Source organism: Deinococcus aerius (assembly GCF_002897375.1).
GTDB classification, from domain to species: domain Bacteria; phylum Deinococcota; class Deinococci; order Deinococcales; family Deinococcaceae; genus Deinococcus; species Deinococcus aerius.
Map to the genome: position 1 here is coordinate 1 of NZ_BFAG01000009.1, position 53277 is coordinate 53277.

Below are 53277 nucleotides of genomic sequence, written 5' to 3' on the forward strand. Positions count from 1 at the left end.
CAAGTTGCAGCCTGCCTTCGGGTGGGCTGAGGATTGAAACACCAGGGCAAACCGAAACTTGAGCGTGTGCGTTGTTGCAGCCTGCCTTCGGGTGGGCTGAGGATTGAAACACAAGCGCATAAAGCAGAGACACGGCAACCAAACCGTTGCAGCCTGCCTTCGGGTGGGCTGAGGATTGAAACGGGCCCATCAAGGTGTACAAGAGCATCCACCACGGTTGCAGCTCCTTTGCAGGAATGGGCCAAATCCTTTACCCCTCCAGCCGCACCTCGGCCACCTTCGCCAGCATGCGGAAGGACGCGAAGAGGTGCAGGGCGTCGGGACTCGTGTAGGCGACCGTCACCCCGTCCACCCGCTCCACGCCGGGCACCCGCTCGCACTGGTCGGCGCGGGCCTGGTGGTTGAAGCTCAGCTCGACCCGGGCGGGCCACGTCGTCTTGTAGGGCTTGCCCTCCGGGGCGGCCCGCACCGCCCGTTCCGCTCCCTCCCGAATCAGGCGCCTCGCCTCACGCGGGTGCAGATGCGCGGCGGCGAAGCTGCTCAGCCCCTCCTTGACCGCCACGCGCACGACCCCTTCCCCCAGCTCGTCCCCGATCTCGGCCATCGCCACGTCGTCCCCGGCGGCGAAGACGACCGGCACGCCGTAGTGCCCGGCGACGAGGGCGTTCAGGCCGTACTCGCCCGTGTCGCGCCCGTTCACCCGGACATTGCGGATAAAGCCGTTCCAGGTGTGGGCCAGCGGCCCCCGAACGCTGCCCGCCCGGGCGTGGTATCCGACGAAGAGCAGCGCCCCTACCCCTTCCTCCTGCACGCCCTGGACCATGCTCAGCGGCTTGTCGTTGCCCGTCGTGAAGCGTACCCCCTCCGGCAGCAACTCGGGCAGGAGGTTTCGCATCGAGTCGTGCGAGTCGTTCACCAGCACGTCCGTCGCCCCGCCCGCCAGCGCCCCCTCGGCAGCGGCGGCGGCCTCCAGCGTCATGCGCTCGCGGGCGGCCTGGTACTCGGCCGCGTTCACCAGACCCCCGAACTCCGGCGGGCTGACCTGCACCCAGCTCGACACGCCGCACACGCCCTCCATGTCCACGCTGATCACGACCTTCATGGGGGCAGCGTAGCGCGGCCCGGACGGTGACACGGGGCAGGAGGGGGTCCGGGAGGGCGTGCTAGCCTTGTACGTTATGACCCGTGTTGCCCTGAAATCCGCCCGCGAGATCGAAGCCATGCGCCGCGCGGGGGCGCTCGTGGCCGAGACCTTTCGCGTCCTCGAACCTCACGTGAGGCCCGGCGTGACGCTCGCCGAACTCGACCGTATCGCCGAGGAGCATATTCGCAGGAACGGCGCCGTCCCCGCCTACCTGGGCTACGGGCCGAAGAACAACCCCTTTCCCGCGACGATCTGCGCCTCGGTGAACGAGGTGATCTGCCACGGCATCCCCGGCCCCCGGGAACTCAGGGAGGGCGACATCATCGGCGTGGACATCGGCGTGCTGCTGGACGGGTACTACGGCGACGCCTGCTACACGTACACGGTCGGGAAGGTCAGCCCCGGCGTGCAGGACCTGGTGGACACGACCCGGGATTCCCTGATGGCGGGGCTGGACGCCGTGCGGCCCGGTGGTCGCCTGGGCGACATCGGGTACGCGATCCAGTCGCTCGCCGAGGGGCGCGGCTACTCGGTCGTGCAGGAGTACACCGGGCACGGCATCGGCAAGCGGCTGCACGAGGAACCCACCGTCTACCACCACGGGGTGCGCTACACCGGCCTGAAGCTCCAGCCCGGCATGGTCTTCACCGTCGAGCCCATGATCAACCTCGGCGTGCCCGACACGCGGCTGCTCCCCGACGGCTGGACCGTCATCACCGCCGACAAGAAGCCCAGCGCGCAGTTCGAACATACGGTCGTCGTGACGCCGAAGGGCCACGAGATTCTGACGCTGTAAGGGTGTTCCCCGACAAGGCAAGCCCCTGCCCGCAGCCTGGGCAGGGGCTTGAACAGGAGGAGCCGAGTCAGTCCGGCTGGTTCACGGGCCGCGCCGCGTCGAGCCAGCCCCAGTCGCGCAGGTAGGCGCGAAATTCGCTGAGGAGTTCCTCGGCGGGCGCCTGATCCTCTGCGGGCAGCGAGCGCAGCCACGCCTCGCCCGTCAGCCGGGTGTAGGCCAGCAGGGGGGCAGGGGCGCCCAGGAACTCGTCCAGGCTTTCCAGCAGCGCCTCGTAACGGGCGCGGCGCCAGGGGGTCTGCCGGGTGACCTCGTTCAGGAAGTCGGCCACGGCGTGTTCCAACAGGATGGGGCGGCCCACGATCCAGGGGGCCTTGCCGGGGGAGATCACGCGCTCCTCCAGCCCGGGAAGCCCTCGATGGCGACCAGGGTGGGCCGGGGAATCTTCGTGCCGGGCCTCGCGGCGAACGAGCTGGTGAGCTTCTCCAGGCTCTCGCTGTCCTCGCCGGGGTGCTGCACGGACAGGAACAGCGTCCGGCCGTCGTGGGACCACACCGGGCCGGTCAGCTCCGCGTCCCTTGGCCCCACGGCAAAGCGGTAGGCCCGCCCGGCGTTCGGCCCCTCGGTGGGGAAGAAGAACATCGCGTTGTTCCCGTGAAAGCCCTTGATGGGGTTGCTGCCCAGGTCGCTGTTGTCGGTGACCATCCACAGGTTGCCGTAGGGGTCGAAGATCAGGTTGTCGGGGCTGGCGAAGCCGCTCTGGGGGCCGCCCACCGCGAAGACCTCCCACAGGAACTTCTCGGCGGCCCAGTCGTCGCCGTCCTCGCGGAACTTGATGATCTGCCCGAAGTAGTTGCCGTGCTTGGAATTGTTCGTCAGCGAGACGTACACCTCGCCCGTGCGGGGGTGAATCTCGATGTCCTCGGGGCGGTCCACCGGGGTCCCGCCGACCGCCAGGGCCGCCGCGCGGGCGTCAGCGAGCACGTCCGCCTGGCTGGCGAACAGCGGCTTGCCGTCCGCGTCCTTCGCCTCCTGCAATTTCTTGTTCCGGGTGTAGTCCAGCAGCAGCCAGGTCCCGTTGCCGAAGTTCGCCACGTACAGGTCGCCTTCCGTGAGCAGGTCGCGGTTGGCGTTCCGGTTGGCGGGAGTGTACCGGCCCCGGCTGACGAACTTGTACACGCAGGAATCCTGCATGTCGTCGCCCATGTAGCCCACCACCCGGCCGTCCTTCGCCACCGTCAGCGCGACGTTCTCATGGCGGAAGCGGCCCATCGCGGTGCGCTTCTTCGGCGTCCACGCGGGGTCGAAGGGGTCGATCTCGGTCACCCAGCCCTGGTGCAGGGCCTCGTAGCCGCTGCCCGCCCAGGCCTTGGTGTACCCGTCCACGTTCTCCTCACAGGTCAGCAGGGTGCCCCAGGGCGTCTGCCCGCCCGAGCAGTTGCCCACGGTACCCCTCACCACCGTCGCGCCCTTTACGGCGGCGCTGCCCCGGGCCGGACCGGTGAGTTCGATCTCGGTCAGGGCGTCGATGCGGCGGTTGCGGGCGTCGGGGACGATCTTCCAGCCGTCCTTCTCCCGGCGCACGCGCACCACGCTCACGCCCACGGCCCGCATCTCGGCCTCGATCTGCGCCGGTGTGCGGTCCTTCGTATTGCCGCCCACGAACAGCGAGTTCACGTACTCGTGGTTGATCGTCAGCAGGGCGTCGGTGGAGCTGCGCCCGCCCTCCAGCAGGTCCACCGGGAAGAACCCCACGAAGTCGTGGTTGAAGCCGATCTCGCGCCCATCCGCCGTAAAGGGCTCGCCCCAGGGGGCCAGCACCTGCCAGCGGTAGCCGGAGGGCAGGGTCATGGTGTCGGCGTCCGTCGGCTCGATGGCCCGGAAGGGCGGCAGGGTGCGGGGGCCGAGCGTCTTCGGGTCCGCCGCGACAGGAGCGCCGTTGTTCGCCGCCGCCTGCGCCTCGCTGAACCTGATCGGCAGTGCGAGCGCAGCGGCGGTCCCGGCCACGGTGCCCAGGGCGCCCCGGCGCGTGAGTTGCCGGTCCAGCAGCCGGTGCCAGAGGCTGGGCTCGACCTTCGCCTGTGTGTTCGTCATGCCCCCGATGTTACGGGCGGCCCGTCACCTCCTGTTCAGCGGTCTGTCAGAGGGGCGTCAGGGGCCGGGGAGGCAGGAGGCTGCCCCAGTCAGGAATCCGTGATCTCGTGCCCCGCCCGGCGCAGGGCGGCCAGCGCGTCCGGCAGGCGATCCGCCTTCACCAGCACGTAGTCGGTGTCGAAGGTACTCAGGGCGAAAATGCCCACCCCGGCGTCCCGCAGCGGGTTCAGCACCGCCGCCAGAATGCCCGTCAGCTCGAAGGGAAAGGGGCCGTGCAGCCGCAGCGCCACCCATCCCGGTTCGGCCCGCACGTCCGGCGGCACGTTCGCCGCGCCCGTCACCACGCTGACCTCGCCCGGGGCACCCACCACCGCCCACAGGAGGCCCCGCGCCGCCCAGAGGGGCAGGGAGGACCCCGGCGGCACCTGCGCCACCGCGAACTCCCCCTCCAGCACCGAAAGTGTCAGCCGTCCTGTGCCCGTCATCCCGTCATCAAAGCAGAAGGGAAGGAGCACCCCCATCCGGCGGCCATTGATTTAAGGAAGTTGTGAGGCTAGATTAAGAGCATTAAGATTATGACGATGCCTCCCCCGGTCGAAACCCTGCGAGTCTCTGGAAAGTCGCGGCCCAATGCGGTGGCCGGGGCGGTGGCCGGACTGCTGCGCTCGCAGGGGCAGGTCGAGGTCCACGCCATCGGCCCCGCCGCCGTCAACCAGGCGGTCAAGGCGCTCGCCATCGCCCGGGGCTACCTGGAGGCAGACGGTCTGGACCTCACCGTGCAGCCCGCCTTCGTGAAGCTCGACCTGGCCGACGAGGAACGCACCGCCCTCACCTTCAGCGTGCGGGGTATTCGGCAGCGTTGAACGGGGGCCTTTCTCATGAAACTTGAGCAGGGGACGCTAAGATATGGGCAGGAGGAGGACCAGCCATGATCTTCGGCCCCTACACGTTCCTGATCCTCATCATCTTCGTCGCCTCGCTGCTGATTCAGGCCTACCTGAGCCGGACCTACAGCCGGTGGGGCAACGTCCGCAACAGCCGCAACCTTACCGGTGCGCAGGTCGCCCGCCTGATGCTCGACGAGAACGGGCTCTCGCATATCCCCGTGAACGCCGTGCCCGGCAACCTCAGCGACCACTACGACCCCATCCGCAAGACGGTGAACCTCTCGGAGGCCAACTACCACGTCCCCAGCGTCAGCGCCCTGGCGGTCGCCGCCCACGAGGTCGGGCACGCCATTCAGGACAAGGTGCGGATGCCCGCCCTGGTGCTGCGCGGCCAGCTCGCTGTGCCGCTGAGCCTGGGCATGAACCTCGCGCCGCTGCTGCTGCTCGCGGGCGTATTCCTGCAACTGAGCGGCCTGCTGTGGCTGGGCGTGATCCTCTTCGCGGGCGCGCTGCTGTTCCACCTCATCACCCTGCCCGTCGAGTTCGACGCCAGCCGCCGCGCGCTCGCCTACCTGAACAGCCGCGGCCTCGTCGCCGGACGCGAGAGCCAGGGCGCGCGCAACGTCCTGACTGCCGCCGCCCTCACCTACGTCGCGGGCTTCGCCATGGCGCTGGCGCAATTGCTGAATGTGTTGGGGATTGCTCGCAGCCAGAACGATTGAGGAGTAGTCAGCCCTCAGCGATCAGCAGTCAGAAAGGAACGCCCCGGCATACGGCTGGGGCGCCCTTCTTTTGGTCTCTTTCTGAGAGCTGACGGCTGATCCCTGACCGCTTCTACACGTTGAAGCCGAACATCCGCATCTGCCGCTTGCCGTCCTCGGTCATCTTGTCCGGGCCCCAGGGCGGCGTCCACACGAACTCCACGTTGACCTCGCTGACCCCGTCCAGGCGGCCCACGGCCATCTCGGCGTCGGCGCGGATGAGGTCCTGCACCGGGCAGCCCACGCTCGTCAGCGTCATGGTGATGTCCACCAGCCCGTCAGGGGTGATGTCCACCCCGTAGATCAGGCCGAGGTCCACCACGTTCACGGGAATCTCGGGGTCCTTGACGACCTTGAGGGCTTCGAGGACCTGCGCCTCGGTGGGCAGACCAGCCGTGCTCTCCGCCTGCGTTTCCATCTTCGTGTCTTCCATCAGGGGTTGCCTCCTCCTACGGGCAGGCCCGCCTCGGCCCAGGCCAGGGTGCCGCCCGCCAGGTTCACCACGTCCTTGTAGCCGTGCTCCAGCAGGTACTGCCCGGCGCGGGCGCTGCGGGCACCGCTGCGGCAGATCATCACGAGGTCGCGGTCCTTCGGGAGTTCCGAATACCGCGCCTCGAACTCGCTGAGGGGCACAAGGAGGGCGCCCTCGGCGTGAATCTCGGCGTACTCAGCAGGCTCGCGCACGTCGACGAGCAGGGCGCCCTCCTGCACCATCCTCTGGCCCTCGGTGGGCGTCACGTCTCTCGGGGGGGTGGCCGTCATGGGGCCAGCATACAGGGGCTCGCCCGGCCCGAACGTGCGGGCATAGACTGACCCCATGACCCTGCCGGGCGGCGTGACCCTGATCGACCTGCGCCCCGAGGAGTTGCGCCTGCGCGAGCCGCTCCCGGTGCCCGCCCTCGCCGTCACGCTGGAGGCCATTGAGGACGGCACCCACGGCCTGCGCCCCGACCTCGGCCCCCTCGTTGTGATCTGCGAGCGGGGGGCGCGTTCGGGTCTCGCCGCCCGCTACCTCCAGGCGGACGGGTTGGAGGCGACCGCCTATCCCGGCGGGGTTCCGGCGCTGTGGCGGGAGTTCGGCAGGACGGGATCGGAGCCCAACGCGGGTTGACCCTCCGCTCATACCCACCTTGCGGCAGGGGCGCACCATGCGGGCATGTCTCACAAGAGGAACTACAACCAGGGCGACCGCGACCACAGCCATAACCCGGGCAGCAACCATGGCAGCGCCGACGAGAAGGCGGGCGACGGCCGCCGCAACGGCAGCGAGAGCGGGGGAGGCCGCAACGGCGGTCAGGACAGCTCCAGCGGCAGCAGCGGCCACCAGAGCGGGGGGAGCGGGAGCCGCAAGGACTGAGGAAGCTCAACCCTTCGGCCCGGGCGTCACCCTTTGGGGAGGGCGCCGGGCTTTCGTCTTGTCACGGCACAGCTTCCGCTTGATCCAAATAGGGCAGCCCGCTTCGACCCCGTATGGAGGAAACTTGTCATGCTGAGCCGGAGGCGAAGTATTTCCCCCCTGGCTTCCTCGACCCTTCTTTTAAACTCGGGCACGATCAAAGCCTGGGAGGGTGCCCGTGTCTTATCTCCAGCGGAAGGGTCGGTGTTCACGCCCCGTCCGCAGCCTCCCCGTGCGCCTCCCGCAGCTTGCGCCACCGCTCGGCCACCCGCGCCTCCCAGCCCTCGCCGGTCGGCTCGTAGAGGTCGAGCCGGACGCCGCCGGGGAGGTAGTTCTGCCGGAAGCTGCCCTCCGGGTCGTCGAAGTAGTAGGCGTAGCCCCCGCCGTACCCCTGCGAGCGCATCAGGCCGGTGGGCGCGTTGCGGAGGTGGAGGGGCACGGGCAGCATTTCCCCCTCCCGCACGGCGTCCAGGGCCTTTTTCCAGGCGACGTACACGCTGTTGCTCTTGGGCGCCAGGGCGAGGTACACGACCGCCTGCGCGAGTGCGAGGTCGCCCTCCGGGCTGCCCAGGAACTCCACCGTGTCGCGGGCGGCGATGCACAGCCGCAGCGCCTGGGGGTCGGCCAGCCCTATATCCTCGGCGGCCATGCGGACGACCCGGCGGGCGACGTACCCCGTGTCCGCCCCGCCCTCGATCATCCGGGCGAGCCAGTACAGCGCGGCGTCCACATGCGACCCGCGCACGCTCTTGTGCAGCGCCGAGATCAGGTTGTAGAAGTCCTCCCCGTTCTTGTCCATCGCGGGGAGGTGCCGTCCGAACGCCTCCGTCACGGCCTCGGGGGTGACCGGATCGGCCAGGGTCGCCGCCACCTCCAGCGTGCTCAGCGCCCGCCGCGCGTCCCCGTCGGCCAGCCGGGCGAGGAGGTCCAGGGCCTCCGGCTGGGCCGTCACGCCGGGCAGTCCGCGCGGGTCGGTGAGCGCCCGGTCCAGCAGCCCGCGAATGTCCTCCTGGGTCAGCGCCTCCAGAACCAGCGTCCGCGCCCGTGACCTCAGCGCCGGGTTGACCTCGAAACTCGGGTTCTCCGTCGTCGCGCCGATCAATGTGAGCAGGCCGGACTCGACGTGAGGCAGGAGGGCGTCCTGCTGCGCCTTGTTGAAGCGGTGGATCTCGTCCAGGAAGAGGATCGTCCGCTGACCGCGCCCCCGCAACCGCTCGGCCTCCGTCACCGCCTCGCGCACGTCCTTCACGCCCGCCGTGACCGCCGAGAGGGGGATGAAGTGGGCGCCGACCTCGCCCGCGACGAGCCGCGCCAGGGTCGTCTTGCCCACCCCGGGCGGCCCCCAGAAGATCAGCGAGCCCAGCCGCCCGGACTCCAGCAACCGGGTGAGTGGCTTTCCCGGCCCCAGCAGGTGCCGCTGCCCCACGACCTCCGCCACGGTGCGCGGGCGCAGGCGTTCGGCTAGGGGGGCGGGCGGGTCGAACAGGGTCACGGGGGGCAGGATAGCGGGGTGTGGCCGCCGCCTTTCGAAGTTCAGGCCCAATAGCCAATAGATAGGGTTGACGCCTTCTCTTTGCTGCTCAATCCACGGCCTGCCGGTCGGCTTCCTCAACGCCCAAATCTGCGCCACACTGCGCGCAAGACCGGGTACAGTGGCCTATGTCCCTCCAGCGCGCAGGTGCGGCGGCCCTCGCCCTCCTCCTCTCCGGGTGCGGCCTCGTGCCCCTCCCGGAGAGCCGACCGGCGGACACCTATTTCATCAGCACCCTTGCCCCCGGCGAACTCACGCCCGGCATGGTGGCCTACGTGTCGGAAAATCAGTTCGATGCCCGGAACATCCCCCGGTTGCCGTACCGGGACATGACGGTAGATGCGGACGCCGTCTACCAGGGAGCGTCACCGCGCCTGCGCCTGCAAGTCTTAGTGGCCTCGACCCGCCCCGATTGCCCCCTCGTCCCCAGTGGCCGCGAGGGCTTCAGCCCCGCGCTGCTCTGCGACGGGCCGGGCGGCGGGGTGGCGGCCACGGAAACCGTACTCCAACCGAACGTCTCCACCCCCTTTCACCTTCAGGGTGCCGAGCTGGACCGGGCCGCGCGGAACAAGACCCTGTACCTCGGCGTGCGCGTGTTGGAGGGCCAGCTCACCCCCGACGAATGGGTTCAGGTGAAGAACATCGTGGTGCGCGGACGGCTGTAGTCCCCTGGGCAGGGAGGCTATTCTCCCCCTCATGGACATCGCCGAACGCTACATCCGCCTGGCCCACGCCATCGACGCCCACCGGGAGGGCTTCGTCGACGGGTACGGCGGGCCGCCCGAGTGGGCCGACCGGACGCGGCGCGAGCCCCAGGAACTGCGCGCCGAGGCAGAGACCTTGCTAGAGGAGGTGGCGGGGGTGGAGGACACCGCGCGCCGCACCTTCCTGACCGTCCAGGCGCGGGCGCTGCACACCATGACCCGCCTGCTCTCCGGCGAGGCGTTGCCCTACGCCGACGAGGTGCGCGGCCTGTACGACATCGACCCCGTGCGGGCACACACGGCGGAACTGGAGGCGGCCCTGTCCGCTCTCGACGCCGCGCTGCCCGGCACGGGTTCCCTGGTCGAGCGCGAGGAGGCGCTGCGGGCACGGGTCGTGGTGCCCCGGGAAGACATCCTGCGCGTCGCGGAGCCGATTCTGGCCGCCCTGCGCGAGCGGACCCGCGAACGCTTCGGTTTGCCGGACGGCGAGAACTTCTCCATCGGCCTCGTCAACGACAAGCCCTGGTCGGGCTATAACTGGCCGCTGGGCAACCTGCAAAGCCGCATCGACATCAACACCGATCTTCCCGTCCTGCTGCCGAACCTGCCCGACCTCCTGGCCCACGAGGGCTATCCCGGCCACCACACCGAACACGCGACGAAGGAGGCGCGGCTCGTGCGGGGGCGGGGGTGGCTCGAACACAGTATCCAATTGCTCGGGGCGCCCGAGTGCGTGGTGAGCGAGGGGATCGCCGTGAACGCCCTGCGCGCCGTGATGGACCGTGAGGAGGTGGAGGCGTGGCTGACGGGCGAACTCGCCGGGGTGGCGGGCCTCGACCCGGAGGACGTGCGGGCGTATCTGGCGGCGAGCCGCGCCCGCGAGGGCCTGAAGGGGGTGAGCGGCACGGCGGCGCTGATGCTCCACGCGGACGGCAGGCCGCAGGCGGAGGTGCTGGAGTTCCTGACCCGGTACAGCGTGGCGAGTGAGGGGCGGGCCCGGCAGTCGCTCCGCTTTATCTCGCAGCCCAATTTCCGGGCGTACATCTTCACGTACAGCGTGGGCGGCGACCTGGTGAAGGGGTGGGTGGCCCGCAACGGCGCCGAGGGCTTCGCCCGCCTGCTCACCGAGCCCCTCACCCCGGGCGGGCTCCGCGAGGCGGTCGGGGCGGCCCATGCCTGACCCGGTGGACCTCCAGGCCCAGGTCGAACGCGAACGCTTTCCCGACGGCACCCGGGTCACCGTTCTGCCTGAGCCGGATGGACGGGTGTTCCGGCTCACCCGGGCGGAGGGTGGCGTGGAAATCCTGCTCACCGATGAGGCTGTTCGCATGTACGGCGAGGGCCCGTCCGTCGCCCTGGTGCTCGGGCGGCTGCGCGAATGGGCCGAGGGGGCGCTGCCCGCCGCCCAGGCCCCCGGCGTCTATGAGCGCCAGGTGTTCGTGGGGGATTGACCCGCTACAGCCGGAACACGTCCCGAAGCGCGGCCCGGGCGGCCCAGTAGCCGGACATGCCGTGGATGCCCCCGCCCGGCGGTGTCGCGCTGCTGCAAAGGTAGACGCCGGGCACGGGCGTGCGGTACGGGGTGGGGGAGGGGACGGGCCGCGCGAGCAGGCCCCACAGGTCGCCCCGCCCGCCGTTCACGTCCCCGCCCTGGAAGACGGGGCTGAGGGCCTGAAGCTGCCGCGCATTCGTGACATGCCGCGCCAGCACGAGGTCGCGGAAGCCCGGCGCCGCCCGCTCGACCTGCGCCTCGATGGTTTCCGCGTAGCCGTCTGGTGTTCCCGGCGGAACGTGGGCGTAGGCCCAGAAGGTGTGTTGTCCTTGCGGAGCCCGGGAGGGATCGAACAGGGTGTGCTGCGCCGCCAGCACGTAGGGCCGCTCGGGGGCAACTCCCCGCGCCACCTCCGCCTCAGCGCGGGTGATGTCCTCCAGCGTGCCGCCCAGATGCACCGTCCCCGCCCGGCGCAGGGAGGGATCAAGCCAGGGGACGGGGCCGCTAAGCGCGTAGTCGAGTTTGAGCAGGCCGGGGCCGTAGCGGTAGCGGTGCAGCCAGGCGCGGTAGCCCGGCGTCCCCCAGTCCCCCAGCAGGCCCAGCAGCACCCCCGGGCTGGAATCCACCAGGACGGCGCGGGCGGCGGGAAGGTCCCGGGGCGAGCGCACCTCCACCCCCGTCTCGATCTCCCCGCCCAGAAAGCGCAGGTAGGCGGCCAGCGCGTCCGCGAGCGCCTGCGCCCCGCCCCGCGGAAAGGGCCAGTGGGCGGCGTGGGCGAGGGTGCCCAGCACGAGCGCCGCCGCCCCGCTGCCGGGGGTGGAGAGGGGCAGGTTCGCATGGGCCGCCAGCCCCGCCCACGCCGCCCGGGCCTCCGGCGTTCGCAGCAGCCGGGCGCTCAGCGTCGCTGGGGGAACGCCCCTGATCCCGAATCGCGCCAGCGTCAGCGGGTGCCGGGGCAGGCGGGGCAGGGGCCGCAGCACGTCGTCGAGCAGGCCGCGCCAGTGGGCCACGAGGGGGCCGAAGAGCGCGTGCCACGCCGCCCCGTCCCGCCCGAAGCTCCGCGCCGTCTCGTCCAGGTCCCGCTCCACGACCACGCCTGTCCCGTCCGGCAGCACGTGGCCGAAGGGGGCGCCCGGCCGCACCCACGTCAGCCCGAAGGCGTGGAGCGGCCAGTCCCGCAGGGCGGGCGACGCGAACCCCAGGGGGTGAATCGCGCTCCCCACATCGTGGACGAAGCCCGGCAGGGTGAGTTCGGCGCTGCTCAGCCCCCCGCCGATCTGGTCTCGGCGCTCCAGCACGCGGACATGGAGTCCCGCCCGCGCGAGGGTGACGGCGGCGGCCAGACCGTTGGGCCCCGCGCCCACAATGACGGCGTCCGGGAGGCGGGGGGAAGGCATGGGGGTAGAGTGACATACCCACGGATAAATCCGTTGGGCTCCTCAGGACACGCTTGTGGCAATCCACTACGTTCTGTCCTGATGGGCCTGCCCGGCCCGATATGCCCCGAGAGGCATGGGAAATTCGTGCAAGCACGTCGGGTAGCACTTTCAGCCGACTCCGATTCGTTTCCCACCCCCATTCTAACAGGCTTCAGCTTCCGCTTGGCCGTCCTGCGGACGGCCTGAGCTATCCACCCCAGGTTAAAACCCTGGGCTTTCCGCCCAGCCCCTTTTCTGTAAGCGGTTTTGTCTTTGCTTCCCGCGGAGTCCCGACGGGTTAACTCCCGGATAGTGCTTGGATAAACTTCTTTCCGTAACGCTGGACCTCGAGGCCGACGCGTGGGCAGGGCCTCCTGCCCTCTCCCCGCATCTCCCGGTCCCCCGGCGCTAGACTCCCCCCAATGGAGATCGGCGCGACACTGGGGGGCCGTTACGAGTTGCGCGCCCTGCTGGGCGAGGGCGGCAGCGCTAAGGTCTACCGCGCCCTCGATACCCGCCTCGACCGCGAGGTGGCCGTCAAGCTGCTGCACCCCCACCTGCCCGAGGGGGACCGCGCCCGCTTCCTGCGCGAGGTGCGCACGCTCGCCCGCCTGACCCACCCCGGCGTGGTGCCCGTCCTCGACCTGGGCGAGACGGGGGAGGAGGGGCGCGCCTTTTTCACCATGCCGCTGCTGACGGGGGGCCCGGTCACCACCCTCGGCCCGCTGGAGGATGCGCCCGGGCCGCTCGCCGCCTTTCTCACGGCGGCGGCCTTCGCCTCCCGCGCGCTGGGGTACGTCCACGCGCAGGGGATCGTCCACCGCGACCTGACGCCGGGGAACATCCTCCTCGACGACGCGCGGATGCCGCGGATCATGGACTTCGGGCTGGTGGCCCTGTCCGAGCATTCGCGGCACCTCACCCGCTCGGGGGTGACGCTGGGCACGCCCGCCTACATGGCTCCCGAGCAGGCGCGCGGGGTGGGGGTGGGGCCGCGCAGCGACCTCTACGCGCTGGGGGCGGTGCTGTACCGGGTTGCCTGCGGCTCGCCGCCCTTCGTGGGGGACAGCGACCAGAGCGTGCTGTTCCAGCACGTCTACGAGCCGCCGCCCGATCCCCGGGACCTCAATCCCGCCGTGCCCGACGCCCTGGCGCGGGTCCTCCTCGCCCTGCTCGCCAAGCAGCCGGAGGACCGCCCGGAGAGTGGCGAGGCCGCCGCGCACCTGTGGGCCCTGGCGCGGCGCGACGTATGGGTGGCGCACGCCCGCGGGCAGTACCGGGGGGGGCGGGCGCGCACCGGCGAGCATCCCGACGGCCCCGCCCGGCCCGAGGCGCTGGCGGAGGCCTGGAGCGTGCCGCTCCCCGGCGAGGTGACCTGGCCCGCCGCCGTGGTGGGCGAGGGGGACCTGCTGGCGGTCGGCACGCGGGGGGGCCAGCTCGTGCTCATGCACGCCTCCGGGCGGCCCTACGCGACCCATGCCGCCCGCGACGAGGTGACGGCCCCCGCCACCTTCCTGGGGGGCGACATCCTGTACGGGGCGTGGGACGGTACCCTGCGCCGGGTGCGCCTGGCGGGCGGCCAGGAGGGCTGGCAGCACCAGGCCCGCGCGGAGTTCACCGGGGCGCCGACCCTCTGGGGGGGCCGGGTCCTCGCCGCCAGCCGCGACGGGCACCTGCACGCGCTCGACGCGGGGACGGGCGAACTCGCCTGGGCCTACCGCGCGGGCGGCCCGGTCGCCGCTTCCCCTGTCGTCTGGGCGGGCGCGGCGCTGCTGTGCGACGAGAACGGCTGGCTGCACGCCCTGGACGCCCGCAGCGGCAGCCCCCTCTGGAAGGTGGAGGTCGGCACCGTCCACGCCACGCCCGCCCTGCTCCCGACCGGCCCCGGCGAGGCCACCCTGATCGTGCCGACCTGGCCCGGCGAGGTCCACGCCCTGGCGCTCACCGCCGCGTCGGGCCGGGCGGGGCTCCACTCCCCCGACCCCACCCTCTGGACCTACGACCTGGAGGACGAGATCTGGGCCGCCCCCGCCGCCTCGGGGGGGCTGGTGATCGCGGCGGGGTGGGGGGGCACCGTGCGGGCGCTGCGTCTCGCGGACGGGGAGGATGTCTGGACGTTCGCGCTGGAGGGCCGGGTCACCGCCAGCCCCGTCGTGAGCGCCGGGCTGGTCTTCCTCGCCTCGGAGGCGGGCGAACTCGCCGCGCTCGACATGCAGACGGGGGCCGTGCGCTGGCAGCACCGCGAGCGCGAGGGGGTGCAGGCCACACCGCTCGCCGCCGCCGGAACGCTGTACGTGGCCTTTATGAACGGCACCCTGCGCGCGTACCGGGAGGGGGGGCTGCCCCGCCTCGACCTGCTCATGCCTTCCTGACAGCTATCCGGGAAGAGGTGTACACGCCGCCTCCTGGCCCCTGTGGCGAGTTCTATACGGCGCGCCACCTCGCATACAGCGCCCCCGTGACCAGCAGCAGCAGGGCGGTGACGCCCAGGATCGCCGCCCACCCTTCCGGTCGCGGCGCCAGCAGGAGACGGTCGGGCGCATGTGCCGTGACAAACGCCTGAACGAGCCCGAGCGGGAGATTGTCGCGGTTCAGCAGGTCCGGCACCGGCGTGTATTCGAACGACAGGCGGCGCACGAAGGGGTCGAACTCGAAGCCGAGCAGCGCCAGGCTCGCCACGCTGGAGATCAGGGCGGCGAGCGCGGACGGCAGCAGCCGGGCCAGGCTGGCCGCGCACAGGAGCACCGCCGCGCCGCGCAGCCACACCAGGAGGGTGCCCAGCCAGAATTGCCCCATCACCTGCTCGCCGCTCCACCAGGTGAAGGACAAGGCGCCGCGCGTACTCACCAGGGCCGCGCCGAGCAGCACCGTGACGGTCACGGCCAGCAGGCCGAAGCCCAGGCGCGTGACCAGCACGCGCGGGGCGCTGAGGGGTTGAAGCTGTAAAAAGGCCATTCCGCTGTTCAGACGACTGCCGAACAGCGCGCCCACCAGCGTCGCCAGAAGGGGCGCCCACCAGTCCAGCCAGCGGCCCGCGAACACGGCGGAGACCAGGCACGAGGAAGGCCGGTCTTTCAGCAGGCCCGCCCAGAACTCGCAACGCGTGCCGCTGACCCAGGGGCCGAGCTCACGCGCGGACGCGAAGGGGGGCGTCCCCGGCAGAACCCGCGCGCCGTATCCCAGACCCAACGCCAGCGCCAAGGCGAGCAGCAGGGCCAGGGGCACCCGGGCGTTCCGCCACGCCAGCCAGGTCACGCCGCACCGCCCAGCAGGTCGGCATACACCTCGGCGAGGGGCCGCGGCCTGACCTGCACGTCAACGGGACGCGCGGCGGCGATGGCGGCGAGGACGGCCTCGCGCGCCCCCCGGACCTGCAGGGTGAGCGTGCGGCCCTGCACGTCGAGGCGTTCCACGCCCGCCACGCTTTCCAGGTGCCGCAGGGTTCCGGCGGGCAGCACGTCCGGCAGGATCGCCTGCACGACCGCATGCTGGGCGCGCAACTCGTCGAGGTCGGCTTCGAGAACGACCCGGCCCTCCTTCAGGAACGCGGCCCGGTCCGCGAGCCCCTCGACCTCGGGGAGGACATGCGAGCTGAGGAGGACGGCGTACCCCTCGGCGGCGTGGGCGGCCAGCAACCCGGCGAGCCGTTCGCGGTGTTCGGGATCGAGGCCGTTGGTGGGTTCGTCCAGCAGCAGGAGCTGGCAGCCGCTGCCGAAGGCGTAGGCGACGGCCAACCCCATGCGCTGGCCGGTGCTGAGCTTCCCGGCGGGTTGATCGAGCGGCACGTGCAGCGCCCCCGCGGTGGCGAGCGCCATCGCCCGGTTCCAGGTCCCATAGACGCGCTCCCCGAAGGCAAAGTGGGTGCGGGCCGTCTCGCCGGGCATCACGGTGCCCCCGGTGGGGACCAGCGCGGCGCGTTGCCGGACCAGCAGGCCGCCCGCGCCGGGGGGCAGGTCGAGAACCTCGATAACTCCCCGCGCGCCGGGATGCAGGCCGAGGACCGCCCGCATCAGGGTGCTTTTCCCGCTGCCATTCTGGCCCAGCAGGGCGGTGATCGAGCCGGGGGGAACCTGGAGATCGGCGCCCCGCAGGACCTCGCGCCGCCCGTGGCGGGCGTGGAGGTCTCTGACCCGGAGCGCGTTCACCGGGCCTCCCGGCCGAGTCCCTGGATGACCTGGGCGACGTTCGCCTGCACGTCCGCTGGGGACATCCCGCTGGCGAAGAGGCGGTGCAGGATGTCCCGCAACTCCTCCAGGAGGCCTTCCTGGGACTCGGCCCGGGCAAGGGACTGCTTCGCCTGGGGACTGACCGTGGTTCCCGCGCCAGCCCGGCTTTCGATCAGGCCGCCGCGTTGAAGTTCGGCGTACGCACGGGTGATGGTGCTGGGCGCGAGACGCAGTTCGCTGGCGAGCGCGCGGACAGTAGGCAGCCCATCCCCTGGCCGCAGCGTGCCGCGTTGCACGGCTCGGGTCAGCGCCTGGCGCACCTGCAGGTAGATGGGCACACCACTGTGCGGGTCGATCTGGCCGCCCAGCCAGTGGAGGAGCCCAGCCTCACCGTTGTTCTCTTGTAGCATATATTCATTACATTGGAACAAGAGGGGAGATAAGTCAAGATGCCCCGTCTCGACCTGCTCATGCCCTCCTGACGGTCGGCCCGGCATGTCAGGAGTCAGGGAGGAAGGACTGCCCCCGGTCGCCCATAGAATCCATCTTCCCCTGACCTTCCCTCATCATTTCCGGGCGTAGACTTCGGTTCAGGACGCCGCCGACCAGCTCCGTCCACGCCACGGAGGAAAAGATCATGCCCAACATCGGACCCGGTGAACTGCTCGTCATCCTGCTCATCGCGCTGCTCGTCTTCGGTCCCAAGAAGCTCCCCGAACTCGGCAAGAGCCTGGGCGCGGGTATCCGCGAGTTCCGCAAGGGCACTCAGGGCCTCAAGGAGGAGCTGGAGGGCAGCTTCCGCGAGACACCCGGCCCCGCGCCCGTCCAGACGGTCGTGGCGCAGGCCGTCGTCCCGCCGGTCACCCCGGCCCATGCCACCCCGGTGACCCCCCAGGCCGTCACGCCCCAGAGCGTCACCCCGGCCGCGGACGAGCCCCCGCGTTCCTGACCCCTCTGCCCCGCGCCGCCTCCTGACCCGGGGCGGCCTTTTTCTGGCCCGGGCGTGCGGTTTTGCGTCCCGGCCCCCGGGGAGGGGCTGCTAGATTGGCCCGGTGACTCAGGAACGTGTGGCGCTTCTCACCGACAGTACGGCCGACCTTCGGGCGGGGGAGGCGGAGGCGCTGGGCGCCCTCGTCGTGCCGCTCACGCTGGAGGTGGACGGCGCGGTGTACAGCGATCCCGGCACGCGGGTGCGCCCCGGCCTGGAGGTGATGACGGGGGAGGCCCTGCGCGCCCGGATGCTCGCGGGTTCGGCCCCGCGCACCAGCCAGGGCACCCCCGACGACTTCGCCCGCCACTACGACCTCGCCCTGTCGAGGGCCGACCGGGCCCTGTGCCTGCCGGTCGCCTCGAACCTCAGCGGCACCTTCGCCTCGGCGGTGGCGGCGGCGCAGGCCTTCGCGGGGCGGGTGCGGGTGGCCGATGCCCGGGCGGTCAGCGTGGGGCTGGGGGCGGCGGTGCGGCAGGCCCGGGCCTGGCTGGACGCGGAGCGCGGCCCCGAGGAGGTGGCGGCGGCGATCACGGGGTACGGGGAGCGGGTCTTCCTGCGGATCGTGCCCCAGGACCTGCGCTGGCTCGTCGCAGGGGGGCGGCTCTCGCGGGTGGCGGGGACGGCCGCGCGGGTCCTGAACGTCCGCCCCGTCATCGACGTGCGCGGCGGGCGGGTGGAGCCTATCGCCCGCGTGCGCGGCTTCCACGCGGCGCTGCGCGAGATCGTCCGCGCCTTCCCCGCCGACCTGGAGGCGACCGTCCTGCACGCCGGGAACCCGGAGGATGCCCGCTTCCTCGCCGGGGAACTCGCCCTGCGGAACATCCGCGTGAGGGACACGCGCGAGGTCGGGGCCGTCCTGCTCGTCCACGCGGGGCCGGGGACCGTCGGCCTGGCGGGCACCCCGGCGGTGGTCCGCTGATGCTCGCCCGCGCCCGCAGCGTGGCCCTGATCGGCGTGGACGCCGTGCCCGTCGAGGTGGAGGTGGATGTCAGCCCGGGCCTCCCCGCCTTCACCGTGGTCGGCCTCCCCGACCAGGCGGTCAGTGAGGCACGCGAGCGAGTTCGGGCCGCCGTGCGAAACGCGGGCCTGCCCTTCCCCGCCGCCCGCATCACGGTCAACCTCGCGCCCGCCGACCTGCGGAAGGAGGGGCCGCTGTACGATCTCCCCATCGCCCTGGGCCTGCTCGCCGCGCAGGAGATGCTGCCCGGGGAGGCGTTGGCAGAGGTCGTCAGCGCCGGGGAACTCGCCCTGGACGGCACCCTGCGGCCCATCGCCGGGGCGGTCAACCTCGCGCTCCTCGCCGGGCAGGAGGGGCGGCCCGCCCTGCTTCCCGCCGCCAACGCGGGCGAGGCGGCGCTCATCGAGGGCGTGACCGTCCACGGGGCGCCGACCCTCCTGAGCGCGGTGCGGCACCTCACCGGGCAGGCTCCTCTGGGCGAGACACCGCCGCCCGAGCCCGCGCCCGACGACACGGCCCTCCTCGACCTCGCCGACCTCAAGGGGCAGGCGGCGGCCAAGCGGGCGCTGGAGATCGCGGTGGCCGGTGGGCACAATCTCCTGCTGGTCGGCTCGCCGGGGAGCGGCAAGACCATGTTGGCCCGCCGCGCGCCCGGTCTGCTGCCCCCCCTGACCCGCTCCGAGGCGCTGGAGGTGACGAGGATTCACTCCGCCGCCGGGCTGCTCGGGGCGCGCGGCAGTCTGGTCGGGCACCCTCCCTACAGAGCCCCCCATCACACCGTCAGCGACGCGGGACTTATCGGCGGCGGCAGTGTTCCCAAACCCGGCGAGGTGTCCCTGGCCCACCGCGGCGTCCTCTTCCTCGACGAGTTCCCCGAGTTCTCCCGCAAGGCGCTCGAAACCCTGCGGCAACCCCTGGAAGATGGTCACGTCACCATCAGCCGCGCCCGCGCCACGGTGAGTTACCCCGCGCGCTTCCAACTTATCGGCGCCATGAACCCCTGCCCCTGCGGCCACCACGGCGACCCCGAGAAGCCCTGCACCTGCACGCCCACCGAGCGGACCCGCTACGCCGGGCGCCTCAGCGGGCCGCTGCTCGACCGGATGGACCTCATTTCGCGCGTCCCCAGATTGACGGTGGACGAGCTGACCCGCGCGCCGGAATCCGAGGGCAGCGCCCACGTCCGCGAGCGGGTGGTGCGGGCGCGCGAGGCGATGCTGGCGCGGCAGGGGACGCGCAACAGCGACCTCGTCGGGCAGGCGCTGCGCCGTCACGCGCCGCTCGCCCCCGGGCCGGACGCCTTTCTGCGCTCGGCGGCCCGGCAACTGGGCCTGACCGGGCGGGGCTTCGACCGCGTGCTGCGGGTGGCGCGCACGGTGGCCGACCTGGCGGGCAGCCCTGACATCCGGGAGGCCCACCTCGCCGAGGCCGTCACCTACCGCCCGCGCGACCTGGCCTGAGGATCATCCCCGTCCGCCGTTTCCCTCCTCCTCGCGCAGGCCCTCGGGGTCGAGCACGGCGGGCACCGCGCTGGCATTCGCGTTGGCGATGGCGGGGAGCGCCACCTTGGTGTCCCCGTCGTCGCCGCGCGGGTCCTCGCCCGCCCCCGGGGGGTTCTCCAGGTTCCCGCCCTCCTGCTCGACCTCCTCGACACTGCGGCCCAGCGGGGTGTCGCCGTAGCGGTTTTCACTGTCGGTCATGGTCCAGTTTGTGCCCGGTCAGGAGGCCATGACATGAGGCCCGGCTTGCCCGGACCTTCACCACGGGGGCGAGCCTGTCCCGCCCGTCCCACTCCGGGGTGGGTTACCCGTTCTCCTCGGTGCTGTCGCGGTTCTCGCGGGCGGTGCCGTCATCCGCGTCGCCGCCGCGGTCCGTGACCCTGCCCCCGTCCGTGACGGCGGGGATCATGCCGGTGCCCGCCGGGCCACTCAGCACCGGGGGGACCGGAACTCCGGCGAGGGCGTCGTCGTCGCGCACCTGCTCGCCGGGCACAGGAGAATTCACCCGGTTGGTGTTGTCCTGCTCGACTTCCTCCACGCTGCGGCCCAGGGGAGCGTCACCGTACCGGTTGTCGGGGTCGGTCATGTGTCAGTGTGTGTCCCCGCCCGGTCGCCGGGTGTGAGGCCGGGCTTGCGCGGGCCTTCATGCGCCCCCGCTCTCCCGCTATGCTGCCCCACAGTGAGGAGAATCAAGCGATGAGTGACCGCGTACTGTCGGCCCTGAAGGGTCTGGGAATCGAGGGGGCGCCCACGGCCACCCTGGAGCGCGAGGGGGCCTTTTTCGCCCTGCTCGAAGGGGTGCTGGTGTACCAGGACGAGCAGGGGACCCGCCGGGTGACCCTGCGCGACCTCACCCGCATCCACAGCGACCAGGCCGGGCTGCTGCGGGTGGAGACGCCCGCCGGGACGGCCCTGACCGCCAGCCTGCTGGGCTTTGACCCGGGGCGCGTGCAGGCGTTTTTCGCGGGGGTCCGCGACGCCACCGCCCGCGCCAAGAACCTGCCCGTCGCGCCGCTGCCCACCCCCGGGGGGCAGAAGACCTTCGGCAGCGCCGCCAAGTCGGCCCCGTCCCCGAAGCCCACCCCCGGCCCCTCCGGCGGCTCGCCCCGCGACGCGGCTCCCGTGGCCGCCCCCGCGCCGGAGGAACGCCCCCCCCGCAGCCCGGAGCCGCAGCCCGCTCCCGAGCGCCAGGAGAAGGCGCGGGAGGTCCGGGTCATCGCGGCCACGCCGCCCCCGGTCACCATCCCCGCCGCGTCCGCCGAGGGGAAGCTGGAGCCCAAGGCCCCGTCGGAAGCCCCTCCCGCCGCGCCCGTCCCGGCGACACCCGCCGCAAAACCGAGGCCTCTTCCCCCCACCTTGGTGGAGCGGGCGAACGCGGTGGGCGGGCTGGCGGGCCGCCTGCAAGTCCTGGCGGTCATCCTGGGCCTGGCGGCGGTCGGGCTGGCCGTGTTCCAGTTCCTGGGCGGGGAACTCCTGAACGGCATGTGGACCCTGATCGCCGGGGGCGTGAGCTGCATCGCGCTCCTCGCCTTCGCGGACGTGACCCGCCTGATCGCGGCGCTCGCCCAGGCGGTCGCGGGGACACGGGCCGATGAGCGCGGCTCCTGAGCCGGACGGGGAGGCCCGCGAACTCGTCTGTCAGGCGGTCGCCCTCCCCTCCGTCTCTGGGGAGGAGGGGCCGCTCGCCCGCTTCCTGGTGGAGTGGATGGCGGCCCGCGGCTTCCGGGCCCACGTGGACGAGGCGGGCAACGCGGTGGGCGAGCGCGGCCACGGCCCGCTGACGGTGGTGCTGCTGGGGCACATCGACACCGTGCCGGGCGACATCCCCGTGCGGGTGGAGGACGGCCTGTTGTACGGGCGCGGCAGCGTGGACGCCAAGGGCAGTTTCTGCGCCTTCGTGGCGGCGGTGGCGGCCCTGCCGGAGACGGCGCTGGCCGGGGCGCGCTTCATCTGCGTCGGCGCGACCGAGGAGGAGGCCCCCAGCAGCCGGGGCGCCCGGCACGCCCTGCGGGTCTACACCCCCGACCTCGTCCTGATCGGCGAGCCGAGCGGCTGGGAGGGCCTGACGCTGGGGTACAAGGGCCGCCTCGCCCTCCGGGTGCGGGTGGCAAAGGACAACTTCCACACGGCGGGCGAGGGCACGAGTGCGGCGGACGACCTCGCGGAGGCGTGGTTCCGGGTGCGGGAGTGGGCGGCGGGCACGGCGGGGGAGGGCGTTTTCGGGGCGGTCCAGGCGACCATTCAGCACCTCTCGTCGAGCGCGGACGGCCTCATGCAGGTCGCCGAGGGCACCTTCGGCCTGCGCCTGCCGCCCGGGCTGACACCGGCTGGGGTGGAGGAGACCCTGCGTGACCTGCTCGCGGGCCTGCCCGTCACCCTCACCTTCGGCGGGCACGAGACGGCGGTTCGCCACCCCAGGGACAACGCGCTGACCCGCGCCCTGCGCGTCGCCATCCGCGAGCGGGGGGGCCGCCCGGTCTTCAAGGTCAAGACCGGCACGAGCGACATGAACGTGGTCGCGGAACACTGGCCGGTGCCCACTGTCGCCTACGGTCCGGGAGACAGCGCCCTCGACCACACGCCGAATGAGCACCTCGACCTCGCGGAGTATGACCAAGCCGTCGCGGTGCTGACCTCAGCCCTGACGCGGCTGGCGGGGGCACGCCCAGCATGAGGACAAGCTCAGGCTGAACCCCTCTTGCCCCTCGGCTGGGCGGGGATAAGGTGGGGGCCGGAGGAGGCCGGGAGGCCCGGTGCCCCCGGCCTCGCCCCTGCCGTCAGTCCCAACGCCCAGCCGGGCCGCCCAGAAGAGGACGGCGTTCCGGCCCATCACGCTGCGCCACATCCCCCGGAGACCCATGGACCCCGTCACCATCCTGCTCATCCTGTTCGTCCTCGCCCTGATCCTGTTCGCCACCGAGTGGCTGCCCGTGGACGTGACCGCCCTGCTGCTGCTGGGCTCGCTGCTCGGCCTGGGGCTGCTGAGCCCCAAGGAGGCCTTCGCGGGCTTCGGGAGCGACACCGCCCTGACGCTCGCGGGCCTGTTCATCCTGACACGGGTGCTGCTGCGCGCGGGCGTGATCGAGTGGGTGGGCGTGAGCCTCGCCCGGCGGGCCCGCAACGCGGGCGGCATGGTGCGCGGGATGCTGGGGGCCGTGGCGGGGGTGAGCGCCTTTACCAGCAATACGGCCACGACCGCCGTGTTCCTGCCGGTCGTGACGGGCCTGGCACGGCGGGCGGGGCTGGCCCCCAGCCGGGTCCTCATGCCGCTGGCGTTCGCCAGCATCCTGGGAGGCACGGTCACGGTGATCGGCACCTCCACCAACCTCGTCGTGTCGGGGGCGCTGCCGACAGCGGGGCTGAGGCCGCTGGGCTTTTTCGAACTCGCCTGGGTCGGCCTGCCCGTCGCCGCGGTGGGGCTGCTCTACCTCTTCTTCGTCGCCCCCCGCCTGCTCCCCGCGCGGGACGCCGCGCTGGAGGAGTCGCTGCGCGCCTACCTCGCGGACCTGACGGTGGCGACGGGCAGTCCCCTCGCCGGGCAGACCCTGCGCGAGACGGGCCTGGGCCGCGACCACGGCCTCACGGTTGTCGCCGTGCGGCGGGGGGAGGACACGGTGTACGCGCCCGGGCCGGACTTCCGGGTGCAGGAGGGGGACACCCTCGCCGTGGAGGGGCCGCCCGACCGCATCCTGACCGGCAAGAGCACTCTGGGCGTGTTCAGCAAAAGCGAGCTAAAACTTCAGGTGGAGGGCAGTACCCAGGTGCGGCTCGTCGAGGCGGTCGTGCTGCCGGGGAGCCCGCTCACCGGGCGCACCCTGCGCGAGTCGCGCTTCCGCGAGCGTTACGGCGTCTCCGTCCTCGCCCTGCACCGCCGCGCCCGCACCGTCGAGCGCCTGGCGGGCCTGCGGGTTCAGGTCGGCGACGTGCTCATGATCCAGGGCAGCGCCGAGCGGATCGCGGCGCTGGGCGACTACCTCACCGTGCTGGGTGACCTCACCGAGGAGCAGCGGGACCTGCGGAAGGCGCCGCTCGCCCTGCTGCTCTTCGGCGGCGCGGTGGTGCTGGGCGGCCTGGGCCTGCTGCCCCTCAGCGTGGCGGTCGTCATCGCCGTGGCCCTGGCGCTCGCCCTGCGCCTCCTCACGCCCGAGGAGGCCTACCGCGCCGTCGAGTGGCCGGTGATCGTCCTCGTGGCCTGCATGCTCGCCTTCGGCACCGCCTTTCAGGACACCGGGGCGGCCAAGGTCCTCACCGGCGCGATCTCCGGCGTCCTTCAGCCCCTGGGACCCTACGGCCTGCTCGCCGCCCTGTTCGTGGTGACCGTCGCCCTCACCCAGCCCATGAGCAACCAGGCCGCCGCCCTCGTCATGCTGCCCCTCGCCATCGGCACCGCGGGGACGCTGGGCTACGACCCCCGCCCCTTCGTCATCGGCATCACCGTCGCGGCGAGCAACTCCTTCATCACGCCGCTGGAGCCGTCCTGCATGCTCGTGTACGGGCCGGGCCGCTACCGCTTCCTGGACTTCGTGCGGGTGGGCACCGGCCTGACGCTGGTGACGTTCGTGGTGGCGATGCTGGTGATTCCGCGGGTGTGGCCGTTTTGAGCAATGAAGTGGTCAGCCGTCAGCAGGACATGCTTTTGCCGACCGCCAGATAAACACCGCTGAACACCCTCAATCGCCCCCGCACACTTCCCGCACGGAAAGCACGTTCATCGCGTCATTCCCGTCCCTCACCGTCTCGCCTGCTCCGCATCGTGCCACAGCCATAGCAGCGCGGCGAAGGGTGGGAACACCGTCTGGCAAGGCGCTCCCGACCGTGCCCCGACCTGGGAACGCGCCTCCCTGGGGTAAGTGGGGCGAGGGAGGGGGCTGGGGGTGTGGATGGGGTATTGCCTTCAGGGGGAGGTCAAGGTCTCCATGATGGCTTCCGCAAGGCGCGAGTCGTCATTGTTATTTGGTGTAGTGTCAGGGTAAATCATGGCGACCGTTCTGTTGCCAAAGAGGTAAGAGCGGGCGACAACATGGACACGTTGCTTACTAGGAAGCTCAACATCGAATAGGGTCCGTGACATATAGCCATTAGCCACCTTACTAATAGTTGTGGATTCAAGCTTGACGTTGCCCTGCTTGGAGTAACCATTGAGCAGCCCACCGACGAAATTGAACAGGCTGCTGAGGGTGCGGTCCAACTCAGTATCCAAGTTTGGGGGTGGCTCCGCCGTTCCTGGGATAACGGCTAAGGCGTTATCTCCAAGTTGAGGACCGGTCACGAGGAATAGGTTTACCCCCGCTGTTGTGTGGGGCGTGACTTTGAGCCCATTGGGTAGGACAATGCTGAACCCAGTTGTACCCAACCGCTGCTTGACCTTAAGGGGCGGCGTTGGGAAAGTGGTCTGGGCAGTGGCTGGGGCAGAGCAAAGCGTCAACGCGGTCAGGATGGCCCAAGGTTTCAAAAGTTCCATGCTGGAGCTTACACATCCAGGGGAAGAAGTGGATTGAGGGAAACCTTATGAATAGTGGGGGGTGGATGAATAATCCCCGCTTAAAAGTGGGGCAGGGAGCGCAAGGTAAACTAGGGTACCAAGACGAATACTTTTGACCCTAGATAAACAGCGGTGCGTCCGGGTCGTCGGGGAGGGGGCGGTCCTTGCGGGCGAGCAGGGCGGCGGTCGTTCCGATGCCGATCACGGCGCCGAGGGCCAGCACGACCAGCGCCCACGTCGTCAGAACATGGCTGCGGTCCGAACTCATGGGTGCAGCATAACAGCCGTCACCCCCACGCGTTCCTTACAGGGATTGAGAGGGGGCTCTTCAGTCCGCCGGAAGCCCCTGGCCCCGCGCGACCGGCTTGGGAAGCTCTCGCGGCAGCCGCGTCCACAGGGCGAGCAGGGAGAGGCTCCCCAGCGCGGCGAGGGCGAGCAGGCCCCAGCGCGGCCCCAGCGGCCCCTGCTTGCTGATCAGCGTGCTGGCAATGAGCGCCCCGGGAGGCCCCATCCCCACCAGCACGAAGGAATACAGGCTCATCACCCGCCCGCGCAGGTGGTCGGGGACGACGAGCTGCACGGTGCTGTTCGCGCTCACCAGCAGGGACAGCATCCCGAAGCCGCACGCGGCGAGTACCGGCGTGCCCAACACCGGCCCCGGTGTCCAGGCGAGCGCGACCGTGCTGGCGATCAGCAGCACCCCGCCGACCCGCAGGTTCCGCAGCGGGTTGGGCTTGCTCGCCTGCCACAGCGCCCCCGCCATCGCCCCGAGCCCGAAGGCGGCCGACAGGATGCCGAACGTCGCCTCCCGCGCCCCGAACACCACCCGCGCGAAGTACGGGATGATGATGTTGAAGTTGATCACCGTGAGGCTCAGCGCCCCCACGAGCAGCATCACGTTCCGCACCGCCGGGGTGTGCCGGACGTAGCTGAGCCCCTCCCGGATGTCCTCCAGGACCGTGCTCCGACCGGCCCCCTCGCGTGGGGGAAAGGGCAGCGTGGCGATCACGAAGAGCACGACGAAGAACGAGGCGACGTTCAGGTAAAAGGGCAGGGCCAGCCGCGCGAGGTTGTCCGGGTTGCCCCCCGCCAGCAGGGACACCCCCAGCGCGGCGACCAGGCCGAACACCGCCTGGCCCAGGGTGCGGCTGACATTGAACGAGAGGCTGTTGAGCGCCACCGCGTTCGGCACGTCGCCGCGCGGCACGAAGTCCACCACCATGCTCTGCCGGGCGGGCATGTCGAAGGCGTTCGCGGTGCCGCTGACAAAGGCGAGCGCCATCACCAGCGGCAGCGTCACGACCCCCAGGTGCGTGGTCACGGCCAGGCCAGCGGCGGTCAGCATCAGCGTGACCTGGGTGGCGAGCAGCACCCGGCGCCGCGGCACCCGGTCGATCACCGCCCCGGCGAACAGCGAGAGCAGCAGGCTGGGCAGGAACTGCGCCACCGTCACGGAGCCCAGCGCCGCCGAGCTACCCCCCGAGAGTTCCAGCACGAGGTACTGCTGGGCGGTGGACTGCATCCACGAGCCGACCAGCGAGAGCAGTTGCGAGAACCAGTAGCGGCGGTAATGAACGTGGCGAAGCGCGCGAAACGTCCGCGTTCGCCACGCGGAGGCGCGGGCAAGCATTCGCCCAGCATAGGCGCGCGGGGCCGCTGGGCTTTTCCCCGTCCCGCCTGCCGGAACACGGCCAGAATGTGAAAAAACCGCCACCAGGAGCGCGGGGACTTGGCAAATGTGACGCGGGCATGTTACGGTGCCCCTGTTTCAATTTTCTTTGCCCGGCTCTCATTCCGGGTTAGCCGTGTGTGCCCCTTTCAGGCGGCCCTTTCCGAGTGTCTTTCGCGCCCTGTGAGTCCTCCCCCATGCCCCACTCCTTCCGCGCCCCCGTGTTGCCGAGCCTCCTGATCCTGATGGGAGCCGTCTCCTTCGCGCAGGCTGCTGGTACAGCCCCCAGCCCGGTTGGTCCCGCGCCGACCGGGCTTTCCTCTGCCGTGAGCGGCGACACCGTGACGGTGAGGCCGGGCGACACGGCCTACAGCCTGGCGCGCGCGTACGGGCTGACGGTCGACGCCCTGCTGGCCCTGAACGGATTGAGTTCGCCCGACCTGCGCGCCGGACAGGTGCTGCGGGTGCGGGACGTGCCCCCGTACGTCGCCCAGCGCGGAGACACCCTGTACTCGCTGGCCCGCCGCTTCGGCGTGAGCGTGGACAGCCTGCTCGCGCTCAACGGCCTACCGAGGGACACCCGGCTGGAGGTCGGGCAGGTGCTGCGTATTCCGGCGCCCGGCCCCGGAGCCCCGGCCCCCCTGCCCGTGCAGGCCCAGGCTGTTCCCGTCCCCCCGGTGGCGACCACCGAGCCCCTCCCCACCCCCGCCCCCGCCCCGGTCGTCCCCAGTGCCCCGCTCACGGGCGACTGGCGGGAGGCGGCCCTGGCGATGCTGGGTGTGCCCTACGCCTACGGCGGCTCCGGTCCCGGTGGCCTGGATTGCAGCGGCTTCGTCGTGCAGGTCTTCGCGCCGCTCGGGGTGCAACTGCCGCGGCGCAGCGCCGACCAGGCGCAGTCCGGCGCGCCCGTCGCCCTGACCGAGCTGCAACCCGGCGACCTGGTGTTCTTCGACACCTCGGGCCGCGGCGAGGTGACGCATGTGGGCATCTACCTGGGCGACGACGAGTTCGTGAACGCGAATTCCTACAAGGGGCAGGTTGCCGTGGACCGCCTGATGAGCGACCCCTACTGGGCACCCCGCCTGCTCGGCGCGCGGCGGATCCTGCCCCCCTCGACGACCTACGCGGCGGGGCACTGACCCCGGCAAGCCCGGCGAAAGGACGCGGCGCCTCACGGAATCGTGGGCGCCGCGTCCTTTCTTGCATTCAGGGCGTCAGCCCGCGTCGTCGGCCACGTCCTCGTTGTCCAGCAGGTGCCGGTACTCCTCCAGGTGCTCGCCCTCGCCGAGTTCCCGGGCGATCTTCTCGATGGCGAGCCGGACCACCTCGCTCTTGCTGATCAGGCGCTCGGGGCTGGAGAGTTCGTAGGCGGTGCGCGTCAGCAGGGCGTCCTGTTCCTCGCTGATAACAACTTGGAGGCGTTTGCGTTCCTTCTTCGGCATCCCCTGTATCCTCTCTGGCGGCGGGCTTTCCTGACGCGGCACGGGTTGATCTGCCGGGCAGCGTAGCACGCCTCGTGAGTGCCCTCAACATGATTCGCCTTCCCCTCCCGTGAGGATGAGGTGGCCAGCACTTTACAGGGGACACATCCTGCTGCTGCTGCGGGGCCGTAAGGTCGGCGTAGACGTGGGGTGAGCAACATGTGTAACATGCACTCGGCTGCCCCCGGGTGAGCCCGAACAACGCCGCTTTCAAGGCGCCGCCCCCGGCGCTCCCAACCCGAAAGGACCACCATGCAACTGACGCCGCTGCACATTCAGGGAGGCCGGGAACTCTCCGGCGAGATCGCCATTCAGCCCAGCAAGAATGCGGCCCTGCCGATCATCGTCGCCAGCCTCCTGAGCAGCGAGCCCGTCACCCTGCACGGCGTCCCCCGGCTCTCGGACGTGTACACCATCCTGGACCTCGCGCACCACATCGGCACGCGCCACGCCTGGGTCGGGCCCAACAGCCTCACCCTGCACACGCCCGAGATCCTCAACACCGACGCGCCCTACGCGCTGGTCTCCAAGATGCGCGCCAGCTTCATCATGATGGGCGCGCTGATCGCCCGCGCGGGTCAGGCGACCGTCTCCATGCCCGGCGGCTGCGCCTTCGGCTACCGGCCCGTCGATCAGCACGTCAAGGCCTTCCGGGCTCTGGGCGTGCAGGTCGAGGAGGAGGGCGGCAACTTCGACGCCCGCCGGGGGGGCAGCCTGGGCGGCACCTTCGTGTTCGAGCTGCTGACCGTCGGGGGCACCCAGAACGCCATCCTCGCCGCCGCGTTGGGCGACGGGGTGGTCACGCTGGAAAACGCCAGCATCGACACCGACGTGGTGGACCTGATCAACTTCCTGAATAGCCTGGGGGCGCGGATTGACGGGGCGGGCACGAACACGCTCACCATCCAGGGCGTGAAGGCCCTGCGCGGGGGCGAGTACCGGATTATCCCCGACCGCATCGAGGCGGGCACTTTCATGATCGCCGCCGCCGCCACCCGCAGCCGCCTGACCCTGACGAACGTGCGCCCCGACCACCTGCGCGCCGTCAGCGCCAAGCTGACCGAGATGGGCGTGGACATCCTGGAATCCGGGGAGCGCCTGCTGGTGGACGCCCGGAACCGCAGCCTCAAGGCGGTGAACGTCACCACCCAGAGCTTTCCCGGCTTCCCCACGGACGTGCAGCCCCAGATGAGCGCCCTGCTCGCCACCGTCCCCGGCGCGAGCGTCGTGCAGGACCCGGTGTACCCCGACCGCCTCACCCACGTCGCGGAGCTGCACCGCATGGGCGCCAACATCACCGTCAGCGGCTATACCCAGGTCATCCAGGGCGGCCCGCTGCACGCCGCGCCCGTCAAGGCCGCCGACCTGCGCGCCGGGGCGGCTCTCTTCATCGCCGCGCTGACCTGCGAGGGCGAGACCGTGATCGACGGCGTGCAGTACCTCAACCGCGGCTACGAGCGCCTGGCCGAGCGCCTGCGCTCCATCGGCGCAAACGCCTGGCAGCCCCAGCCGGTGCTGGCCAGCGCCATGGACTGAGCAGAAAGAGAGAACGTGCCCGCCTCCATTGCTGGGGCGGGCGCGTTCTTGTGAGGGATGGGATGAATCTGGAAGAAGCTTTAAAGGCGGTCCACGACCGGCAAACCTTTCTCGCGTTTGTGGACGCCCTACTGACAGCAGCGGTGCGGGATGGGGGGGACAGTGAGATCAACCCCCGCACGGCAACGTTTTTGGAGGCTGCGCTGGCTGCTACTGCCGACTACGAAGGAGGAGTTGACTTCCTGGAGCAGCCATCATGGAAGGGCTTCGCTACCTTCCTGCATCTGGGCCTGATCTACGAGTGATCCCCTAAACTTCCCCGCCCCACCCTTGCCCGTGTTCCGCCCAGGCCGCTTCAATCTGCCTCAGCAACTCAGCGGGCAGCGGCCCTTTCTCCACGACGGCCACGTTCCGCTCCAGGTTCTCCACCCTCGCCGTGCCCACGATGGCGCTGCTCACTCCTGGGGCAAAGGCCGAGAAGCGCAGGGCGAACTCGTTCCAGTCCAGGTCGCCGGGGTCCAGACGCAGCGTCTGCAACCGTTCCCAGTACACCTCCGCGTACTGACCCACCGGGCGCTTGCTGAATTGCCAGGCGGCGTTGGCGATGGGCCGCTTGGCGATCACGCCCAGTCCCCTTGCCGCCGCCCCGGGCAGGACGTGGTGCAGGCTCCACTGGTCGGTGAGGTTCACACTCGTCTGAATACTGCCAAAACGGCCCGACTCCGCGGCCCACGCCAGCGCCTCGTTCTCGCCGCTGTAGGCCGCGACCCGGATCAGGCCCGCATCCCGTGCCCGGTCGAGTTCGGCGAGCAGGTCGTCCCGCCGTAGGGTGTCGGGTGGGCAGGAATGCAGGTGGAAGATGTCGATGCGGTCCGTCCGCATCACCCGCAGGGCACGCTCGATGCCCAGGCGGATGCTGCCGGGCGTCCAGTCCCCCACGCCCTCCACCCCGTAGCCGCCCTTGGTGCTCAGCACGAACTCGTCGCGGCGGCTGGCGAGGTAACGGCCGACTCGTTCCTCACTCAGGCCGTAGCCGCGCGCCGTGTCGATCAGGGTGATGCCGAGGTCAAGGGCGCGGTGGAGCAGCCGCTCGGCCTCCGCTTCGGGCAGGGCCTCGGCCCCGACTTGGCCCGCTCCCAGCCCCAGCACGCTGACCCTCAGGCCCGTAGTTCCAAACTCACGTTGCAGCATGGGGCGTACCATACCCCCATGAGTGACCCCGCCTTCAACTTCTGGGAACATGCCCAGGAGATGACGGAAGAAGAATACCTGCGAACCGAGCCGGAGAGCCCGGTCAAGCGGGAGTTCGTGGACGGGTACGCTTACCCCCTGCACGGGCGGACGTTGGCACAGGCGGGGGCGAGCAGCGGGCACGGGGAAATTGCGCTGAACATTGGGGCGGCCCTTCTGCCCCAGGCTCGCCGCTCAAACTGCCGAGTCTATGTGGCTGATATGCGTGTGAGCGCCGAGAACCCGACGGGGAGACGGGTGTACTACTACCCGGATGTGGTCGGCACGTGTGAACCTATGGAACTTGAGACCACACTCAGCCGCGAACCCTGCCTCCTCGTCGAGGTGCTGAGCCCCAGCACCGGCCATGTCGACCGCACCGACAAGCTCTGGGCCTATACCAGCCTTCCCAGCCTTCAGACCTACCTCATCGTGGACGCCTCAAAACGTTTCGTTCGAGTGATTCGGAGAACGGCGGATGGCTGGGAGGAGACAGAGCTGAGGGACGAGGGCACCGTCCCTATCCCCTGCCTGAACACCGACCTGACGCTCGACGACATCTACGCGGGTGTCCTCGACCGTTAGACGAGTTCCGCCCGTTCCTCCTGCTCCTTGCGGAACTGGAGTTCGTACAGGTCGCGGTACAACCCACCCGCCGCGATAAGCTGCGCGTGCGTCCCGTCCTCCACGACCTCCCCGGCATTCAGGACGAGGATGCGGTCGGCCCCCCGGATGGTGGAGAGGCGGTGCGCGATCACGAAGGTGGTGCGGCCCTGCATCAGCGTTTCCAGGGCGGCCTGAACGAGCGATTCGGACTCGTTGTCCAGGGCACTCGTCGCCTCGTCGAGGATGAGGATGCGGGGGTCTTTGAGGAGCGCGCGGGCGATGGCGACCCGCTGCCGCTGTCCGCCGCTGAGCTTGACCCCGCGCTCGCCGACCACCGTGGTATACCCCTGCGGGAAAGCGGAGATGAAGGTGTGGGCGTTTGCGGCGCGGGCGGCGGCCTCGACCTCCTCGAACGTGGCGTCCGGGCGCCCGTAGCGGATGTTTTCCTCGACCGAGCCGGAGAACAGCAGTGTCTCCTGCGGCACCAGGCCGACCTGGGCGCGCAATTCCGCCAGTGCGTACTCCCGCACGTCACGCCCGTCCACCCGCAACGAGCCACTTGTCACGTCCCAGAAACGCGGAATCAGGTTTACCAGCGTCGTCTTGCCCGCCCCGCTCGGCCCGACGAGGGCGACGACCTGACCGGCGGGCACGTCGAAGCTCACGTCCCTCAGGGTGGGCACGTCCCCGTACTGAAAGGAGACGTGGTCGAAGGTGACGCGGCCCTCAGCCCGGGTCAGGGGAGCGGGGCGGGCGGGCTCGGGCAGATCGCTGCGCTCGTCCAACAGCTCGAAGATGCGGCCCGACGCGCCCAGCGCCTCCTGAAACTGGTTGAAGATGCCCGTCAGCGCCGCCACCGTCCCGCCGACCTGAAGCGCGTAGATCAGGAAGGTCACGAGGTTGCCCGGCGTCAGGTTCCCCGCCATGACCTGCCGCCCGCCGTACCACAGCAGCGCGGCGAGCGAGCCGAAGGTCAGGAAGCTCATGGTGCCGTTCATCAGGGCCTGGAGGCGGGCGCGTTTCAGCGCGGCGAGGAAGGAGGCGACCACCCCCCGCCCGTAGCGGCCCCGCTCGACCTCCTCGGCGGTGAAGCTCTGCACGACCCGCACACCGCTGATCGCCTCCTCGGCGCTGGCGTTCGCGTCGGCTACCCGGTCCTGCACCTCGCGGCTGACCCGGCGGATGCGGCGCCCGATGGTGAAGGCCGTGCCGATCACCAGCGGAATCACCGCCAGCGTGAGCAGGCTCAGGCGCGGGCTGGTCGTCACGAGCAGGATGACGGCCCCGACAAAGCTGACCGTCTGTGCGGCGAGTTGCGCGAGGGCCGTGCTCGTCACCGTCTGCACCGTGCCCACGTCCGCCGTCAGGCGGCTCGTCAGGTCGCCCGTCTTGTGGTCCGCGAAAAAACGCGGCGAGAGCGTCAACAGGTGCCCGAAGAGCGAGCGGCGCAGGTCAGCCACCACCCCCGCCCCCACCCGGGACAGCAGGTACGACTGGGCGGCCCCGAACAGGGCACTGAGCGCGAAGATGCCCAGCAACATCAGCACCGTCCGGTCGAGCGGCCCGGTGTCCGTGCTCCCCACCCGCAGGAAGGAGGCGTCGATCAGCCGCCCGAACAGCAGCGGGAAGAAGAGGTTCAGCCCGCTGGCGACGAGCGTGGCGAGCAGCCCCAGCACGAACAGGCCCCGGTAGGGCCGCGCGTAGGCGAGCAGGCGCCGGAGCTGCCGGGGGTCACGTTTGACCCTTGGGGCATTCGGGTCACGGACCACGGGGGGCAGGCGAGAGGGGCGGGAGTACATGGGTCAGAGTACGCCCGGGGCACAAGGGCTGTGAACTGGCCGAACAGCGGGGAGGGGCTCCTGGAATGCTCCACCACACGATAGGGATACGGAAGGGAGCGGCAGGCCCTTGCTCCCGGCCCGCCGCTCCCCGAGGTCCTTCGCCTACGCCAGCACCGCCGCCGCCTCCACTGCGGGCAGCTCGAAGGCGTCCGCCACGCCCTGGTACGTCAGCTTGCCCCCGTGGGTGTTCAGGCCGAGCATGAGCGCGCGGTTGCGGTGCAGGGCCGCGGTCCCGTGGTCTGCCAGCATGAGGGCGTAGGGGAGGGTCTGGTTAGTCAGCGCAAACGTGCTCGTGCGCGGCACGGCGCCCGGCATGTTCGCCACGCCGTAGTGGATCACGCCGTCCACCACGTAGGTCGGGTCGTCGTGGGTGGTGGCGTGAATGGTCTCCACGCAGCCGCCCTGGTCCACCGCCACGTCCACGATGACGCTGCCCTCCTGCATCAGCGGGAGCATGTCGCGCGTGACGAGGTGCGGGGCCTTCGCGCCGGGAATCAGGACCGCGCCGATGAGGAGGTCCGCCTCGGGCAGCAGGGCGCGGATGTTCGCCTCGCTGCTCATCATGGTGGTGAGCTTGCCGAAGAACACGTCGTCGAGGTAGGTCAGGCGGCGGTGCGACACGTCGAGGACCGTGACCTTGGCCCCCAGCCCCATCGCCATCTTCGCGGCGTTCGTGCCCACCACGCCGCCGCCGATGATGACCACGTGGCCCGCCTGCACCCCAGGCACGCCGCCCAGCAGCACGCCGCGCCCACCGACCGGCTTCTGGAGGTGGTACGCGCCCGCCTGCACGCTCAGGCGCCCGGCGACCTCCGACATGGGCATCAGGAGGGGCAGGCTGCCGTCCTCAAGCTGCACCGTCTCGTAAGCGACGGCGGTGGTGCCCGCCGCGAGCAGCGCCTCGGTAAGGGGACGGTCGGCGGCGAGGTGGAGGTAGGTGAAGAGGAGCAGGTCGTCGCGCAGGTACCCGTACTCGCTCTCGATGGGCTCCTTGACCTTCATGACCATCTCGGCGGCCCAGGCGTCCGCCGCCGTGCCCATCACGGCCCCCGCCGCCACGTACTCGTGGTCGCTGATGCCGCTGCCCAGCCCCGCGCCCTCCTCGACGACGACCGAGTGGCCGCGCCGCACCAGGGTGCCCACCCCGCCGGGCGTGAGCGCCACGCGGTTTTCCTTAACCTTGATTTCCTTCGGAAGACCGATCTTCATTGCACACTCCTGCCGGGCCGCGCGGGAATCCCCCGCCAGCCCCTCGCTGTTGATGTGGCGCAATGGTAGCAGGACATGCCCCATCCGCGATTGCCGAGTAGGGGGTGATAAACTCGCGTCCGAGCAATCCTGTTGCGCCATTCTGCTACTCTTCAGAGGTTCATGTCACAGCCCGAACTGGACGCCACTGACCGCCGCATCCTCGCCATCCTCCAGCGCGACGCCCGCATTCCGAACACCGAACTCGCCGACGAGATCGGCCTGACGCCCGCGCCCACCCTGCGGCGGGTGCGGCGGCTGGAGGAGGAGGGCATCATCAGCCGGTACGTGGCGCTGCTCGATCCCAAGCGGGTGGGGCGCGACCTGCTCGTGCTCGTGCGGGTCACGCTCGACAAGCAGACCAAGCAGGGCTTCGAAACCTTCGCCGAGCACATGCGGGGCCGCCCGGAGGTGCTGGAGTGTTACCTCTGCCTGGGCGACACCGACTACCTCCTCAAGGTCTGCGTGCCCGACCTCGACGCCTACCAGAACTTCCTGGTGGACGTGCTGGCCTCCAGCCCCGGCGTGCGGAACACCGCGAGCACCATCGTGGTCAAGCAGGAGAAGTACACGACGAGCCTGCCGCTGGAGTGAGGGGGCGGGGTCCCCGCGCTAGGCTGCGGCCCATGCGCTCCCTGATGCTCGCCGCCCTGCTCGTCGCGTCTGCCGCCCTTGCCCAGAGCACCCCGGCGCCCACCTTCACCCCCGTCCCCTATCTCTCCGCCGCGCCCGTCCGCACCTTCAAGGAACCGGGCTGGGTCATCGATCCGGCGAAGACCTACCGCGCCATCCTTAAAACCACGAAGGGCGACGTGACCCTCGAGCTGTACGCGCGGCGGGCGCCCAAGGCCGTCAACAGCTTCGTCTTCCTCGCGCTTAACCACTTCTACGACGGCACGCGCTTTCACCGGGTCGTCGAGGGCTTCATGGCGCAGGGGGGCGATCCCCTCAGCGCGGACGCGGCGCAGAAGGCGAAGTGGGGGACGGGCGGCCCCGGGTACGGCTTCTTCGTGGAACTCGATCCGGGCCTGACCTTTAATTCCGCCGGGGTGCTGGGCATGGCCCGCTCACAGAGCTACTTCTCGCAGGGCAGCCAGTTTTTCATCACGCTGGCGCCCGCCGACTTCCTGAACGGCGAGTACACGGTCTTCGGCAAGGTCGTGGCCGGACAGGACGTGCTCGCCAAGCTCACGCGCACCGCGACGAGCGGCCAGGGCGGCGAGACGCCGATTCAGGGCGCCGAACCCGACCGGATTCAGAGCGTGCAGATTCTCGTGTCGCAGTGAGTGTGCAGCGCCCAACCCAGGCTTTGATCCCCACCCAGTTCAACGCTCTGGTGCCCCTTCCCCTGTGGCTGCGCCAGGGGTGAGGGGGCGCCCAACAGGTGAGATCGGCTCATGAGGGCAGCCTCCAGGGCTGGGACGGCGTGGAGATCAAAGCCTGCGCCAACAGCTTTTTCTGACGGCTGATCGCTGATAGCTTGACTCCATGCGCCTGCCGCGCCGTCTCCTGCTCCTGGCCGCCCTGGGGGGTGCCGCCGCGTGGTATCTGCAAAACGTCCTCCGTTTCCGCGATCCCGTCCGGGTCCCGCTGTCGCAGGCCGGAGCCGTGCTGAGCCCCGCCGACGGCCTCGTCACGTTCGTGCGCCGGATTCAGGACGGGCGGGTGGAGGTGGAATCGTCCGCCGCTGTGGACATTCCGAATCTCACCGGGATGGAGGTGGGGGAGGGCTGGCTGCTCGGCCTCCTCGTGGGGCCGCTGGACGTTCGTTACGTGTACGCGCCGGTAGGTGGGGTGGCGCGAACCGTCCACCTGGGTGGGAGTCAGGGGAGCGCGCCCCTTGCACAAGCTCTGACAACCGCACGCCTCCTGACCGGTCGGCCCGCTGGTGTACTCGGGAGGCCGGGGCTGACCGGAAAGGAGCGGCATACCACCATCTTGTCGGGCAAATACGGGGACGCGGGCGTCACCCTGGTTGGAGGTAGGAGTGGCCTGGGCGCCGTCACCTATGCCCGCCCCGGTGCAGAGGTTCGTGCGGGGCACAAGCTGGCCTTCCTGGAGGGGAGTGGCCTCGTCCTGCTCACGCTGCCCCTGGCCGCCGTGCCACTGGTCAGCGTGGGGGACCGGGTGACCGGAGCGGAGACGGTGGCGGCGCTCTTCGGCTGGCTCTTCGGCTGAGGCGGGGCTACCGCAGCAGCGCCACCACCAGTGTCACGACGAGCGCGGCCAGCCCCATGCCGATGCTGCTCGCGGCGCCCGTCGTCTCGCCCTCCTCGCGGGCGCGGGCGGTGCCGATGCCGTGGGAGACGCTGCCGATGGCGATGCCGCGGGCGAGGGGGTGGCGCACCCCCAGGCGGGTCAGGGCCTGCGGCAACACGAGCGCCCCCAGTAGCCCCGACAGCACGGCGAGCGTGGCGGCGAGCGCGGGCGGCGCGCCCGTCAGCCCCGCGAGCTGTACCGCGACCGGGCTCGTGGCCGTGGCCGTGGTGAGGGACCGCTGCGCCTCGGCGCTCAGGCCCAGCAGCCGGGGCAGCAGGGTGTCCACCCCCACGCCGACCAGCGTGCCCGCCAGGCCCCCGATCACCATCACCCGCCACTCCCGGACCAGCAGGGCTCGCAGCCGGTACAGCGGCACGGCGAGCGCCACCACCGCCGGGCCGAGCAGGAAGGAGATGGGCCGGACCTCCGCCGCGTACCCCTCATATGGCGTCCGCGTCACCAGTAGTATCCCCGCGACGATGACGGTCGCTACCAGCGTCGGATTCGCCAGCGGATGCCGCGTCCGCGCCTGCGCCACCACGCCCAGCCCGAAGGCCAGGAGGGTGAGGGCCACCCAGGTCACGGTGCTCCTGCGGGGCGGGGAGTGGGACGTGGGGAGTGGGACGTGGGAAAGGCGGGGGTCGGCGCCTTCAGGCCGACCCCCGCCTGGCCCCCGGGGAGTTCCTCGCCCCGCATCCACTGACCACTGGCCACTCCCCACTCACCCCCTGACCAGCCGCGCCGCCAGCAACCCCGCCACCCCGGCTCCCAGCAGCAGCCCCGCGAGCATCACGAGCAGCCACAGCGCCCACGCCGCCCCCGCCGACAGGTACTCGACCACGCCGACGGTGGCGGGGACAAACAGCAGCCCCAGGACACCGAGCAGCCCGTCCGCCGCCTCCGCGAGCCAGTGCAGCCGCACCACGCCCAGCGACAGCGCTGCCCACAGCAAGACCATCCCCACGACCGAGCCCGGCAGGGGAAGGTGCAGGGCAGTGACCAGCCCGGTGCCCAGCGCGGCGAAGCCGGTCAGCACTCCGAGCCCCAGCACGAAGCGCGCGGGGGCGGGCAGGCTTCCTGTCAGCGAGGCAGGTCGGCTCACCCTCAGGTCCCGGCGCCCAGGCGGGCGAGCATCCCGCGCACGACCTGCTTGGCGTGCCGGGCAACGCGGGGCATGAAGGTCCGGTAGTCCACCTGCGCGTCGTGGTCCGCCGTGTCGCTCACCGAGCGGATCACCACGAAGGGCACCCCCGCCTTGGCGCACACCTGCGCGACCGCCGCCCCCTCCATCTCCGCACAGGCCGCGCCGAAGGTCTCCCTGAGGCGCCTCACCCCCTCTTTTGAAGCGATGAACTGGTCGCCGCTCGCCACCCGGCCCTCCAGCACCTGCACGCCCTCGATCTCGCCCGCAGCCTCCAGCGCGACGGTTCGCAGCGCCTCATCGGCAGCCCAAGAAGACGCCTCCCCCGGGATGGTCCCCGGGGCGTAGTTCAGTGCCGTCACGTCCACGTCGTGCTGCACGAGGTCGCTGCTCACCACGATGTCCCCCACGCGCAGGTCGGGGTGGACGCCGCCCGCCACGCCGGTAAAGATCACGCGGGTGGCGCCCTCCTGCAGCAGGTACGTGGCCGTCATCGCCGCGTTCACCTTGCCGATGCCACTCTGGGTGAGGAGCACGGGCACCCCGTCCAGCGTCCCCCGGTACAGGGTCACGCCGGGCCGGGTCAGGTCCTCGCGGCCCTGAAGGCCCTCCAGCAGCAACTCGATCTCCTCGTCCATCGCGCCCATGATCGCCAGCATGGGCGTCAGTGTACGGTGCAGGCGGAGTTGGCAGGCTCGGGACCTCTTCCCACTCCTGCCCGGGCTGCCGCGGCAACTTCCCCGGGTCGGAGAGGGGAATGACCGCCCACCAAAACTGGGTTGCCGCAGGCTTTCTAAGCAGGCAGAAAGCCTAGGCTCGGCTTTCGCTGCCCACGAGGGAACCCGTCATGCTGAGCCGGAGGCGAAGCAGCGTGCCCGGCGCCGTACAGGGCCGCCGTGACGCTCGCGCCCTCCCGCAGTTCGCGCCGGACGCGCTCGCCCCGCCGCGCCAGGGCGTACTGGTTGGGGCTCAGGCCCGTCTCCGCCTTGAACACCCGCTGGGGGTGGAAGGGGCTGAACCCCACCGCCCCGGCGAGCTGCGCGAGGGACGGCGTGGGCTCCACGGTGTCGAGGAGGTGCTGGACGTGCAGCGCGGCGCGGCGCCGGGCCTCGACCTCGCCGGGCTTGCAGCGCAGGCAGGGGCGGAAGCCCGCCGCCTGGGCACCCTCCGGGTCGTCGAAGAACCGGACGTTCTCGCGCCTCGGTCGGCGGGACGGGCACGAGGGGCGGCAGGAGATGCCCGTGGAGCGCACGCCGTAGGAGAACTGCCCGTCCTGCGAGGCGTCGCGGTTCAGCACGGCCGGCCAGCGGGCCTCGTCTTGGGGGGTGGGCGAGAGCACCTGAGGCATGGGAACTCCTTTGGCTCAAGCGTACCCGCGAGGCCCGGACGGGATTATCCGTTTCTTGCGCCCAAATTCAGGCTCGGGAAGCCTCGGCGGGACAGACCTTAACCTGAGTCATGGTCGCCCCACCCCGCCGCGCGGCAGGCTACGGCCATGCCCCATATCATCACCAGCCCCTGCATCGGCGTGAAGGACCAGGCCTGCACCGAGGTCTGCCCCGTGGAGTGCATCTACGACGGCGGCGACCAGTACCTGATCCACCCCGACGAGTGCATCGACTGCGGCGCCTGCGTGCCCGCCTGCCCCGTCAGCGCCATCTTCCCCGAGGAGGACGTGCCGAGCGGCGAGGAAGAGTTCATCGTCAAGAACAAGGCCTTCTTCGGGCTATGACCCCGCTCGTCCCGCTGCTCGCCGCGCTGAATGTCCTGCTCGTCGGCGTCTGGGTGGGCATGTACCTGTTCACCACCTCCGTCGTGAGCCCGGCCTTCACCGAGCTGTTCCCCGACGCCGCCACCCGCACCGCGAACCGCCGCCTCGTCGGGCGGTACTACGCGCGGGTGAATGGCCCGCTGACCCTGCTGCTGCTCGCCACGGTGCTGGCGCTGGGCGTCACGCGGGGCTTCGGCGGCGCGCTGCTCGCCGAATTCGCCCTGCTGCTGCTGATCGGCGGCCTGGTCGCCCTGCACGTCCGCCGGGGACAGGCCCAGGCCCGGCCCCCCGCCTGGATCACGAACCTCACCCTGGCGGCGAGTGCCCTGCTGTGCGCCTTCGCCGTGGTGGCCTCCGCATGACCCTTCCCGTCACCCACCCGGACGCCGTCTTCGCCCGCCTGGGCGACGAGGCGCTGCGCCGCGTGCTGTGGGCGTTTTACGCGAGGGCGACGGCGGACGAAATACTCGGCCCCGTCTTCACCCGCAAGATCGGCCCCTTTCCGCGTGCCGGGTGGCCGCTGCACATTGCCCGGCTGGAGGGCTTCTGGCGGGCGGTGACGGGCGGCCCCAGCGCTTACCGGGGGCAACCCGGCCCGGCGCACGCGGACCTGGGCATCGACGCCCCGCACTTCGACCGCTGGCTGGCCCTGTGGGAGGAGACCCTGCGCGAACACCTCGATCCACCCGAAGCGGAGGCGCTCCTCACCCTCGCCCGGCGGATGCGGGTCAACCTGGAGCGGCACGCCGTGGCCGGGAAGGCGCAGGCGTGAACCGCGCCCAGCCCCCGCGGGTCCTCGCCTCGACTCCCGGGGGCCGCAGCCTCCTCTTCCGCCTGGAGGCCGGGGAGGGCGTGCCCCGCCACACGCACCCCCAGGCCCAGGTCGTCCTCGCCGTCCTGAGCGGTGAACTGCACGTGACCACTGGGGAGGATACCCACGCCCTGTCCGCCGCCGGGGTCCTCACGCACGACGGGAACGAGCCCCTGTTGCTGGAGGCGGCCCGGCCCGGAACCCAGGTCCTCGTCACGCTGCTGGGAGGGTGAGGAGGGAAGAGGGCCGCTCCTCCCCGGCCGGCGTGGCAGGATCGGGAGACGTGAGAGGCCGCGCCGAACTGCTGCTGAGCCACGCCCCCGTCTTTCAGGGGGCGGAGGCCGCCGATCTGGAGCCCCTGGCCGCTCTGGCCGTCTTTCGCACCCTGGCGCGGGGCGAGCACCTCTTCCGCGAGGGGGACGCGGTGGACACCGTCTACCTCGTGAGTTCCGGCAGCGTGCGGGTGTACCGGCTGGCGCGGGGCGGCACGCGGGAACTCACCCTGCATGTGGAGGGTCCCCGGCAACTCGTCGCGGGGGTCGCCGCCTTCCAGAGCCGGGCGGAGGCCCCGGCGAGCGCGGTCGCGCTGCAAACCCCGACGGAAGTGCTGTGCCTGCCCGCCGACGCGGTGCGCGAACGGGTGTACGGCACTCCCGCCCTCGCCCGGGCCGTGATCGCCTACTTCGCGCGGCGCCAGGCCGAACTGCTCGCCCGGGTCGAGGGGCTGGTCTTCAGCGAACTCGGTGAGCGGCTCGCCGGATACCTGCTGGAGCACGCCGCCGAGCCGCACCTCCTCCCCACCAACAGTGAACTCGCCGCCCTGCTGGGCACGGTGCCCGAACTCGTCAGCCGCAAGCTGGGCGAGTTCTACCGGCTGAACCTGATCCACCTGGAGCGGCGAAGGGTGCGCGTGCTGGATAGGGTGGAACTCACCCGGCTGGCGCGGGGGAACCGGGAGGGATGAGGTCCGCGCGACGAGCAATTCTTGGGCACGGATACCTGGAGGACAAGGGCCAAATTTGAAGGCATCCCGGACTATCTCGAACCCAGCTACAGTTGGCTCAGGCGCATCTACCCGGGTAGGATTCCCGAACCACAGTATTCGGCAGTGCTCCAACTCCTGTCCCCCGAGTTTTTGGATCGCACCCTCGCCAGGATGATCGCGGTTCTTGATGATCGGGACTATCACGTGGTCCTGAACGACGTTGACCGCGCTGGCGGGGCTCCGCTGCCCGAAGAAGAACTGTCTTTCGTTAGACGCCTCTTCATGGAATACGGCTTCCCGAACCTCCCATAGGTGCCCGCTTCCCTCCTGCCCCCGGCGTATCCTCGCCCCATGACCGACGCGCCGCTCCCCGAACTGATGCCCGACGCCAGCGTGGCCGACCCCTACGGCACCCTCGACCCCGCCACGCTGCGGCACCCCGACAGCCTGAAGTGGACGATGTACCCCGAGGGCGTGATCCCGCTGTGGGTCGCGGACATGGATTACCCGGTCGCGCCGCCCATCGTGGCCGCGTTGCGGGAGCGCCTGACACGCGGGCTGGGCTACCACCAGCTCCTCGGCGACCCGACCCTGGGCACGGCTCTGCGCGAACACCTCGCCACTCAGGGCCTCACCGACCTGCCGGAGGATGGCCTGACCTTCCTGCCGGGCGTGGTGCCGGGGCTGTACGCCGCCGTGAACGGTCTGACCCAACCCGGCGAGCCCGTGCTGACGATGACGCCGATCTATCACCCCTTCCACCTGGCGATCACCGAGCAGGGGCGCCGGGTGGCCGCCGCGCCGCTGCGGGAGGGCCAGACGGAAGGGGGACAGACGCGCTGGGAGATCGGCTGGGAGGCGCTGGAGGCTGCGGCCCAGGGTGCCCGCCTGCTGATGCTCTGCCATCCCCACAACCCTACGGGGCGAGTCTGGGACGCCGCCGAACTCGCCCGCCTGCGCGACTTCGTGCTGGAACACGACCTGTACGTGGTGTCCGACGAGCTGCACGCCGACCTGCGCTACACGGATGCGCCCTTCGAGGCGTTCGCCGCCGACCCGCGCGTGCGTGACCGGACGATTACCCTGACCGGACCCGCCAAGGCGTACAACACGGCGGGCCTGGGTATCGGCGCGATGGTGGGCCATGACCCGGCGCTCGTGAAGCGGGTCAAGACCGCCGCCGGGGGGCTGATGGGCCACCCCTCGGCGCTCAGCGTGACCGCCTGGCAGGCCGCGCTGCGGGGGGGCGGGCCGTGGCTGGCGGACACCGTGAAGTACCTGCGCGGCAACCGGGACGTGATGGCCGCCTTCCTCCAGACCCAGCTCCCCTGGGTGCGCTTCAGCCCGCCCGAGGCGACCTACCTCGCCTGGCTCGACCTGCGCGCCCACCCGAGAGCCGGGGACATCCAGAAGTTCCTGCTGGAGGAGGCCCGCATCGCCGTCCACGACGGCCCCATCTTCGCGCCCGAGGACCTCAAGCCGCGCTACCAGGGCTTCATCCGCCTGAACTTCGCCACCAGCCGCGCCCTGCTGGTCGAGGCGCTGGAGCGGATGGCGCGGGCGCTGGGGGCCGAGGTGCCCGTGCAGAGGTAGGAAGCGCGGGTCAGCCCTTCCGGTCTTCTGCCGCTGGCCCGCCCTGTTGGGTTGGGGATGCAGGCATCCTGTTCATGGAGAGGAAGCACGTTGGGGACGGTATTTTTCTCCCTTCCCCTTGCGGGGAACTCGTAGAGCTGCTTGCGGAGGGCTGGGGAGGGGAGTTGCAAGCGCCGCTTGTCCTCCTGTCTTGGCCCGAGAAGGAATGAGGCGCCTGGACATTCCCACTGGCTCCTGACGCCCGGCCCGTTCACCCCCTCCCAACCTTCCCCCTCAAGGGGGAGGAGACTTGTTTGCCGCTCCAGCCGCAATTTCTCTACCTTCTGAGACAGGCGAGATTCACTCCGTCTTCAAGGGGGCCTCCACGACCTCCGCCGTCAGCTCGCGCAGCCGCTCGATCAGGGGCCGCAGCCGCTCCCGCCGCAGCTTGAGGGCGGCGCGGTTCACCACCAGGCGGGCGCTGGAGTGGAACAGCACGTCCACCTCCTCCAGGTTGTTCGCCCGCAGCGTGCTCCCCGTCTGCACGAGGTCCACCACGGCGTCGGCCAGGCCCGTCAGCGCGGCGAGTTCGATGTTGCCGGAGAGCTTGACGACCTCGGCGGGAATGCCCCGCGCGGCGAGGTAGGCGCGGGCCGAGCGCGGGTACTTCGTGGCAACTCGCCCGATGGGTCCAGTCGCCCCCACCTCCCGGATCAGCGAGAGGCGGCAGGCGGCGAAGCGCAGGTCCACCGGCTCGTACACGGTGCGGCCCGACTCGATCAGCACGTCCTTGCCGACAATGCCCGCGTCCGCCACCCCCAGGTCCACGTACACGGGCACGTCCTGATTCCGCAGTTCGAGCACGGTCACGCCGGGGAACTCGTGCCGCAGGGCGCGCGACTTCTCCGGCAGGGTGAGGGGCAGCCCGGCGAGCGACAGCAGGCGGACGGCCTCCTCCAGAATGCGCCCCTTGGGCAGCGCGAGGGTGAGGTGGTCGGGACCGCGGGGCGGGGCGGGCGTCACGCGCTCACCTCGCCCAGCGCGTCCCCCTGTGCCCAGCGGCGAATGCCCCGGCGGGCGCAGTAGGCGAGCAGCTCGGCCCGGTCCTCCGTCCACGCGAGTTCGGCGACCAGCCCGGCGGCCCGGGCGGTCTCCGCCCCGGCGGCGTCGAGGGCCAGCACGACCTCCGGCTCGGGGGGCAGCGTCGCCGCCGTCACTTCGGTCAGCCGCTCCAGCCCGATGGCGAAGCCCGCGCCGGGCAGGCCCCCCAGGTCGTAGCGCCCGCCGCCCAGCACCGGCTGGTTCAGGCCCGCGGCGTACGCCCGGAAGGTGATCCCCGTGTAGTACCCGTAGCGGCGGCTGGCCCCCAGGTCGAACAGCAATCCCGGGCCGTACAGAGCGGCGACCGCCTCCAGGTGGGTCACGGCCCCCCGCGCCCGCTCGCCCCGCGCCAGCGCCGCCGCCTGCGTCAGCACCTCCCGCCCGCCATACAGGTCGGTCAGGGTATGCAGGGTCGCCGTCACCTCGCGGCCCAACCCATGCGCGGCGGCGAGGAGGTCCACGTCCGCCCCGCTCTTGCGGTCGATGGCGTCGTGCAGGGCGTTCCGTGCCCCGGCGGGCAGCCCCGCGTCCTCCAGCACGGCGTCCACGAAACCGGGATAACCCACCTCCATCACCGCCTCCACCCCGACCGTCTTCAAAGCCCGCGTGCCCAGGAGCAGCAACTCCGCGTCGGCCTGCGGCGTCGCCACCCCGACGAGTTCCACGCCCACCTGCCCGAACTCGCGCAGCCTGCCCAGCTCGCTCGTCAGGGTCCGCAGCCACAACCGCCCGCCGTACTGGAGGCGCAGGGGAAAGGGGCCGTGCGGGAAGCGGGCCTGGACCAGCCGCCCGATGGCCGTCGTGAACTCGCTGCGCAGCGCCAGCACCTCGCCGCTCGCGTCGATGAGCTTGAAGGCCCGCGCGGTTTGCGGGTGATTCTCCGACGCGAACTCCAGCGCGGGCACCTCCACGCCCCGGTAGCCCCACGCGGCGAACTCGCCCGCCAGCCGGGAGCGCAGGTGCTCGCGCCAGGCCCACTCGGGCGGCAGCACGTCGCGGGTACCCTCGGGAACGCGGGTGGGGGTGGGGGGGCGGGAGGACAGACTCACGGGGGGCATTAAAGCACTCGGGGAACAGTGTGAGTGGCACCTATTGTCTGCGAGCGCCGCGCAGACACGTCTGGTTCACAGGTCATGTGCTAACCCCGCCTGAACATGACCACACCATCCCTGCCAACGTCCCCGGTGGTCTCGCGCCGCTACCGCCTGCACTGTGCCCTCCCGGCGCTTGCCGCCGAGATCGGGCAGACCCTTCAACGCTTCGGCTGGGAGGTCTACGAACAGGCCCCACTCGGGCTGCTGATCGATGGTCCCTGGGGCGTCGCCTTGCAGGTGCTGGAGCAAGGGAACCCAAGTGAGTGGGTGGTGGTGACCGATAATCCCTGTGGTGAATATTGGGAGGACTTGTGGACCTTCGGGCCACGCGGCCTGCTGGCTGGAGGGCACCGCGTCGAGGAGCTGGCAAACGCGCTCGTCCGTGCCCAGGCGGGGGAGTTCTTCCGCCGCACTCCGCAGCACGACAGCCCGCTGACCTCTATAGAGCGCCGCATGCTGCGCTACAGCGCCCAGGGGTGGGAGAACCGGCGGATCGCCCAGGAACTTGACCTCAACGAGGGTACCGTCAGGAATGGGCTCAGCCGCGTGTTCCAGAAACTCGGCTTCGAGAACCGGACTCAGGTGGCCCTGTACTACTGGGGGCTCTGGCACCTCTTGAACCACCAACCATCAAAAGTCAAAGGGGCTGGCGATCGGTAAGCTTGTACCGTCGGTTACATTTGTCATCTTTGAGTGTTACATTTATCTACCACACCATCCTATTTTTCAATTATGCTCATCTTGTCGGCAAAAAGCAGAAGTCATCCTCACGCCAAGGAGCACCCCCATGCGTCGTATTCCTGCTGTGCCTGCCCTTGTCGCCCTTAGTGTCATTCTCGCCTCCTGCGGCCAACAGGATATGCAACAAACCGATAATCAAGCACTCATAATTGATGGTAGTGTTCCTGCTGAAGTACAAGCTGAGATGCGGGCGTGGTACGCCGCTTTACCAAGGGACATGATAGCGGGGGTCAAGAACCCACAGTTAATGTACACTGCCAAAAATGGCGAGGTTTACAGCAGCAAAGCAGGCGTCAAGATTCGGCAGGGACGTATAGTGAAAGACCTTCAAGGACTCTCTGTAAGGTTTAACGATGGTTCACAGGGTCCGGCTTATCCCGTGGATGATTTCAAGCCCAGTAATCTTAATACCCAAGGAGCAAACTACACGACTTGTAACAGTACCGACGGACCCTACTACAGATCGTACTCATCCTCGGGCTACGGCGCCATTTACACCGCCTTCACGCCCTATGCTCCTAATTTCCCTGCTCCTATCGGTTCGCGCTCCTGGGCCGCTTACAACTATCTTGGCGGTCAAGCGAGCAATGGGGCCAGCGAGGTGGATGCCGGTCTTGTCTATTACGACAGCAAGTTGCGTGTCTTCACACGTGCGAACGGTGTTTATAAAGAGTGGGGTGTAAGCTACCTGGGCCTTGGCTACTCACACCCAACACAGCTCTACGTCACCGGTTCTGGTCAACTGGCTATGAGTGTAGCTACTCCTAACGGGGGAACCATTCTCGCAAACATAAGCGCCTACGGATGGAACACGGCGGGTACAGATCAGTATTTAAAACGCATGGCAACGGTTGCAAACGGCGATCTGGCTGGTTACTACAACTCATCTTATAGATACAATGTTCAATTTACGTCTGTACTCGGCAATTCACAACTTGGTACATTCTCGGGGAACACCTACTCCTACTCCTACTGGTCGGGTTCAAGGGTCTTCTCCTCAGCGTGCAATTGGCCCAGCACTTCGACCGTGTACACAGCAAATGCACCAACAGCCAATAGCGTATCAGTCTACATCGACATGACCAACTAGTTCAGAATAACGTCATCTTGATGAACTAAGGTGGTAGGGCGTGAGTCCCCTGCCACCCCTGCCACCCTAGTTTTGGAGGTGACATATGAAATCGACTCTTACGGTTTCCAGCTATATGACGTGCGTGCTTCTGTCCTTAATACAAATGGCAGCGGCTCAAAAAGACAACCAAAATAGCACCAGATCTGGTCCCCTCGAACAGTCAAGGCTGCTTCCGGGAAGATTTAATGATGTGGTGGAACATAAAATAGAAACGCCTTCCCAGCTCTGCCAAGCACCTCGCACTTCTCAAGGACTAGAGTATTTAGGAAGAGGAAATCTGACTGCAAAACAAAAGCTGGCAGCGGGTTCCAATATGTGTGTATTACAGGAGTTTGTTTATTGGAATGGGGAAAAAGTTAATTCTACTCTGCCAGCAGTAAACTCCTTTAGCAACTGGCTTGCCAACCTGATTAAGATAGGAGGACGAGTAGAATGGCAGACGCGCGTGGATGGCAGCAAAGTATATTATGGTATTTCTTTAAAAGGGAAGTATTATTTTGTTCAATTCGGAGACGTGGCTTTCGATTCCGCTCTTATTATCACCTCAACAAGGTACACTACAAAGTAGGAATACCGCTCCTTGCGCTCTTGTTGATAAGGCCGGATCATTGAAACACTCTGTACGACAGTTACCACAAACTTGAATAATTTTAAAGAAGTTAGAACACCAGCATTACGGTCATAGCAATGGGACGCATTCAATAAGGGACCTCCAGATATAACTGCTCAGCGGGGCCTGTTGACCCGGAGCAGGTAGAATGAGGGCATTCTAGACGACGCCTGCCCCAATTGTGCCAGACTCAAAGCCCAGCTAGGTTAGGACAGCGAGACCTCCCATCAGCCTCCGAGCCAGGACAAATCCTGGAAGAACGAGGCTAAGAGCGAACGTCAGAAGACCGCCCGATCTTCTGGCGGGCAGCCGGGTCATACGGGCAAGACTTTGAAGATAGTGAACTTCCCGACGGGGTAGTGAGGGTGCCGCTCACCGACCCCACCCGGCGCACTAAGCCCCCGACCAGAACCTCATCCCTCTATACTCCCCCCATGCGCCGTGCCCCGCTCGCCCTCCTCCTGCTCGCGCCCCTGCTGGGCGGCTGCACCCGCACGGCGGACACCTTCAAGCCGCGCATCGTGATCACGAGTCCCGACGGGGGCGGGGTGAGCCGGGCGCGTTCTTTCACTGTCAAGGGGTACGCGCTCGACGATCAGGGGGTCACGGGGCTCACGGTGAACGGCCGGTCCATCCCTATCCAGGCCGGAAGCCGCAAGATCGCCTATTTCCAGTTCCAGACGCAACTCGCGGGGGGGCGCGGCGAGTACACCATCGCGGCGCGCGACGCGGCGGGCAACCGCGGCACGCTCGTCCTGCCCATCGCCGTGGACAGCACGCCGCCCACCGTCAAGGTGACGCGCTTCGAGCGGGAGCGGGGCGTCGTCCGCGTGACGGGCGTGGCCACCGACAACACCCGGGTCACCGAGATCAGCGTGGACGGCAAGCGTCTCAACATCACCCCGGGTGCCCAGGTGGACTTCTATGCCGAGACGAGCGGGGTGTACGCGGACATCGCGGTCACGGACGGGGCGGGGAACGTGACCAAGCTCCGGGCGCAGCGCTGAGCCACAAGCAGGCGGGCACAAGCAGGCGGGCACAGTCGCCGGGCGCCCCGCCCGCTAGCCTGGCGCCGTGCCGCGCGTCCCGTCCGCCGAAGCCCCCGTTCGCCCGACGCCGAGCGGGCGCGTGCCCCGGCCCACCCCCGCGCAGGAGGCCCCGCCACCCGCCCACCTGCCGGAACTCCTGCGGCGCCTCGCGGAGACGTACCTGCCCTCCCCACCCGCGCCCCGCGTCAGCCCCGAGCCGCTCGACGACCTCGTGGAGACGATCCTCGCCCAGCAGAACACCTCGGCCCTGACCCGGCGGCAGTTCGCGGCGCTCAAGGCTACTTATCCCATGTGGGAGGCGGCGCTCGCCGACGGTCCCGACGGGGTGGAGGCGGTGCTGCGCGCGGCGGGGGGCGGCCTGGCACGGATCAAGGCCGATTACATCTGGAACGTGCTGCACCGATTAGAGGAGGTGCAACCCTCCGGGGAGGAGGGCGGTCCCCTCAGCCTGCGCCTCCTGCGGAACATGAACGACGCCGAGGCCCGCGCCCTGCTGGAGTCGCTGCCCGGCGTGGGAATGAAAACGGCCAGTCTCCTCCTGCTGTTCGACCTGGCCCGCCCGGCGATCCCCGTCGAGAACAACATTCACCGCGTCGCCGGGCGGCTCGACCTGATTCCCGCCCGCTGGAACGTCCTCAAGGCCGAGCGCTGGTTCGACGAGGTGCTGGCGCGCGACTGGGCCACCCGCTACACCTTCCACGTCTCGGCCATCCGGCACGGGCGCCAGACCTGCCTCGCCCGGCGCCCCCGCTGCGAGGTCTGCGTGCTGCGCGACCTCTGCCCCTCGGCGGGCATTTTTCTGGAGGACGGGCCGGACACACGTTGAGGGGCCGGACACTCGCAGGCCCGGCCCCCCTTTCCCCCTTCGCTCAGCTCACGTCGGGATGGCGCTGCGTCTCGTGCAGGTGGACCGGCTTGCCCCGGCGGGCGCGCAGGTTGAGCAGCTCGACCATGATGGCAAAGCCCATGGCGAAGTAGGTGTAGCCCTTGGGGATCTTGAAGCCGAAGCCGTCGGCGATCAGGTTCACGCCGATCAGCAGCAGGAACGCGAGCGCCAGCATCTTCACCGTCGGGTGCGCCTGCACGAAGTCCCCGATGGGCCGCGCCGCGACGAGCATGATGGCGACGGTCACGACCACGGCGGCCACCATCACGCCGATGTCGTCGGCCATACCGACCGCCGTGATCACCGAGTCCAGGCTGAACACGATGTCCAGCAGCATGATCTGCCCGATGATCGCCGCGAAGTTCGCCGCGCCCTGCCGCACCACGCTCGTCTCGTGGGCGCCCGGCCCCTCCAGTTGTTCGTGCATCTCCTTGACGGCCTTGTACAGCAGGAAGAGGCCGCCGAGGATCAGGATCAGGTCGCGGCCCGAAAAGCCCTTGCCGAACACCTCGAACAGGTCGTTTTGCAGCCGGTAGATCCAGGTAATCGAGAAGAGCAGGGCGAGCCGCATCAGCATGGCGGCGAGCAGCCCCAGGGTCCGGGCGCGCTGCTGCTGGTCGGGCGGCAGCTTGCCCGCCAGGATGCTGATGAAGATGACGTTGTCAATGCCCAGCACGACTTCCAGCAGCAGCAGCGTGCCGAAGGCGAGCCAGGCTTCAGGCTGGGTGACCCAGCCGAACAGGGTTTCGATCACAGGGGACTCCAGAGAACAGGGAAGGGGGGGCGAAACGCGGCGACTCGCGCGTTCCACGCCGTTGCGGGCTGCCGGAAGCGGCAGGGAAGGAGCCAGCGGGTCACCCCGCGACATGCCGCTTCCGGCACGTCACCTCCCATCGTCCGGGAGAAGTTGTGCACGAATCCTAAATGGCAGATGAAGGGCCTTCATGTTCGGCCCGGTGAGGACCGAGTGTTACGGCCGCGTTTGCCGGGCGGTCGCGCCGTCCAGGTACACGCTCAGCAGCGCCCGCGCCGTGCCCTGGGGATCGGCGGGCGGCGCCCCCATCACCAAGGGGTAGAGCAGGGCCAGCAGCGCCCGCGTCAGCACCGCCGGGGAGAGGTCGCCGCGCAACTCGCCCCGCGCCGCCGCGCTCTCAATCAACCGGGTCAGCCCACCCATCCAGACCTGCCGGTACTCGTTCTCGAAGGCGGCGCGGCGCTCGGGCGAGACGTGGCGCAATTCGCCCGCCAGTTGCAGGCCCAGCCGCTGCTCGGGGGCGCTCGCCAGCAGGTCGCCCACCAGCGTCTCCAGTTGTGCCCGCACCCCGCTCTGCGCCTGCGCGTGCGAGACCAGCCGCGCGAGCCCCGCCAGCGTGCCCTCCAGCATCGCCAGGAAGAGGGCCTCCTTGTCCTCGTAGTGGTGGTATAGCGCCGGTTTGGTCACGCCTACCGCCGCCGCCACCTCGCGCATGGAGACCCCGTGATAGCCACTCGCCACGAAGAGCCGCGCCGCCTCGGTCAGGATGCGGGCGCGGGTCGTGTCGGGCGTGGGAGAGACGGGCAGGGAGGGCGGAACAGTCACAGCGGCATGATAGCCCGGGGAGGGGCGAACGTCCCGGGGGAGGGAGGGTCTGGTTGTCCATCGGCCTGTGGTGTGCCCTGGTCGGGCGCTCAAACTCGCCCTGATTCGATACGCCTTGCCAGTTCCCACAGCGCTGTTCGGTTGCTGTCCCATTTGACGAGTTGACGCGCTTGAGATTCGGCACACCACCGGATGGCGTCATGCTCGCCCGACAACACGAGTTCCTGACCCGTGGCGTCCACGCCAAACGCGTACTCGGGGACCACCAGCAGGTCCTTCGGCCAGTGGAGGTGTGCCGGAAAGATGACCGCTGGGATGGAGGCCACCGCTTGCAGCGCGACGAGAGGACAGGAAGGCGAGATTCCTGCCTCCTCAGTAGCCTCCCGTCGCGCGGTCTGTTCGGGGGTTTCATCATCCTCGCCCCCTCCGGCGACGCCCTGCCAGTACCCCGCGTCCCTTCGCCGAAGAAGGGCGAACTCGACTTGGCCCCGGCTCAGCAGGCGGAACGGAAGGACCAGCACTTGAAAGGGGGCGCGTCCCATACGGTACGGAAGCTAACAGGTTCTGCGAACGGAACGAACCGGAATCACGAACCCACCACTTCCACCTCCGCCGCCCACACGTCCTGTGGCGTCTCGCGGCGGCGAATCAGCGTCCACTCCTGCCCGTCCCACAGCGCCTCGGCGGGGCGGGGGCGGGTGAGGTACGTGCTGCTCATGCTCGCGCCGTAAGCCCCGGCCTCCCCGACGGCCAGGAGGGCGCCGGGGGCGGGCTCGGGCAGCGCCACGTCCCGCGCGAGGAGGTCGCCACTCTCGCAGGCGGGCCCGGCCACGTCCCAGACCTCCCGCGCCTCGCCGTCCCACAATGCCGTGACGGGGTGCTGGGCGCCGTACAGCATGGGCCGCAGCAACTCGGTCATGCCCGCGTCGGTGAGCAGGAAGTTCCGGCCCGTGCGCTTGGTGCCGACCGCCCGGGTGAGCAGCGTCCCCGCCCGCGCGACCAGATACCGCCCCGGCTCGACCCACAGCGCCGCCCCGAAGACGGAGGCCGCCGCCCGCGCCTCCCGGGCGATGCCGGGGAGGTCGGCGTCCACCCCCCAGCCGCCGCCCACGTCGAGCACCTCCAGGTCGCCCGTCTGCCCGTGAAGCTCGGCCAGCCGCGCGAAGGCCGCGCTGAAGTCCGCCGCATTCCGAATTGCGCTCCCGATGTGGACGTGCAGGCCGCGGGCGTCGTGCCCAGCCTTCCCCAACGCCGCCAGCACCCCCGGCACCTGCCCCGGCGTAACCCCGAACTTGCTCCCCGCCGCCCCCGTGGCGAGGTGGTCGTGCGTGCTGACGCTGAGGGCCGGGTTCACCCGCACGAGCGCCCGCGAGCCGGGCGGCAACAGCCCCACCTCCTCCGCCCGGTCCACGATGAAGGTCGCGCCCAGCCGTGCCCCCGCCGCGTATTCCTCCACCGACTTGGCGGGACCATTCACGAGCACCCCGTCGCCGCCCGCCCCCACCTGCTCGGCCCGCGCGATTTCCCCGGCGCTCACGCATTCGAAGCCCACGCCCGCCGCCTGCATCCGCCGCAGCAGCGTCAGGTTGGGGTTCGCCTTCATGGCGTAGAAGACCCGG

The 53277-nt window shown here is 69.9% G+C and carries 63 protein-coding genes and 1 pseudogene (1 of these 64 only partly in view); 34 read left to right on the forward strand and 30 right to left on the reverse strand.

The genetic code is table 11. The features are described from left to right. Positions 1–250: 250 nt before the first annotated feature. Entirely contained in the window at positions 251–1102 is an 852-nt protein-coding gene (locus DAERI_RS12670) for a M55 family metallopeptidase (RefSeq protein ID WP_103129802.1), read from the reverse strand. A gap of 76 nt (positions 1103–1178) precedes the next feature. On the opposite strand from DAERI_RS12670, the gene map reads away from it, so the two are divergent. Then, positions 1179–1940, forward strand: coding sequence for a type I methionyl aminopeptidase (map, locus tag DAERI_RS12675; protein ID WP_165794200.1), 762 nt, complete (start codon positions 1179–1181; stop codon positions 1938–1940). A 67-nt stretch (positions 1941–2007) separates the two neighbouring features. Here the strand turns inward: map and DAERI_RS12680 are convergent, their stop codons facing one another. The 3 genes from DAERI_RS12680 to DAERI_RS12690 form a co-directional block, all read right to left on the reverse strand. Then, positions 2008–2328: a hypothetical protein gene (locus DAERI_RS12680; protein WP_103129804.1), complete on the reverse strand. Its 321-nt coding sequence runs from the start codon at positions 2326–2328 to the stop codon at positions 2008–2010. Continuing rightward, a complete protein-coding gene (locus tag DAERI_RS12685; protein ID WP_103129805.1) occupies positions 2325–4031 on the reverse strand; it encodes a PhoX family protein in 1707 nt (568 codons plus the stop codon). Before DAERI_RS12685 ends, DAERI_RS12680 begins: the two co-directional genes overlap by 4 nt. An 89-nt stretch (positions 4032–4120) precedes the next feature. Further along, the gene (locus DAERI_RS12690; protein WP_103129806.1) at positions 4121–4516 is read right to left on the reverse strand and encodes an ACT domain-containing protein; all 396 of its coding nucleotides are present in this window, start codon (positions 4514–4516) and stop codon (positions 4121–4123) included. Between the two features lie 90 nt (positions 4517–4606). On the opposite strand from DAERI_RS12690, the gene DAERI_RS12695 reads away from it, so the two are divergent. Next, complete coding sequence (locus DAERI_RS12695; RefSeq protein ID WP_103129807.1) at positions 4607–4894, forward strand: stage V sporulation protein S; 288 nt, start codon at positions 4607–4609, stop codon at positions 4892–4894. 65 nt (positions 4895–4959) lie between these two features. Then, positions 4960–5640, forward strand: a complete 681-nt coding sequence (locus DAERI_RS12700) for a zinc metallopeptidase (protein WP_103129808.1) — start codon at positions 4960–4962, stop codon at positions 5638–5640. Between the two features lie 112 nt (positions 5641–5752). Here DAERI_RS12700 and DAERI_RS12705 read toward each other — a convergent pair whose 3' ends face one another. Beyond that, positions 5753–6112, reverse strand: a complete 360-nt coding sequence (locus DAERI_RS12705) for a metal-sulfur cluster assembly factor (protein WP_201262757.1) — start codon at positions 6110–6112, stop codon at positions 5753–5755. Beyond that, a complete protein-coding gene (locus DAERI_RS12710) occupies positions 6112–6441 on the reverse strand; it encodes a rhodanese-like domain-containing protein (RefSeq protein ID WP_268806488.1) in 330 nt (109 codons plus the stop codon). The genes DAERI_RS12705 and DAERI_RS12710 overlap by 1 nt, the downstream gene beginning before the upstream one ends. Positions 6442–6496: 55 nt before the next feature. On the opposite strand from DAERI_RS12710, the gene DAERI_RS12715 reads away from it, so the two are divergent. Together DAERI_RS12715 and DAERI_RS12720 are read left to right on the forward strand one after the other, a co-directional pair. After that, entirely contained in the window at positions 6497–6790 is a 294-nt protein-coding gene (locus tag DAERI_RS12715; protein ID WP_103129811.1) for a rhodanese-like domain-containing protein, read from the forward strand. A gap of 45 nt (positions 6791–6835) precedes the next feature. After that, entirely contained in the window at positions 6836–7036 is a 201-nt protein-coding gene (locus DAERI_RS12720; RefSeq protein WP_103129812.1) for a hypothetical protein, read from the forward strand. Between the two features lie 247 nt (positions 7037–7283). Here the strand turns inward: DAERI_RS12720 and DAERI_RS12725 are convergent, their stop codons facing one another. After that, positions 7284–8567, reverse strand: a complete 1284-nt coding sequence (locus tag DAERI_RS12725; protein WP_103129989.1) for a replication-associated recombination protein A — start codon at positions 8565–8567, stop codon at positions 7284–7286. A gap of 167 nt (positions 8568–8734) precedes the next feature. On the opposite strand from DAERI_RS12725, the gene DAERI_RS12730 reads away from it, so the two are divergent. Genes DAERI_RS12730 through DAERI_RS12740 form a run of 3 tightly spaced genes read left to right on the forward strand, consistent with a single transcriptional unit; the run spans position 8735 to position 10761 of the window. Next, positions 8735–9271 carry a hypothetical protein gene (locus DAERI_RS12730; RefSeq protein ID WP_103129813.1) on the forward strand — a complete coding sequence of 179 codons (537 nt, stop codon included), beginning with the start codon at positions 8735–8737 and terminating at the stop codon, positions 9269–9271. A 31-nt stretch (positions 9272–9302) separates the two neighbouring features. After that, positions 9303–10490, forward strand: a complete 1188-nt coding sequence (locus DAERI_RS12735) for a hypothetical protein (protein WP_103129814.1) — start codon at positions 9303–9305, stop codon at positions 10488–10490. Continuing rightward, on the forward strand, positions 10483–10761 hold the full coding sequence (locus tag DAERI_RS12740) for a hypothetical protein (protein ID WP_103129815.1): 279 nt from the start codon (positions 10483–10485) through the stop codon (positions 10759–10761). The genes DAERI_RS12735 and DAERI_RS12740 overlap by 8 nt, the downstream gene beginning before the upstream one ends. Before the next feature lie 4 nt (positions 10762–10765). Here the strand turns inward: DAERI_RS12740 and DAERI_RS12745 are convergent, their stop codons facing one another. Beyond that, complete coding sequence (locus DAERI_RS12745; protein ID WP_103129816.1) at positions 10766–12199, reverse strand: phytoene desaturase family protein; 1434 nt, start codon at positions 12197–12199, stop codon at positions 10766–10768. Positions 12200–12642: 443 nt separating this feature from the next. On the opposite strand from DAERI_RS12745, the gene DAERI_RS12750 reads away from it, so the two are divergent. Further along, on the forward strand, positions 12643–14592 hold the full coding sequence (locus DAERI_RS12750) for a serine/threonine-protein kinase (protein WP_103129817.1): 1950 nt from the start codon (positions 12643–12645) through the stop codon (positions 14590–14592). Positions 14593–14644: 52 nt separating this feature from the next. On the opposite strand, the gene DAERI_RS12755 is transcribed toward DAERI_RS12750, so the two are convergent. Genes DAERI_RS12755 through DAERI_RS12765 form a run of 3 tightly spaced genes read right to left on the reverse strand, consistent with a single transcriptional unit; the run spans position 14645 to position 16796 of the window. Next, on the reverse strand, positions 14645–15475 hold the full coding sequence (locus DAERI_RS12755) for a hypothetical protein (protein ID WP_103129818.1): 831 nt from the start codon (positions 15473–15475) through the stop codon (positions 14645–14647). After that, positions 15472–16365 (reverse strand): ATP-binding cassette domain-containing protein, encoded by an 894-nt coding sequence (locus DAERI_RS12760; RefSeq protein ID WP_103129819.1) that lies wholly within the window; start codon positions 16363–16365, stop codon positions 15472–15474. Before DAERI_RS12760 ends, DAERI_RS12755 begins: the two co-directional genes overlap by 4 nt. Further along, positions 16362–16796, reverse strand: coding sequence for a GntR family transcriptional regulator (locus tag DAERI_RS12765; protein ID WP_103129820.1), 435 nt, complete (start codon positions 16794–16796; stop codon positions 16362–16364). The genes DAERI_RS12760 and DAERI_RS12765 overlap by 4 nt, the downstream gene beginning before the upstream one ends. A gap of 227 nt (positions 16797–17023) precedes the next feature. Here DAERI_RS12765 and DAERI_RS12770 point away from each other — a divergent pair, with 227 nt between their 5' ends. The 3 genes from DAERI_RS12770 to DAERI_RS12780 all read left to right on the forward strand — a co-directional run bounded on the left by DAERI_RS12770 (position 17024) and on the right by DAERI_RS12780 (position 19795). Then, positions 17024–17335, forward strand: coding sequence for a Sec-independent protein translocase subunit TatA/TatB (locus DAERI_RS12770; protein ID WP_103129821.1), 312 nt, complete (start codon positions 17024–17026; stop codon positions 17333–17335). Positions 17336–17438: 103 nt separating this feature from the next. Next, entirely contained in the window at positions 17439–18296 is an 858-nt protein-coding gene (locus DAERI_RS12775) for a DegV family protein (protein WP_235610372.1), read from the forward strand. After that, complete coding sequence (locus tag DAERI_RS12780; protein WP_103129823.1) at positions 18296–19795, forward strand: YifB family Mg chelatase-like AAA ATPase; 1500 nt, start codon at positions 18296–18298, stop codon at positions 19793–19795. Before DAERI_RS12775 ends, DAERI_RS12780 begins: the two co-directional genes overlap by 1 nt. A gap of 3 nt (positions 19796–19798) precedes the next feature. Here DAERI_RS12780 and DAERI_RS12785 read toward each other — a convergent pair whose 3' ends face one another. Both DAERI_RS12785 and DAERI_RS12790 read right to left on the reverse strand, forming a co-directional pair. Beyond that, a complete protein-coding gene (locus DAERI_RS12785; RefSeq protein WP_103129824.1) occupies positions 19799–20035 on the reverse strand; it encodes a hypothetical protein in 237 nt (78 codons plus the stop codon). A 103-nt stretch (positions 20036–20138) separates the two neighbouring features. Continuing rightward, the gene (locus DAERI_RS12790) at positions 20139–20420 is read right to left on the reverse strand and encodes a hypothetical protein (RefSeq protein WP_103129825.1); all 282 of its coding nucleotides are present in this window, start codon (positions 20418–20420) and stop codon (positions 20139–20141) included. A 110-nt stretch (positions 20421–20530) separates the two neighbouring features. Between DAERI_RS12790 and DAERI_RS12795 the strand changes: the two genes are divergently transcribed. The 3 genes from DAERI_RS12795 (at position 20531) to DAERI_RS12805 (ending at position 24435) form a co-directional block, all read left to right on the forward strand. Continuing rightward, on the forward strand, positions 20531–21442 hold the full coding sequence (locus DAERI_RS12795; protein ID WP_103129826.1) for a hypothetical protein: 912 nt from the start codon (positions 20531–20533) through the stop codon (positions 21440–21442). Next, the gene (locus DAERI_RS12800) at positions 21426–22508 is read left to right on the forward strand and encodes a [LysW]-lysine hydrolase (protein WP_103129827.1); all 1083 of its coding nucleotides are present in this window, start codon (positions 21426–21428) and stop codon (positions 22506–22508) included. Before DAERI_RS12795 ends, DAERI_RS12800 begins: the two co-directional genes overlap by 17 nt. Positions 22509–22692: 184 nt before the next feature. Then, entirely contained in the window at positions 22693–24435 is a 1743-nt protein-coding gene (locus tag DAERI_RS12805) for an SLC13 family permease (protein WP_103129828.1), read from the forward strand. A gap of 293 nt (positions 24436–24728) precedes the next feature. Here the strand turns inward: DAERI_RS12805 and DAERI_RS22030 are convergent, their stop codons facing one another. The 3 genes from DAERI_RS22030 to DAERI_RS12810 all read right to left on the reverse strand — a co-directional run bounded on the left by DAERI_RS22030 (position 24729) and on the right by DAERI_RS12810 (position 26946). Beyond that, on the reverse strand, positions 24729–25022 hold the full coding sequence (locus DAERI_RS22030) for a hypothetical protein (RefSeq protein WP_133162030.1): 294 nt from the start codon (positions 25020–25022) through the stop codon (positions 24729–24731). A gap of 412 nt (positions 25023–25434) precedes the next feature. Continuing rightward, entirely contained in the window at positions 25435–25584 is a 150-nt protein-coding gene (locus DAERI_RS22435) for a hypothetical protein (RefSeq protein ID WP_019588680.1), read from the reverse strand. A gap of 60 nt (positions 25585–25644) precedes the next feature. Further along, the gene (locus tag DAERI_RS12810) at positions 25645–26946 is read right to left on the reverse strand and encodes an MFS transporter (RefSeq protein ID WP_103129829.1); all 1302 of its coding nucleotides are present in this window, start codon (positions 26944–26946) and stop codon (positions 25645–25647) included. 236 nt (positions 26947–27182) lie between these two features. Here DAERI_RS12810 and DAERI_RS12815 point away from each other — a divergent pair, with 236 nt between their 5' ends. Beyond that, positions 27183–28124, forward strand: a complete 942-nt coding sequence (locus tag DAERI_RS12815; RefSeq protein WP_235610373.1) for a C40 family peptidase — start codon at positions 27183–27185, stop codon at positions 28122–28124. 75 nt (positions 28125–28199) lie between these two features. On the opposite strand, the gene DAERI_RS12820 is transcribed toward DAERI_RS12815, so the two are convergent. Continuing rightward, positions 28200–28427 carry a transcriptional regulator gene (locus DAERI_RS12820; RefSeq protein WP_103129830.1) on the reverse strand — a complete coding sequence of 76 codons (228 nt, stop codon included), beginning with the start codon at positions 28425–28427 and terminating at the stop codon, positions 28200–28202. A 291-nt stretch (positions 28428–28718) separates the two neighbouring features. On the opposite strand from DAERI_RS12820, the gene murA reads away from it, so the two are divergent. Then, positions 28719–30002, forward strand: a complete 1284-nt coding sequence (gene murA / locus DAERI_RS12825; protein WP_103129831.1) for a UDP-N-acetylglucosamine 1-carboxyvinyltransferase — start codon at positions 28719–28721, stop codon at positions 30000–30002. A gap of 62 nt (positions 30003–30064) precedes the next feature. Further along, on the forward strand, positions 30065–30307 hold the full coding sequence (locus DAERI_RS12830; protein WP_103129832.1) for a hypothetical protein: 243 nt from the start codon (positions 30065–30067) through the stop codon (positions 30305–30307). Between the two features lie 4 nt (positions 30308–30311). Here the strand turns inward: DAERI_RS12830 and DAERI_RS12835 are convergent, their stop codons facing one another. Then, the gene (locus DAERI_RS12835; RefSeq protein WP_235610374.1) at positions 30312–31193 is read right to left on the reverse strand and encodes an aldo/keto reductase; all 882 of its coding nucleotides are present in this window, start codon (positions 31191–31193) and stop codon (positions 30312–30314) included. Between the two features lie 18 nt (positions 31194–31211). Between DAERI_RS12835 and DAERI_RS12840 the strand changes: the two genes are divergently transcribed. Then, positions 31212–31817: a Uma2 family endonuclease gene (locus tag DAERI_RS12840; protein ID WP_103129834.1), complete on the forward strand. Its 606-nt coding sequence runs from the start codon at positions 31212–31214 to the stop codon at positions 31815–31817. Here the strand turns inward: DAERI_RS12840 and DAERI_RS12845 are convergent. Further along, complete coding sequence (locus DAERI_RS12845; protein WP_103129835.1) at positions 31814–33637, reverse strand: ABC transporter ATP-binding protein; 1824 nt, start codon at positions 33635–33637, stop codon at positions 31814–31816. The genes DAERI_RS12840 and DAERI_RS12845 overlap by 4 nt on opposite strands. A 144-nt stretch (positions 33638–33781) precedes the next feature. After that, positions 33782–34888, reverse strand: coding sequence for an alanine dehydrogenase (gene ald / locus DAERI_RS12850; RefSeq protein ID WP_103129836.1), 1107 nt, complete (start codon positions 34886–34888; stop codon positions 33782–33784). 162 nt (positions 34889–35050) lie between these two features. Between ald and DAERI_RS12855 the strand changes: the two genes are divergently transcribed. The 3 genes from DAERI_RS12855 (at position 35051) to DAERI_RS12865 (ending at position 37105) form a co-directional block, all read left to right on the forward strand. Further along, positions 35051–35521: an Lrp/AsnC family transcriptional regulator gene (locus DAERI_RS12855; protein WP_103129837.1), complete on the forward strand. Its 471-nt coding sequence runs from the start codon at positions 35051–35053 to the stop codon at positions 35519–35521. Between the two features lie 32 nt (positions 35522–35553). Then, entirely contained in the window at positions 35554–36213 is a 660-nt protein-coding gene (locus DAERI_RS12860) for a peptidylprolyl isomerase (RefSeq protein WP_103129838.1), read from the forward strand. A 202-nt stretch (positions 36214–36415) separates the two neighbouring features. Then, a complete protein-coding gene (locus tag DAERI_RS12865; RefSeq protein WP_103129839.1) occupies positions 36416–37105 on the forward strand; it encodes a phosphatidylserine decarboxylase in 690 nt (229 codons plus the stop codon). Between the two features lie 7 nt (positions 37106–37112). On the opposite strand, the gene DAERI_RS12870 is transcribed toward DAERI_RS12865, so the two are convergent. From DAERI_RS12870 to DAERI_RS12885, 4 genes are all read right to left on the reverse strand, one after another. Continuing rightward, entirely contained in the window at positions 37113–37769 is a 657-nt protein-coding gene (locus tag DAERI_RS12870; protein WP_103129840.1) for an LrgB family protein, read from the reverse strand. A gap of 138 nt (positions 37770–37907) precedes the next feature. Further along, positions 37908–38288: a CidA/LrgA family protein gene (locus tag DAERI_RS12875; protein WP_103129841.1), complete on the reverse strand. Its 381-nt coding sequence runs from the start codon at positions 38286–38288 to the stop codon at positions 37908–37910. 2 nt (positions 38289–38290) lie between these two features. Beyond that, positions 38291–38986: a 5'-methylthioadenosine/adenosylhomocysteine nucleosidase gene (locus DAERI_RS12880; RefSeq protein ID WP_103129842.1), complete on the reverse strand. Its 696-nt coding sequence runs from the start codon at positions 38984–38986 to the stop codon at positions 38291–38293. 134 nt (positions 38987–39120) lie between these two features. Continuing rightward, positions 39121–39675: an Ada metal-binding domain-containing protein gene (locus DAERI_RS12885; RefSeq protein WP_235610375.1), complete on the reverse strand. Its 555-nt coding sequence runs from the start codon at positions 39673–39675 to the stop codon at positions 39121–39123. Between the two features lie 147 nt (positions 39676–39822). On the opposite strand from DAERI_RS12885, the gene DAERI_RS12890 reads away from it, so the two are divergent. The 6 genes from DAERI_RS12890 to DAERI_RS12920 all read left to right on the forward strand — a co-directional run bounded on the left by DAERI_RS12890 (position 39823) and on the right by DAERI_RS12920 (position 43487). Continuing rightward, positions 39823–40059 carry a ferredoxin gene (locus DAERI_RS12890; protein WP_103129843.1) on the forward strand — a complete coding sequence of 79 codons (237 nt, stop codon included), beginning with the start codon at positions 39823–39825 and terminating at the stop codon, positions 40057–40059. After that, a complete protein-coding gene (locus DAERI_RS12895) occupies positions 40056–40460 on the forward strand; it encodes a hypothetical protein (RefSeq protein ID WP_103129844.1) in 405 nt (134 codons plus the stop codon). The genes DAERI_RS12890 and DAERI_RS12895 overlap by 4 nt, the downstream gene beginning before the upstream one ends. Then, on the forward strand, positions 40457–40870 hold the full coding sequence (locus tag DAERI_RS12900; RefSeq protein ID WP_103129845.1) for a group III truncated hemoglobin: 414 nt from the start codon (positions 40457–40459) through the stop codon (positions 40868–40870). The genes DAERI_RS12895 and DAERI_RS12900 overlap by 4 nt, the downstream gene beginning before the upstream one ends. Continuing rightward, positions 40867–41142, forward strand: coding sequence for a cupin domain-containing protein (locus DAERI_RS12905; protein WP_103129846.1), 276 nt, complete (start codon positions 40867–40869; stop codon positions 41140–41142). Before DAERI_RS12900 ends, DAERI_RS12905 begins: the two co-directional genes overlap by 4 nt. A 50-nt stretch (positions 41143–41192) precedes the next feature. Beyond that, positions 41193–41873: a Crp/Fnr family transcriptional regulator gene (locus tag DAERI_RS12910; protein ID WP_103129847.1), complete on the forward strand. Its 681-nt coding sequence runs from the start codon at positions 41193–41195 to the stop codon at positions 41871–41873. 372 nt (positions 41874–42245) lie between these two features. Then, a complete protein-coding gene (locus DAERI_RS12920) occupies positions 42246–43487 on the forward strand; it encodes a MalY/PatB family protein (protein WP_103129849.1) in 1242 nt (413 codons plus the stop codon). A 339-nt stretch (positions 43488–43826) separates the two neighbouring features. Here the strand turns inward: DAERI_RS12920 and hisG are convergent, their stop codons facing one another. Then, on the reverse strand, positions 43827–44489 hold the full coding sequence (gene hisG, locus DAERI_RS12925) for an ATP phosphoribosyltransferase (protein ID WP_103129850.1): 663 nt from the start codon (positions 44487–44489) through the stop codon (positions 43827–43829). Then, on the reverse strand, positions 44486–45625 hold the full coding sequence (locus tag DAERI_RS12930) for an ATP phosphoribosyltransferase regulatory subunit (RefSeq protein WP_103129851.1): 1140 nt from the start codon (positions 45623–45625) through the stop codon (positions 44486–44488). Before DAERI_RS12930 ends, hisG begins: the two co-directional genes overlap by 4 nt. A 96-nt stretch (positions 45626–45721) precedes the next feature. Between DAERI_RS12930 and DAERI_RS12935 the strand changes: the two genes are divergently transcribed. From DAERI_RS12935 to DAERI_RS12945, 6 genes and pseudogenes are all read left to right on the forward strand, one after another. Further along, positions 45722–46321, forward strand: coding sequence for a response regulator transcription factor (locus DAERI_RS12935; protein WP_103129852.1), 600 nt, complete (start codon positions 45722–45724; stop codon positions 46319–46321). Positions 46322–46448: 127 nt separating this feature from the next. Next, positions 46449–47492 carry a hypothetical protein gene (locus DAERI_RS22035; protein WP_133162031.1) on the forward strand — a complete coding sequence of 348 codons (1044 nt, stop codon included), beginning with the start codon at positions 46449–46451 and terminating at the stop codon, positions 47490–47492. A gap of 85 nt (positions 47493–47577) precedes the next feature. After that, on the forward strand, positions 47578–48102 hold the full coding sequence (locus tag DAERI_RS22040; RefSeq protein WP_133162032.1) for a hypothetical protein: 525 nt from the start codon (positions 47578–47580) through the stop codon (positions 48100–48102). A gap of 252 nt (positions 48103–48354) precedes the next feature. After that, a pseudogene (locus tag DAERI_RS22830) lies at positions 48355–48521 on the forward strand (IS66 family transposase); the annotation flags it as partial. 57 nt (positions 48522–48578) lie between these two features. Continuing rightward, entirely contained in the window at positions 48579–49151 is a 573-nt protein-coding gene (locus DAERI_RS12940; protein ID WP_103129853.1) for a hypothetical protein, read from the forward strand. A 67-nt stretch (positions 49152–49218) separates the two neighbouring features. Next, a complete protein-coding gene (locus tag DAERI_RS12945; protein ID WP_235610376.1) occupies positions 49219–50019 on the forward strand; it encodes an endonuclease III domain-containing protein in 801 nt (266 codons plus the stop codon). Between the two features lie 43 nt (positions 50020–50062). On the opposite strand, the gene DAERI_RS12950 is transcribed toward DAERI_RS12945, so the two are convergent. From DAERI_RS12950 to lysA, 4 genes are all read right to left on the reverse strand, one after another. Continuing rightward, positions 50063–50833, reverse strand: coding sequence for a TerC family protein (locus DAERI_RS12950; protein ID WP_103129854.1), 771 nt, complete (start codon positions 50831–50833; stop codon positions 50063–50065). 216 nt (positions 50834–51049) lie between these two features. Then, positions 51050–51658: a TetR/AcrR family transcriptional regulator gene (locus DAERI_RS12955; RefSeq protein ID WP_103129855.1), complete on the reverse strand. Its 609-nt coding sequence runs from the start codon at positions 51656–51658 to the stop codon at positions 51050–51052. Between the two features lie 89 nt (positions 51659–51747). Further along, positions 51748–52200 carry an NUDIX hydrolase gene (locus DAERI_RS12960; RefSeq protein WP_103129856.1) on the reverse strand — a complete coding sequence of 151 codons (453 nt, stop codon included), beginning with the start codon at positions 52198–52200 and terminating at the stop codon, positions 51748–51750. A gap of 44 nt (positions 52201–52244) precedes the next feature. Next, a protein-coding gene (lysA, locus tag DAERI_RS12965; protein ID WP_103129857.1) for a diaminopimelate decarboxylase crosses the window boundary here: on the reverse strand, positions 52245–53277 show its 3' portion. Its footprint extends 119 nt past the window's final position; 1033 of the gene's 1152 nt are visible here — the last part of the coding sequence; the start codon falls outside the window, past its right edge; the stop codon is at positions 52245–52247.

Bases quoted from the DNA above. Each gene is read 5' to 3' on its own strand.
- DAERI_RS12670 (WP_103129802.1), bottom strand. From the start codon at position 1,102: ATGAAGGTCGTGATCAGCGTGGACATGGAGGGCGTGTGCGGCGTGTCG.
- map (WP_165794200.1), top strand. From the start codon at position 1,179: ATGACCCGTGTTGCCCTGAAATCCGCCCGCGAGATCGAAGCCATGCGC.
- DAERI_RS12685 (WP_103129805.1), bottom strand. From the start codon at position 4,031: ATGACGAACACACAGGCGAAGGTCGAGCCCAGCCTCTGGCACCGGCTG.
- DAERI_RS12690 (WP_103129806.1), bottom strand. From the start codon at position 4,516: ATGACGGGCACAGGACGGCTGACACTTTCGGTGCTGGAGGGGGAGTTC.
- DAERI_RS12695 (WP_103129807.1), top strand. From the start codon at position 4,607: ATGACGATGCCTCCCCCGGTCGAAACCCTGCGAGTCTCTGGAAAGTCG.
- DAERI_RS12700 (WP_103129808.1), top strand. From the start codon at position 4,960: ATGATCTTCGGCCCCTACACGTTCCTGATCCTCATCATCTTCGTCGCC.
- DAERI_RS12705 (WP_201262757.1), bottom strand. From the start codon at position 6,112: ATGGAAGACACGAAGATGGAAACGCAGGCGGAGAGCACGGCTGGTCTG.
- DAERI_RS12710 (WP_268806488.1), bottom strand. From the start codon at position 6,441: ATGACGGCCACCCCCCCGAGAGACGTGACGCCCACCGAGGGCCAGAGG.
- DAERI_RS12715 (WP_103129811.1), top strand. From the start codon at position 6,497: ATGACCCTGCCGGGCGGCGTGACCCTGATCGACCTGCGCCCCGAGGAG.
- DAERI_RS12720 (WP_103129812.1), top strand. From the start codon at position 6,836: ATGTCTCACAAGAGGAACTACAACCAGGGCGACCGCGACCACAGCCAT.
- DAERI_RS12730 (WP_103129813.1), top strand. From the start codon at position 8,735: ATGTCCCTCCAGCGCGCAGGTGCGGCGGCCCTCGCCCTCCTCCTCTCC.
- DAERI_RS12735 (WP_103129814.1), top strand. From the start codon at position 9,303: ATGGACATCGCCGAACGCTACATCCGCCTGGCCCACGCCATCGACGCC.
- DAERI_RS12740 (WP_103129815.1), top strand. From the start codon at position 10,483: ATGCCTGACCCGGTGGACCTCCAGGCCCAGGTCGAACGCGAACGCTTT.
- DAERI_RS12745 (WP_103129816.1), bottom strand. From the start codon at position 12,199: ATGCCTTCCCCCCGCCTCCCGGACGCCGTCATTGTGGGCGCGGGGCCC.
- DAERI_RS12750 (WP_103129817.1), top strand. From the start codon at position 12,643: ATGGAGATCGGCGCGACACTGGGGGGCCGTTACGAGTTGCGCGCCCTG.
- DAERI_RS12765 (WP_103129820.1), bottom strand. From the start codon at position 16,796: ATGCTACAAGAGAACAACGGTGAGGCTGGGCTCCTCCACTGGCTGGGC.
- DAERI_RS12770 (WP_103129821.1), top strand. From the start codon at position 17,024: ATGCCCAACATCGGACCCGGTGAACTGCTCGTCATCCTGCTCATCGCG.
- DAERI_RS12780 (WP_103129823.1), top strand. From the start codon at position 18,296: ATGCTCGCCCGCGCCCGCAGCGTGGCCCTGATCGGCGTGGACGCCGTG.
- DAERI_RS12785 (WP_103129824.1), bottom strand. From the start codon at position 20,035: ATGACCGACAGTGAAAACCGCTACGGCGACACCCCGCTGGGCCGCAGT.
- DAERI_RS12790 (WP_103129825.1), bottom strand. From the start codon at position 20,420: ATGACCGACCCCGACAACCGGTACGGTGACGCTCCCCTGGGCCGCAGC.
- DAERI_RS12795 (WP_103129826.1), top strand. From the start codon at position 20,531: ATGAGTGACCGCGTACTGTCGGCCCTGAAGGGTCTGGGAATCGAGGGG.
- DAERI_RS12800 (WP_103129827.1), top strand. From the start codon at position 21,426: ATGAGCGCGGCTCCTGAGCCGGACGGGGAGGCCCGCGAACTCGTCTGT.
- DAERI_RS12805 (WP_103129828.1), top strand. From the start codon at position 22,693: ATGGACCCCGTCACCATCCTGCTCATCCTGTTCGTCCTCGCCCTGATC.
- DAERI_RS22435 (WP_019588680.1), bottom strand. From the start codon at position 25,584: ATGAGTTCGGACCGCAGCCATGTTCTGACGACGTGGGCGCTGGTCGTG.
- DAERI_RS12810 (WP_103129829.1), bottom strand. From the start codon at position 26,946: ATGCTTGCCCGCGCCTCCGCGTGGCGAACGCGGACGTTTCGCGCGCTT.
- DAERI_RS12815 (WP_235610373.1), top strand. From the start codon at position 27,183: ATGCCCCACTCCTTCCGCGCCCCCGTGTTGCCGAGCCTCCTGATCCTG.
- DAERI_RS12820 (WP_103129830.1), bottom strand. From the start codon at position 28,427: ATGCCGAAGAAGGAACGCAAACGCCTCCAAGTTGTTATCAGCGAGGAA.
- murA (WP_103129831.1), top strand. From the start codon at position 28,719: ATGCAACTGACGCCGCTGCACATTCAGGGAGGCCGGGAACTCTCCGGC.
- DAERI_RS12830 (WP_103129832.1), top strand. From the start codon at position 30,065: ATGAATCTGGAAGAAGCTTTAAAGGCGGTCCACGACCGGCAAACCTTT.
- DAERI_RS12835 (WP_235610374.1), bottom strand. From the start codon at position 31,193: ATGCTGCAACGTGAGTTTGGAACTACGGGCCTGAGGGTCAGCGTGCTG.
- DAERI_RS12840 (WP_103129834.1), top strand. From the start codon at position 31,212: ATGAGTGACCCCGCCTTCAACTTCTGGGAACATGCCCAGGAGATGACG.
- DAERI_RS12845 (WP_103129835.1), bottom strand. From the start codon at position 33,637: ATGTACTCCCGCCCCTCTCGCCTGCCCCCCGTGGTCCGTGACCCGAAT.
- ald (WP_103129836.1), bottom strand. From the start codon at position 34,888: ATGAAGATCGGTCTTCCGAAGGAAATCAAGGTTAAGGAAAACCGCGTG.
- DAERI_RS12855 (WP_103129837.1), top strand. From the start codon at position 35,051: ATGTCACAGCCCGAACTGGACGCCACTGACCGCCGCATCCTCGCCATC.
- DAERI_RS12860 (WP_103129838.1), top strand. From the start codon at position 35,554: ATGCGCTCCCTGATGCTCGCCGCCCTGCTCGTCGCGTCTGCCGCCCTT.
- DAERI_RS12865 (WP_103129839.1), top strand. From the start codon at position 36,416: ATGCGCCTGCCGCGCCGTCTCCTGCTCCTGGCCGCCCTGGGGGGTGCC.
- DAERI_RS12880 (WP_103129842.1), bottom strand. From the start codon at position 38,986: ATGCTGGCGATCATGGGCGCGATGGACGAGGAGATCGAGTTGCTGCTG.
- DAERI_RS12885 (WP_235610375.1), bottom strand. From the start codon at position 39,675: ATGCCTCAGGTGCTCTCGCCCACCCCCCAAGACGAGGCCCGCTGGCCG.
- DAERI_RS12890 (WP_103129843.1), top strand. From the start codon at position 39,823: ATGCCCCATATCATCACCAGCCCCTGCATCGGCGTGAAGGACCAGGCC.
- DAERI_RS12895 (WP_103129844.1), top strand. From the start codon at position 40,056: ATGACCCCGCTCGTCCCGCTGCTCGCCGCGCTGAATGTCCTGCTCGTC.
- DAERI_RS12900 (WP_103129845.1), top strand. From the start codon at position 40,457: ATGACCCTTCCCGTCACCCACCCGGACGCCGTCTTCGCCCGCCTGGGC.
- DAERI_RS12920 (WP_103129849.1), top strand. From the start codon at position 42,246: ATGACCGACGCGCCGCTCCCCGAACTGATGCCCGACGCCAGCGTGGCC.
- DAERI_RS12930 (WP_103129851.1), bottom strand. From the start codon at position 45,625: ATGCCCCCCGTGAGTCTGTCCTCCCGCCCCCCCACCCCCACCCGCGTT.
- DAERI_RS12935 (WP_103129852.1), top strand. From the start codon at position 45,722: ATGACCACACCATCCCTGCCAACGTCCCCGGTGGTCTCGCGCCGCTAC.
- DAERI_RS22035 (WP_133162031.1), top strand. From the start codon at position 46,449: ATGCGTCGTATTCCTGCTGTGCCTGCCCTTGTCGCCCTTAGTGTCATT.
- DAERI_RS22040 (WP_133162032.1), top strand. From the start codon at position 47,578: ATGAAATCGACTCTTACGGTTTCCAGCTATATGACGTGCGTGCTTCTG.
- DAERI_RS12940 (WP_103129853.1), top strand. From the start codon at position 48,579: ATGCGCCGTGCCCCGCTCGCCCTCCTCCTGCTCGCGCCCCTGCTGGGC.
- DAERI_RS12960 (WP_103129856.1), bottom strand. From the start codon at position 52,200: ATGGGACGCGCCCCCTTTCAAGTGCTGGTCCTTCCGTTCCGCCTGCTG.